This window comes from Paenibacillus piri (assembly GCF_004354045.1).
Lineage (GTDB): Bacteria > Bacillota > Bacilli > Paenibacillales > NBRC-103111 > Paenibacillus_S > Paenibacillus_S piri.
Genome location: NZ_SMRT01000021.1, coordinates 57,672 through 107,249 on the forward strand (window position 1 = coordinate 57,672; position 49,578 = coordinate 107,249).

General features: G+C 52.4%; 40 protein-coding genes (1 of these 40 cut by a window edge). 28 read left to right on the plus strand and 12 right to left on the minus strand.

Translation table 11 applies throughout. The features are described 5' to 3' along the window. The 5 genes from E1757_RS30225 to E1757_RS30245 form a co-directional block, all read left to right on the plus strand. A protein-coding gene (locus E1757_RS30225) for a metallophosphoesterase (protein WP_133235314.1) crosses the window boundary here: on the plus strand, positions 1-1,120 show its 3' portion. Its footprint begins 26 nt before the window's first position; only the last 1,120 of its 1,146 coding nucleotides appear in the window; its start codon lies off the left edge, out of view; the stop codon is at positions 1,118-1,120. 325 nt (positions 1,121-1,445) lie between these two features. Continuing rightward, complete coding sequence (locus E1757_RS30230) at positions 1,446-2,378, plus strand: carbohydrate ABC transporter permease (protein WP_425464869.1); 933 nt, start codon at positions 1,446-1,448, stop codon at positions 2,376-2,378. Beyond that, a complete protein-coding gene (locus tag E1757_RS30235) occupies positions 2,378-3,199 on the plus strand; it encodes a carbohydrate ABC transporter permease (protein WP_425464870.1) in 822 nt (273 codons plus the stop codon). The genes E1757_RS30230 and E1757_RS30235 overlap by 1 nt, the downstream gene beginning before the upstream one ends. A gap of 116 nt (positions 3,200-3,315) precedes the next feature. After that, complete coding sequence (locus E1757_RS30240) at positions 3,316-4,710, plus strand: ABC transporter substrate-binding protein (protein WP_133235318.1); 1,395 nt, start codon at positions 3,316-3,318, stop codon at positions 4,708-4,710. 30 nt (positions 4,711-4,740) lie between these two features. Next, entirely contained in the window at positions 4,741-5,475 is a 735-nt protein-coding gene (locus tag E1757_RS30245) for a glycerophosphodiester phosphodiesterase (RefSeq protein ID WP_133235320.1), read from the plus strand. A 462-nt stretch (positions 5,476-5,937) separates the two neighbouring features. On the opposite strand, the gene E1757_RS30255 is transcribed toward E1757_RS30245, so the two are convergent. Next, entirely contained in the window at positions 5,938-7,227 is a 1,290-nt protein-coding gene (locus tag E1757_RS30255) for an MFS transporter (RefSeq protein WP_133235322.1), read from the minus strand. Positions 7,228-7,641: 414 nt separating this feature from the next. On the opposite strand from E1757_RS30255, the gene E1757_RS30260 reads away from it, so the two are divergent. Then, entirely contained in the window at positions 7,642-8,223 is a 582-nt protein-coding gene (locus E1757_RS30260; protein WP_133235324.1) for a TetR/AcrR family transcriptional regulator, read from the plus strand. A 122-nt stretch (positions 8,224-8,345) separates the two neighbouring features. Here the strand turns inward: E1757_RS30260 and E1757_RS30265 are convergent, their stop codons facing one another. The 3 genes from E1757_RS30265 to E1757_RS30275 form a co-directional block, all read right to left on the minus strand. Next, the gene (locus E1757_RS30265) at positions 8,346-9,032 is read right to left on the minus strand and encodes a class I SAM-dependent methyltransferase (protein ID WP_133235326.1); all 687 of its coding nucleotides are present in this window, start codon (positions 9,030-9,032) and stop codon (positions 8,346-8,348) included. A gap of 76 nt (positions 9,033-9,108) precedes the next feature. After that, the gene (locus E1757_RS30270) at positions 9,109-10,155 is read right to left on the minus strand and encodes a MerR family transcriptional regulator (RefSeq protein WP_133235328.1); all 1,047 of its coding nucleotides are present in this window, start codon (positions 10,153-10,155) and stop codon (positions 9,109-9,111) included. Positions 10,156-10,444: 289 nt separating this feature from the next. Next, positions 10,445-11,329, minus strand: coding sequence for an NmrA/HSCARG family protein (locus tag E1757_RS30275; protein WP_133235330.1), 885 nt, complete (start codon positions 11,327-11,329; stop codon positions 10,445-10,447). 273 nt (positions 11,330-11,602) lie between these two features. Between E1757_RS30275 and E1757_RS30280 the strand changes: the two genes are divergently transcribed. Next, on the plus strand, positions 11,603-11,935 hold the full coding sequence (locus tag E1757_RS30280) for a winged helix-turn-helix transcriptional regulator (RefSeq protein ID WP_246079642.1): 333 nt from the start codon (positions 11,603-11,605) through the stop codon (positions 11,933-11,935). Positions 11,936-12,138: 203 nt separating this feature from the next. Here E1757_RS30280 and E1757_RS30285 read toward each other — a convergent pair whose 3' ends face one another. Beyond that, the gene (locus tag E1757_RS30285) at positions 12,139-12,915 is read right to left on the minus strand and encodes an exodeoxyribonuclease III (protein ID WP_133235334.1); all 777 of its coding nucleotides are present in this window, start codon (positions 12,913-12,915) and stop codon (positions 12,139-12,141) included. 509 nt (positions 12,916-13,424) lie between these two features. Between E1757_RS30285 and E1757_RS30290 the strand changes: the two genes are divergently transcribed. Beyond that, positions 13,425-16,784, plus strand: coding sequence for a DEAD/DEAH box helicase (locus E1757_RS30290; RefSeq protein ID WP_133235336.1), 3,360 nt, complete (start codon positions 13,425-13,427; stop codon positions 16,782-16,784). A 17-nt stretch (positions 16,785-16,801) separates the two neighbouring features. Here E1757_RS30290 and E1757_RS30295 read toward each other — a convergent pair whose 3' ends face one another. Next, positions 16,802-17,644 carry a putative protein N(5)-glutamine methyltransferase gene (locus E1757_RS30295; RefSeq protein WP_246079643.1) on the minus strand — a complete coding sequence of 281 codons (843 nt, stop codon included), beginning with the start codon at positions 17,642-17,644 and terminating at the stop codon, positions 16,802-16,804. A gap of 230 nt (positions 17,645-17,874) precedes the next feature. Here E1757_RS30295 and E1757_RS30300 point away from each other — a divergent pair, with 230 nt between their 5' ends. The 9 genes from E1757_RS30300 (at position 17,875) to E1757_RS30340 (ending at position 27,588) form a co-directional block, all read left to right on the plus strand. Beyond that, positions 17,875-18,717, plus strand: coding sequence for an SDR family NAD(P)-dependent oxidoreductase (locus E1757_RS30300; RefSeq protein ID WP_246079644.1), 843 nt, complete (start codon positions 17,875-17,877; stop codon positions 18,715-18,717). A 297-nt stretch (positions 18,718-19,014) separates the two neighbouring features. Then, on the plus strand, positions 19,015-19,935 hold the full coding sequence (locus E1757_RS30305) for a carbohydrate ABC transporter permease (protein WP_133235388.1): 921 nt from the start codon (positions 19,015-19,017) through the stop codon (positions 19,933-19,935). Beyond that, positions 19,932-20,771 carry a carbohydrate ABC transporter permease gene (locus E1757_RS30310; RefSeq protein WP_133235340.1) on the plus strand — a complete coding sequence of 280 codons (840 nt, stop codon included), beginning with the start codon at positions 19,932-19,934 and terminating at the stop codon, positions 20,769-20,771. Before E1757_RS30305 ends, E1757_RS30310 begins: the two co-directional genes overlap by 4 nt. A gap of 44 nt (positions 20,772-20,815) precedes the next feature. Further along, positions 20,816-22,132, plus strand: coding sequence for an ABC transporter substrate-binding protein (locus tag E1757_RS30315; RefSeq protein WP_133235342.1), 1,317 nt, complete (start codon positions 20,816-20,818; stop codon positions 22,130-22,132). 103 nt (positions 22,133-22,235) lie between these two features. Further along, positions 22,236-23,195 (plus strand): mannonate dehydratase, encoded by a 960-nt coding sequence (locus E1757_RS30320; RefSeq protein WP_165972364.1) that lies wholly within the window; start codon positions 22,236-22,238, stop codon positions 23,193-23,195. Between the two features lie 266 nt (positions 23,196-23,461). Then, positions 23,462-23,977 (plus strand): GNAT family N-acetyltransferase, encoded by a 516-nt coding sequence (locus tag E1757_RS30325; RefSeq protein ID WP_246079645.1) that lies wholly within the window; start codon positions 23,462-23,464, stop codon positions 23,975-23,977. Between the two features lie 17 nt (positions 23,978-23,994). Beyond that, complete coding sequence (locus E1757_RS30330) at positions 23,995-24,990, plus strand: SDR family oxidoreductase (RefSeq protein ID WP_133235344.1); 996 nt, start codon at positions 23,995-23,997, stop codon at positions 24,988-24,990. Positions 24,991-25,319: 329 nt separating this feature from the next. After that, the gene (locus E1757_RS30335) at positions 25,320-25,832 is read left to right on the plus strand and encodes an acyl-CoA thioesterase (protein ID WP_133235346.1); all 513 of its coding nucleotides are present in this window, start codon (positions 25,320-25,322) and stop codon (positions 25,830-25,832) included. Positions 25,833-26,052: 220 nt separating this feature from the next. Continuing rightward, a complete protein-coding gene (locus tag E1757_RS30340) occupies positions 26,053-27,588 on the plus strand; it encodes a hypothetical protein (protein WP_133235348.1) in 1,536 nt (511 codons plus the stop codon). A 94-nt stretch (positions 27,589-27,682) separates the two neighbouring features. Here E1757_RS30340 and hrpB read toward each other — a convergent pair whose 3' ends face one another. From hrpB to E1757_RS30355, 3 genes are all read right to left on the minus strand, one after another. After that, the gene (gene hrpB, locus E1757_RS30345) at positions 27,683-30,334 is read right to left on the minus strand and encodes an ATP-dependent helicase HrpB (RefSeq protein WP_246079646.1); all 2,652 of its coding nucleotides are present in this window, start codon (positions 30,332-30,334) and stop codon (positions 27,683-27,685) included. A 135-nt stretch (positions 30,335-30,469) separates the two neighbouring features. Next, entirely contained in the window at positions 30,470-30,697 is a 228-nt protein-coding gene (locus E1757_RS30350; protein ID WP_133235350.1) for a 3-dehydroquinate dehydratase, read from the minus strand. A gap of 110 nt (positions 30,698-30,807) precedes the next feature. Continuing rightward, positions 30,808-31,713 (minus strand): ArsR/SmtB family transcription factor, encoded by a 906-nt coding sequence (locus tag E1757_RS30355; protein WP_133235352.1) that lies wholly within the window; start codon positions 31,711-31,713, stop codon positions 30,808-30,810. A 208-nt stretch (positions 31,714-31,921) separates the two neighbouring features. Here E1757_RS30355 and arfA point away from each other — a divergent pair, with 208 nt between their 5' ends. The 3 genes from arfA to E1757_RS30370 all read left to right on the plus strand — a co-directional run bounded on the left by arfA (position 31,922) and on the right by E1757_RS30370 (position 35,544). Continuing rightward, positions 31,922-33,439: an arabinosylfuranosidase ArfA gene (gene arfA, locus E1757_RS30360; RefSeq protein ID WP_133235354.1), complete on the plus strand. Its 1,518-nt coding sequence runs from the start codon at positions 31,922-31,924 to the stop codon at positions 33,437-33,439. Positions 33,440-33,670: 231 nt separating this feature from the next. Then, complete coding sequence (locus E1757_RS30365; RefSeq protein WP_133235356.1) at positions 33,671-34,594, plus strand: phosphotransferase family protein; 924 nt, start codon at positions 33,671-33,673, stop codon at positions 34,592-34,594. A 104-nt stretch (positions 34,595-34,698) separates the two neighbouring features. Then, a complete protein-coding gene (locus E1757_RS30370) occupies positions 34,699-35,544 on the plus strand; it encodes an amidohydrolase family protein (RefSeq protein ID WP_181956710.1) in 846 nt (281 codons plus the stop codon). A 748-nt stretch (positions 35,545-36,292) separates the two neighbouring features. Here E1757_RS30370 and E1757_RS30375 read toward each other — a convergent pair. Together E1757_RS30375 and E1757_RS30380 are read right to left on the minus strand one after the other, a co-directional pair. Next, complete coding sequence (locus E1757_RS30375) at positions 36,293-37,135, minus strand: phytanoyl-CoA dioxygenase family protein (RefSeq protein ID WP_133235360.1); 843 nt, start codon at positions 37,133-37,135, stop codon at positions 36,293-36,295. Between the two features lie 13 nt (positions 37,136-37,148). After that, a complete protein-coding gene (locus E1757_RS30380; protein ID WP_133235362.1) occupies positions 37,149-37,427 on the minus strand; it encodes a hypothetical protein in 279 nt (92 codons plus the stop codon). Positions 37,428-37,650: 223 nt separating this feature from the next. On the opposite strand from E1757_RS30380, the gene E1757_RS30385 reads away from it, so the two are divergent. From E1757_RS30385 to E1757_RS30400, 4 genes are all read left to right on the plus strand, one after another. Beyond that, positions 37,651-38,700, plus strand: coding sequence for a hypothetical protein (locus tag E1757_RS30385; protein WP_133235364.1), 1,050 nt, complete (start codon positions 37,651-37,653; stop codon positions 38,698-38,700). Positions 38,701-38,929: 229 nt separating this feature from the next. Further along, positions 38,930-40,306, plus strand: coding sequence for a UTP--glucose-1-phosphate uridylyltransferase (locus E1757_RS30390; protein WP_133235366.1), 1,377 nt, complete (start codon positions 38,930-38,932; stop codon positions 40,304-40,306). A 240-nt stretch (positions 40,307-40,546) separates the two neighbouring features. Beyond that, a complete protein-coding gene (locus E1757_RS30395; RefSeq protein WP_342774612.1) occupies positions 40,547-41,512 on the plus strand; it encodes a bile acid:sodium symporter family protein in 966 nt (321 codons plus the stop codon). Positions 41,513-41,879: 367 nt separating this feature from the next. Beyond that, positions 41,880-43,130: a DUF445 domain-containing protein gene (locus E1757_RS30400; RefSeq protein WP_165972365.1), complete on the plus strand. Its 1,251-nt coding sequence runs from the start codon at positions 41,880-41,882 to the stop codon at positions 43,128-43,130. A gap of 946 nt (positions 43,131-44,076) precedes the next feature. Here the strand turns inward: E1757_RS30400 and E1757_RS30405 are convergent. Further along, positions 44,077-45,282, minus strand: coding sequence for an ROK family protein (locus E1757_RS30405; RefSeq protein ID WP_246079647.1), 1,206 nt, complete (start codon positions 45,280-45,282; stop codon positions 44,077-44,079). A 263-nt stretch (positions 45,283-45,545) separates the two neighbouring features. Here E1757_RS30405 and E1757_RS30410 point away from each other — a divergent pair, with 263 nt between their 5' ends. The 4 genes from E1757_RS30410 (at position 45,546) to E1757_RS30425 (ending at position 49,262) form a co-directional block, all read left to right on the plus strand. After that, positions 45,546-46,484, plus strand: coding sequence for a sugar phosphate isomerase/epimerase family protein (locus tag E1757_RS30410; RefSeq protein ID WP_133235374.1), 939 nt, complete (start codon positions 45,546-45,548; stop codon positions 46,482-46,484). Between the two features lie 36 nt (positions 46,485-46,520). After that, positions 46,521-47,321 carry a sugar phosphate isomerase/epimerase family protein gene (locus tag E1757_RS30415; RefSeq protein ID WP_133235376.1) on the plus strand — a complete coding sequence of 267 codons (801 nt, stop codon included), beginning with the start codon at positions 46,521-46,523 and terminating at the stop codon, positions 47,319-47,321. 87 nt (positions 47,322-47,408) lie between these two features. Further along, entirely contained in the window at positions 47,409-48,350 is a 942-nt protein-coding gene (locus tag E1757_RS30420; RefSeq protein ID WP_246079650.1) for an ABC transporter permease, read from the plus strand. Between the two features lie 30 nt (positions 48,351-48,380). Then, positions 48,381-49,262 (plus strand): carbohydrate ABC transporter permease, encoded by an 882-nt coding sequence (locus E1757_RS30425; protein ID WP_133235380.1) that lies wholly within the window; start codon positions 48,381-48,383, stop codon positions 49,260-49,262. Positions 49,263-49,578 lie beyond the last annotated feature (316 nt).

The following is a 49,578-nucleotide window of genomic DNA, read 5'->3' on the forward strand; positions in this document are numbered from 1 at the left end:
CGCCGTATTATTACTGGTGTTCGGGCTTATTAATTATTATGTCGGCTGGCACGGTGCATTGTGGCTGGAATCGGCGCTGCACATTCATCCCGGACCGATATATTGGATTTGTTTTTGGATTATCGCCTTCTCGTACTTGCTCGGAAGGCTCGGCTCGCGGTTTTTGCCGCGGAGCGCCGCGAACTTCCTCAAGCTGATCGGCGCATATTGGCTGGCTATAATGTTTTTCGCGTTCGTAATGCTGCCGTTTGCCGATCTTGCAGCCGGCATAATGGCGCTGCTCAGGGTGCCGTCCTCGACCTACATTCCGGTTCTTGGAATGGTCGTCGCGTTCCTGATTGCGCTGCTTATGCTCCGCGGCTCGTGGAATGCGCGCAATCCGGTCATTCGCCGCTATGAGGCGACGATTGCCAAAAGCGCCGGAGAGCGCAAGAAGCTGCGGATTGCCGTCGCTTCCGATCTGCACCTGGGTTCTATCGTCGGCAATAAGCAGCTGCAGCTGCTCGTCGACCGGATTAATGCGCTGGAGCCTGATTTGATCCTGCTGCCCGGCGATGTCATCGATGACGATATCGAGCCGTTCATCAGCCGGCGGATGGGAAGCGTCATGCAGCAGCTGCGTTCCCGGCTCGGGATTTACGCCGTATTGGGCAATCACGAATATATCGGCGGCCACATTCGGCAGTTTACCGAGCAAATGAACGAGATCGGCATCGATGTGCTGCTGGATCGCTCGGTGCTGCTTGAAGACAGCTTCTATGTCATCGGCCGGAAGGACAAGGCGGTGGAACGGTTCGGAAGCCAAGGCAGGCTGGAGCTTGAGCCGCTGCTGGCCGATGTGGACAAATCGCGTCCGCTGATCCTGATGGATCACCAGCCGTACGGTCTGGACAAAGCCGAGTCGGCGGGCATCGATGTCATGCTGTCCGGTCATACTCACAGAGGGCAAATGGCTCCGAACCATTTCATTACAAGAAGGCTGTTCGAGCTGGACTGGGGCTTTTTGAAGAAAGGCGCTCTGCATGCGGTCGTTTCCTCCGGATACGGAACGTGGGGCCCGCCCGTTCGAATCGGCAGCCGATCCGAGATTGTCGAGCTTACGCTCCATTTTGAAGGGTAGAGCCGGAAGCTTCGAAGGCTTGGGCCAGCTTTCTTGAGCAGGAAGTTTCGCGCCAGATGTTCCAAATTTTATAAATAAATTGACAATATCAGGGTATGCGATTACAATGAGATCAAGTTAATAATCGTGATGGAGAATTAGAGAATCACACAAATTGCTTGTCATTAAATGATAAGGGCGATTTGTGTGTTTTTTTATCTATCATTGTGCAAGCGAGTTTTGAAACGGGCCCGTTTTGCGAATTAATTAACCCGTGTTTTATGAAACCGCTTACAAAAAGTAAGCGCTTAACTTGATTTTGAAAGAATGGGATGGTGTATGCAATTTGGCTTCCAACACAAACCTCGTATCGCAAAAAGCGGAAACCGGCGTGAAAGCCGCCAAGTCCAAATGGAGGGAGCAGACGTTCGCTTACTTTTTTCTCGCGCCTTCTTTGATCCTTTTTATAATGTTTTTATTTTATCCGATGCTTCGATCCGTCTACTTGAGCATGACGCTGACAGACCCCCGCGGACGTGTCGCCGAATTTGTCTGGTTTGACAATTACATCGATCTGTTCTCATCCGGCCAGTTTTTTTCCAATTTGAAGGTGACGCTGCTGTTTATTCTGTTCACGGTGCCGACCTGCATCATATGGTCGCTCTTATTGGCGGCTCTTACCCATAACAAGCTGAAAGGGATGAAAATATTCCAGTTCGTCTTTTCACTGCCCATTGTCATATCCGTCGGTACGGGATCGATCATCTGGTTTTTGCTGTTTCATCCCACTGCAGGCATGCTGAACTACTTCCTGAGCTTTGCAGGCATATCGAACATCAGGTGGCTGGCCGATCCGAACTGGGCGCTTCCTTCGATCTCGATGATGACGATCTGGATGAACATGGGCTTCATGTACATCGTGCTGTTGAGCGGCCTGCAGGGAGTTCCCGATGAGCTTTATGAAAGCGCTAAAATCGACGGCGCCGGACCGGTGCGGACTTTCGGTCAAATCGTGCTGCCGCTTCTTTCACCGACTATTTTTTTCGTACTGATCGTTTCGGTCATCAGCGCCTTCCAGGCATTCGGTCAAATTCATATTTTGACGAAAGGCGGGCCGATGAATTTGACCAATGTCGTCGTATATTCCATCTATCAGGACGCGTTTATCAACTTCCGTTTCGGCATCGGCAGCGCGCAGGCGCTCGTGCTGTTCCTTATTATTTTGGCGTTGACCGTTTTTCAGTTTAAAGTTTTGGAAAAGAAGGTGCACTATCAATGATGCTTCGCAGATTAAACTACACGCTGCTTTACGTTGTACTTGCGGCGCTCGCTTTATTCGTGTTGTATCCGCTCATTTTTACAGTTTTCTCATCGTTCATGACGGAGAAAGAGGTTGCGAATTTTCCCCCGCCGCTTTTTCCGCATCAGCTGTATTTGGGCAATTTCAAAAAAGCTATTGAAACGATGCCGGTCATCCGGTTCATCGTCAACAGCTTTATCGTTTCCGGGGGAATTACGGTATGTCAGGTTATAACGTCAAGCATGGCCGCCTACGCTTTTTCGTTCCTGCAGTTTCGGGGAAAAATTCCGCTGTTTCTGCTTTATTTGTCCACGATGATGATTCCCTGGGAGGTGACGGTCATACCGAACTACTTGACGATCCGGTCGTGGGGCTGGATGGATAGTTATCCGGGCTTGATCGTGCCGTTTATGGCCGGGGCGTTCGGCGTGTTTTTGCTCAGGCAGTTTTTTCTGCAGCTTCCGCATGAGCTGTTTGATGCAGGTAAGATCGACGGCTGCGGGCATATGCGGTCCTTTTTCTCCATCGTGCTGCCTTTGTCTCGTCCGGCTATTGCGACGCTGAGCGTCTATGTATTCCTGAATCATTGGAACAGTTATTTGTGGCCTCTGCTGATAACGAATAAACCGACGATGCGCACCGTTCAAATCGGGGTCGCGATGCTGCAGCATGAGGAAGTCAATTCGTGGAATCTTGTGCTGGCCGGAGTGACATTGGTACTCCTGCCTTCGTTTGTGCTGCTCGCGCTGGGTGTGAAGCAGTTGATCCGGGGCATAACCGCCGGGGCCGTCAAAGGCTAACCGGTGACAATTGCAGCTGAAGCTTCGGCTGCAGCCGTGAAAGCGGCAATCGCGAAGAATCGCTTCGTTCCTGGAAGCTTTCTTAAATATAACCAAATTTGAGGGGAGAACACGCTATGTGGGGTAAAAAGAAGCATGGAATAATGGCGCTGCTGCTTACTGCGGTTATGCTCACAGGAGCTGCCTGTGGCGGCGGTGACGGAAGCGGAGGCGGGGGTGGAAATGCCGCGAAGGAAGCAAACGGAGCAGACAAGGGAGGTTCTTCATCCGGCGCTCTGAAGAAGGTCACGTTCTGGCATGCGATGGGCGGGACAAATCAGAAAGTCGTTGAACAAATGGTTACCGATTTTAACGCATCGCAAAAAAATGTTCAAGTGGAAGCGATCTATCAGGGTACATATGACGACCTGCTCAGCAAGCTGAAGGCGTCGATGGGCTCCAAGGACAGCCCGACGCTTGTGCAAATGTACGAAATCGGATCCCGTTTTATGATGGATTCCAAAACGACCACGCAAATGCAAAAATTCATCGATATGGACAAATACGATTTGTCGCAGCTTGAGCCAAACATTGTCAGCTATTATACCCATAGCGGCAAGCTGGATTCGATGCCGTTCAATACATCCAACGCCATCTTGTATTGCAATAAGGATTTGTTTAAGGCTGCCGGTCTCGATCCGGAGAAGCCGCCGAAAACGTTCGATGAGCTGCAGAAATCGGCTGATGCCATTACGAAAACGGGCAAAGCAAGCGGAGCGAACTTTGCCATTTACGGATGGTTCATGGAGCAGCTGCTGGCGAATCAGGGCGCGGAATACGTGAACAACAGCAACGGGCGGAGCGCGCTTGCCACCGAATCGACGGTAAACGGGGATGCGGGCATCAAGACGCTGACATGGTGGAAAAACCTTGTTGATTCCAAAGCGGCGATCAATCTGGGCCGGAAAACGGACGATTCCAAGAAGGCGTTCTCGGCCGGTCAAGTCGGCATGATTCTCGAATCGACCGCATCGTTGAAAGGACTTGTCGACAGCGCCCAGGGCAAGTTTGAAGTCGGCACCGGATTTCTGCCAAAGCCGTCGGACGGCAAGGAAGGCGGGGTGATTGTCGGCGGCGCGAGCCTGTGGATTATGAACGACAGACCGGATGACGAGCAGAAAGCAGCATGGGATTTCGTCAAATACCTGGCTTCGCCGAAGGTGCAGGCATACTGGCACATCAATACGGGATATTTTCCGATTACGAAAGCCGCCTATGAGGACCAAACCGTCAAAGACAACATGAAAAAATTCCCGCAGTTTCAAACGGCGGTCGATCAGCTTCACCAAACGAAATCGAACTCTGCCACGCAGGGTGCTGTGATCGGGGTGTTCCCGGAAGCGCGACAAATCGTCGAAGGGGCCATCGAGGAAGTCATCAACAACAAGAAGTCGCCGAAGGAAGCGCTGGATGGAGCGTCGAAGGAAATTACGTCAAAAATTCAGCAGTATAACAAGACGGTTAAACAATAGAGGGAGCGAACTGCCCGGGAGGAAATCAAAATGTCAGTACAAAAACCGATGAACATCGCCCATCGCGGGGCAAAAGGAATGGCTCCGGAAAACACGCTGGCCGCATTCCGGCTAGGGCTGGAGCAGGGCTGCGAAGGGATTGAGCTTGATATTCACTTGTCGGCCGACGGAGAACTGATCGTGTGCCACGATGCGACGATTGACCGAACGACCCATGGAAAAGGCGCAATCCGTGAGCTAACGCTATCCGAAATCAAGAGCTACGACGCAGGGTATTGGTTCGGCGAGCAATTCCGTGGAGAAACAGTGCCTACACTGGGCGAGGTATTCGACCTGGTTCCCGCTTCCATCATGATCAACGTGGAGGTCAAGGATCACGTGGATGAACAAATCGAGCGGAAGCTCGTTGATTTCCTTCGTGAACGCGGTCGTCTGGACAATGTGGTCATCTCTTCGTTCGATCATAAATGTGTACGACGCATTAAGCTGCTGGAGCCCAACAGCAAAATCGGACTGCTGTACGCGTTTAATCTCGTGGAGCCAGCCGCATACGCCTGCAGCTTCGATGTGGAGGTATACTCGCTTCACCCGCACTTTAAGCTTGTCGATTCCGAGCTCGTCATAAAGGCCGGACATCATGGAATTGCCGTCTACCCGTGGACGGTCAACGAAGAGCGGGAGCTGCTTGATGTAACGGCTCTCGGAGTATCGGGTATCATTACCGATTTCCCCGGCCGCCTGAATGACCTGCTTGCAGCAAAGTGAAATCTTAACAATCGACCCCGGCTTATGGCCGGGGATTTGATACATCTTGAAGCTTTCGTTCATATCGAATGGATGACGGTTGACTTTCACGATTGATGTTATTGCTAATGAGATATCGCGTGTTCAAATCGTGATTACAATAGCATTAATCAGCACGGAATCGGAAATGATACATTTGGAACAACGAGTGTTAATCATGTCGATCTAACGCCTGGAACCGGTAATGTAACGTATTCATTAACCGCACTAACTATTACCGGTTCAGCGAATGCTATTGGAGCAATTACTTTTACTGGGGCCTTAGTACAACCTTAAGCAAAAAGCGGCTAATTCTATGTGGATTGGCTGCTTTTTAAGCGATACGCCCATGACGTTAAATTATATATGTGAGTCGGGGCATCTTTTCTTCTGAAAGTGTTACGGCAACAATTTCATGCTGGTTGGTGACCGGGGAGAATCGGTTTACTTTGACCCTGCAGCAGATTTCTTGGATGGGAGGGTGCATGCCCAAAGCAGAATGGCCAATGCACTGACAGCGGCTCCTAATAGGCAGACTCCGTTCCAACCGAAGTATGCATAGATATTAGTCGAAGCGATTGAACCGGAGGCGCTGCCGATCGAATAGAAAATCATATAGCCGCCGGTCAGTCTGCTGCGTGCCTCGGGACGTATATGAAAGATCAAACTCTGGTTGGTGACATGTACGGCTTGCACCGCCATATCAAGGAGCACAATACCAAAGATCAACGCGGGCAAAGAGCGTTCGGTATAACCGATCGGCAACCATGATGATAATAACAGAACCAGCGCGATGCCGGTTGTTCTTTGTCCTAATCCTCGATCGGCAAGCCTTCCTGCCCGCGCAGCCGCTAACGCTCCGGCAGCTCCGGCGAGACCGAACGTCCCAATCGCGGTATGGGAAAGTGAAAGTGGCGAACCGCTTAGAGGGAGCACCAGCGAAGTCCACAATATGCTGAATGCGGCAAAAATCAGCAGAGCCAGTAAAGCACGGCTGCGTAAGATTGGTTCCTGCATAAACAGTGTGATTACCGAGCGAAGCAACTGGAAATAACTTAGTGACGCTGCTCTTTTACCTTCATGATGCGGGAGCACCCGAAATAATGCGCCGGTCACTATAATCATCAAAGCCGCAGAGACCGAATAAACCGAACGCCATCCGGCGATATCGGTCAACAGGCCGGCGACGGTCCGCGCAAGCAGAATGCCGATGACCACACCGCTTGTCACCAAACCGACGATACGTCCGCGTTCGGCCGGGGCGGCCAAAGTCGCCGCGAACGCCACGAGCACTTGGGTCACTACAGCGAGCAGCCCGACTGCAGCCAATCCTGTAAGCAGCATTGTGCCGGTTGGGGCGAAGCTAACCACAATCAGGGCAATTACGGATAATAGCATCAGACAAGGAATCAACCGGCGTGGGTTCACCAAATCGCCGAGCGGCACGAACAGCAGCAGTCCAAGTGCATAGCTAATCTGGGTAACTGTAATGATTATGCCAACGGATGAATGAGCGATATTGAACTCGCTCGCTAAGACGTCGAGCAGCGGTTGCGCGTAATAGATGTTTGCAACGGACAAGCCGCAGGCAACTGCAAACAAAAGCGCTGCATAGCGAGATAGTGAAAATACGGAAACGGTATCGGATGCAATAACCGCTCTTTGGACCGGTCCCGCCTTTATGCCGCAATAATCTCCGTTAATACAAGCTGCCTTTTCTTCTGGGTATTCCATACTTCACACATCACCCTTCTCTGGATAAGATTAACGAAAGAAATCCACATGCCTGTAAAGTAGCTAGAGCATACATCATCCAATAGATGATCCAGCGAAACGAAAATCCTACGATAGATAGTGCAGGCTTTTTTATATGAAATGGCTTATTCATAAGGAATTCCTGCGAATATGCAGGAGTTTTATTTTTCTAATCAGTATATTGTACCGATTGGTAATTTATGATGTGTGTAATATAACTTTCTCTAATATGTTTTGTCAAGAAGTGAGTTGCGTTTTATGAGATACAGATTATCTGAAAAATTCGGAATGTACTCGATATTACTGGGTTCGATATAAGAACCTTGATTTGACAGCAAGTGCATTAAAGAATAAAATCATATCATACTGAATGGTATGAAAGGGGGTGTTACCATGGTTCGGCAGAAGGAATTTGATGTGGAAAAAGCATTGGACGACGCGATGCAGCTATTTTGGGAGAAAGGCTTCGAAGCTACCTCATTATCCGATTTAACTTCGAAAATGGGCATCCAACGGCCAAGCATATATGCAACCTTTGGAGACAAGAAAGAGCTATTTGAAGCTGCGCTGCGGAAATATTCAGCGTCCCACGCCTCCAAAATTCGGACAAAGCTTCAGCATAGTTCATCAGTAAAAGCAGGGTTTCGTACTTTTTTTGAGGATATTGTGGAAGAGCAATACTCGGAAAGCTGCAATCGAGGTTGCTTTTGCATCAATACGATGGTTGAGCTTGCGCCTCATGATGAGAAATTTGAAATTCTTACGAGGGAACATCAGATGTATCTCGCGGCAATTTTTGAAGAAACGATCGAACGGGGATTGCGATCAGGCGAGCTTAAAACCGACATGAATGCAAAAGCATTGGCGCAAACACTGGTTGTGTCGTTAATCGGACTTACGGTGATGATGAAATCTCGCCCTGAGCGTTCATTTGTCGAGCACTCCATAGAGGTCATACTTACGCTGCTTGAATAAAAATTAGCATAGAGCAGCGTTTCTCAAGACGCTGTACAATGAATGCATCCCGGGATCAAAAAAGGTGCCGATGGTACACGGCACAACTTGATCCCTTTGGCTGCCAAATCCTAATCGGGAGCTTACAAATGCAGCGTAAATACGGCTGCGCATTCGGGAACATGCGTCAATTGTTCACGCGCGACCTTGTCGGCAATGGAGTCCCCAAAGAAAAATCGCGTGAGCCGTTCAGCTTGTTTACGGTTGTCAAACCGGTAATCGGTTCGTATCCATGTACAGGTAAAACCGTATTGCCGTTCAAGCAGCCCGAAATATGGCTTTAAAAAGTCCGGCGGATTCGGGGTTTCCGATCCTGTGCCGCCGTTTTCAAAAAGAATCGCCGTACCTCCGGGCCGAAGAATGCGCCTGATCTCGCCAATGACTTGACCGATATTGGCTTCCCAGCCTTCGACGTCGTCGCTGCCTAAATAGCAGACGCTCCATCCCGATACGATCAGATCGGCGCTTCGGTCTTCCGCCGGCAGGCTTCTATGATCGGCGACCCGGATGCTCCAGTTGCGGCAGCCTGCCTGCTCAAGCCTGCTTGCGGCTATGTGCAGCATCGCCTCAGACGCATCCAGCGCCAGGACGGATTTGGCCATCGGAGCCAGCGTGCACGCGAGTCTGCCGGTGCCTGCGCCAATGTCGACAATATCAAGCCCGACCGGCGATTTAATCGCTTCAATCACTTGAAGCAGGCTGGGCTGGTGCGAGATGAGCAGCTCATACTGCTCGGCCTTGCTTGCATAAATTTCCGAATGATTCGGCATGAAAAAATTCCCCCTCACAACTTGATTGCCCTTTTACAATAAGGCATGACGTTAGGTGAAGGTCAACAGTTTCAGTTTAACGGATCGGAACCGCGTACACGATGTGAAGCAGCTCGTTGATTTGCCGGTGCTTCGTAATATAGCCGTTATCTTCAAACCATTGCAGCAGCGACGGACAGACGGAATAATATTTGTTCTGTACGGCATCCGCAAGCCCGGTATGCCCCTGCTCGTTTAATGATGTCAAATAAGCATCCCGATGGCTGGCGTTTTCGAACATCAAATCGGCGATACAAATGGTTCCATGGGGCTTTAACACTCTGCGCATTTCGCCGAGCGCCAGCTGCTTTTGTTCGTCGGTGATATGATGCAAGGCGAACGTGGTCACGATAAAATCGAACTGCCCGTCCATATACGGAATCGCCAGAAAATTGCCGCGTTTCACCTCCAGTCCGGCGTATTTGCGGCTGGCCTGCTTTAGCATTTCCATCGATTGGTCGACTGCGGCCATACGAATTCCTTGCAGCAGAAATTTTCCGGCCAAATTGCCGGTCCCGGTGCCAATGTCCAAACCCCGTTCTCCCGCCTTCGGCGCCACCCACTGAACGACCTGTCTCAACGCTTGATCGTAGTCCTTGTATTCGTTGGCGTCATTCAATATTCGTTCATCGTGGGTGAGCGCCTGATGGTCGAAATTCCATTTGTCCGTCCAATTTGTCCGCAATTCCCTTAATTTTTTTGAACCGTCCGCAAGCACGAAAATATCATCGAGCGGGAGCGAGGCCCGCTTCCTTACAAGCTCGATCATCCGGTCGGTCGTTTCAATGATCTGTTTCAGCTCCAGCCATTGGGAAAACATGACGGAGCGCTGCATTTCCAAATAATACAGCAGCTCTTCCTGATCGATGTTTTCAGCTTGAGCCAGCGCTTTCTTTATATCCTCGATCGTCATTCCGGCTTCCCGCAGCGATATAACGGTTTGCAATCTCCAGATTTCTTTTTCTGAAAACGATCTGTACTGGTTGCCGACCTGTTTCGCGGGAGCGATCAGTCCTTTTTCCTCGTAAAAGCGGATGGCTCTCGGAGAAATATTCAATTTGGCTGCGGCATCCTTAATTTTCATGCGATATGCAGCTCCCTTCACTATGGAAAACATTAACCTTACGTAAAAGTTTTGAGGTCAAACTTAACAATCGATTGCGCTTCGACAGAGATAAACCAGACTGCCGCGATGGCCGGCAGCCTGTTTCGTAAAGTCAGGCAGAGAGACTTTCTTTGCAGTTGTGCACAGCATGCCTTTATGATAGCCATAAGCGGCCTCCAGGGCAATACCGGTCAGGAACAATCAATCCGCTCATCCCGGCGTTGAAAGGTGAAGATGAACGTGCCTGAAAAAGCGGCGCAGCCCGTATTTATGGATGAAACAAGGCTTCAAACATCGTTCTGCCTTTCTTCACCAACCACGCCTCGAAACTCATCAGATGAGGATGAAGCTTGCGCAGCGCGGCAAAATCGACTTCGTAGCCGTCTCCGTTCAACCATTCGTACAGCCTGGCTAACGTTTCGTTTTGCTGACGAACGGTTTCTATCGGAATATGTGTGTAGCGGATCGGACGATTCAAAGAACGCGAGATCGCCACTGCCAGTTCAGCAGGCGTCAAGGCATCACCGGCGATTTCGATCGTTTTCCCGACAAAATGGCCAGGATCGTTAAAAGCAAGCATAACGAACGTTCCGATATCGTCCACGGCGATCAGCTTCATCGGAACATCCGGTTTTGTCGCTTCCGCCAACACCCCGTTCCGTATGCCGAAAAACGGGTTCGCGTAGCTTTCCATAAATCCCGACGGACGCAAAATCGTCGCCTGAACATCGACCGACCGGATATACCGCTCGATCTCCCATTTCGCCAAATACCGGAAGCGTGACTGCTGCTCCGCACCGTTGACCGATGAATAGACGAGATGCCGAACGCCGGCACTGCGCGCCGCATCAACGACATTTATACCTAGCCGGATTTCTTCGGCCGTAGAAGCGTCGCTTGGCTGCCATTCGGGAGGCTGAACGCTAAAGACCCCGTATACGCCTTGCATAGCAGCGTCCAAAGCCGCGCGTTCCCCCATATCACCCTGAACAAGCTGTGCACCGGCTTGTGCCAGCGCTTGAGCGGCCTTGCTCGCAGGGTTGCGGGTAAGGGCGCGTACCGGCCAGCCATTCGCCAGTAAATGCGTTGTAACGGAGCCGCCTTGCTGGCCGGTAGCTCCCAATACTAAAACCGTTCCGGATACAGACATCATGTGGTTCCTCCTTATTGCGATTTGGAAGTCCGGTGAAAAAGCCGCTGTACAGGCGGATCATTCAATCGAATCGCTGCTTGCGTGCTGGCGCTTCTCCGGAACAATTCCGCTTTCACCGCCGGTTGTTCACTGGACTTTCAGGGCTGTTTCCAGCAGCTGCTCGCATCATGTATACGCCCTATTGAAATATTAGCTTAAATGCTATATTTTCATAAGGAGACACTTTATTTAGCTGTACTTACGAATAATAAGCGCGATGTCAGGAGTGATCGATTGAACGGGAATGAAGAGCAGCGATGTCTCGCCGCAGTCAACGAAGCGCTGCAGGTGATTGGCAGCAAATGGGCGTTTCACGTCATTGCCCAATTGTATTACAGATCCCAACGTTTTAATCAACTGCGCAGAAGCCTAGGGAATATTAGCATCAAGTCGCTGACGGATATTTTACGGCAGTTGGAACAGCATCAAATCGTTCACCGCCAAGTATTCCCGACCATCCCTGTCAGCGTCGAATATTCTTTAACGGAAAAAGGGAAGGAATACCGGTCAGTGCTTCTGCAGATGCGCGAGTGGGGAGAAAAGTGGAACGGAGATCCGAATAAATAAAAGCCAGTCATTCTTATGCAGAATGGGCTGGCTTTCTTGTTGTTTAGGAATTTATGCGCAGCATGTTTCCGTGCATAATCGGGGGCTCCCCCAAAAGTAAGGTCAAGAGTTGCAAGCACTCTTGACGAAACCCGGTGGACGCGGGTTAGCGGAATTCGCTTCAGGGCTTCACTTCACTTTTAGGGAACTTTGTTCTTAGACGGTTATTCTTCATTTTGCGCGTCAAGCTGCTCAATATTCAAAACGATAGGGCAATGATCGCTGCCCATCACATCGCAGTCAATTCCGGCGCCGAGCAAAGAGGGGGCCAGTCTTGCGGAAACAAGAAAATAATCGATCCGCCATCCTACGTTCCGCTCCCGTACCTTGGGCATATAAGACCACCATGTATAAGCGCCTTCTTTATCAGGATAAAAATGTCTATAACTGTCGATAAAGCCGGATTCCAGCAGCTTCGTCATTTTGTCCCGTTCTTCCATTGTAAAGCCGGAGTTGTTGCGGTTCGACTTCGGGTTTTTCAAGTCGATTTCGTGATGGGCGACATTCAAATCGCCGCAGGCAATGACCGGCTTCCGGGCATCCAACTGCTGCATATAATTTTTGAACCGATCCTCCCACGCTAATCTGAAGTCGAGCCGGGACAAGTCGCGTCTTGCATTCGGCGTATATACATTGACAAGGTAAAAGCTATCGAATTCCAAAGTGAGGATCCGTCCCTCGGGCTCGTGCTCCTCATCTAAGCCGTAACGGACGGAAAGCGGCTTTATTTTAGTAAAAACGGCGGTTCCCGAGTATCCTTTCTTTATCGCATGATTCCAATACTGCGTATAGGCCTCGTCTTGCTCCAGACAAATTTGACCTTCCTGAAGCTTCGTTTCCTGAATGCAGAAAATATCCGCCTCTGTCTGCAAAAAATAGTTGTTAAATCCTTTGTTCACGCATGCTCTTAATCCATTGACATTCCAGGATACCAGCTTCATCGCACAATTCCCCTTAATGTGTATCGACATTTTCTGCTCCAGTGTACCATGAATATCGGATTTCGAACATCTCCGGCCAATGGTTTTGCGCAGGCCGATTTCGGCATTCACATATCCGGCTGTATCTCCGCTCGCGGAAAACGCATCGCAATCGTGCTGATGCATGCGTAATTTGGCCACATCATGATCGGTCCGTCTTTATGCGGACAGTTTCGCGGCTTCCTGCTCCAGCGCATTCGAACCTCGAGCGTGTATATCTGCCATCGGCTCGGCGCTTTTTTTCTACGGAGCAAGATGTTAAGATTAAAGCGGACTTCATATATGAAATGAATAATCGGCGGAGGGCCGTCATTTGTATACACATAAGTTGAAACAAAATAAGAAAACCTCTATCGAGGCCATTCCAAGATGAGCGACCGCGATTTACATGTAGGTTTTCTTGAAACATAAGAATTGTTCAGCTTCGCTGAAAACTTATGAATTCTTATGTTATAAGAAAGGAGATCGCCGTGAGCTTTCAATTGACGGAACGGGTCATTAAGCTGCTGTGCGGCTCAATCTCTTTTGAAAGAGGAGAAGCGTATTACGCCGCGGGTAAAGTGACCTTCACGAATTACGATCCCCGGGCTTCCCTATACGAGGCCGAGGTGTCAGGCAGCAGCGATTATCGGGTTATCGTCGAAATCGACGGCAACGGGGATGTGGATGCCGAATGCGAATGCTCGGCATTTTATTCGTATGAGCACTATTGCAAGCATATTGCCGCCGTATTGTTGAGCATCCATGGAATCGAGCATAACGGCAGATCGCCGGTCCGCTCCTATGCCTCCAAACTGCGGCTGGAGCAGCCGGGAGGCGGCATCCGCAACGGTTCCGGACGCAGGGAGGCACGCCTTGCCGTTTCCCCGGGCAGAGCTTCATCGGCTTTGGCGGATGCGGCGGGAGATGACCGGCTAACGCAAAGCATGATGGGCCTGTTCAGCGGCAAGCCGCCGCGCGCGACCGGCGCCGGAACGTTTTTTGATACCAGAACGGCGTTGGACGTGGAGTTTATATGCAAGCCATATGCATACAAATTCGGAAACTACTTGTTCGGAATCGAGCTGAAGATTGGACCGGGGAAGCTGTATATCGTCCAAAAAATAAAACAATTTCTTGACCGTGTCGACCGGCGGGAAACGTATTCGTTTTCCAAGCATTTTATATACGATCCGGAGCTTCACAGCTTCCGGCAGGAAGACGATGCCGTCATCCGGCAGCTGATTCGGCTTTGTCGGCAGGAGCAAATTTATAAGGAACTTGCGACCCCAAGCTACCTGCATGCGGCGGGCGGAGGCGACAGGCTGCTGTTGGTGCCGCCGGCTGCGTGGGAAACTGCCGCGGCTCTGCTGGCCAAAGCTTCGGCGGTGAAGCTGGAGCATAACGGCAATGTCTATGAAGGCATCGAGACAGCCGACGGACCGGTTCCGCTTCATTTCGGATTCGACCAGGCGCCGACGGCAGAGCCGGCGGAAGGTTATCAGCTTGACGTTCAAGGGCTTGAACGGATTACGGTTCTTGAATCGTACGGACTCGTTCTGTCTGAAGGCAAGCTGTTGAAGCTGCCGCCCGAATCGTGCAGCCGCCTTGCCGAGCTGAAGCGAATGTTCGAAGCGTCCCGCATGGAACGAATCCGGATACGGCCGGAGCAGATGGAGCCATTTATGGAGAAGGTGATCCCCGGATTGATGAAGCTGGGCAGCGTCCGGATTGCTCCGTCGGTGTCCGACCGTATCGTTCATGCTCCGCTCAAGGCGAGATTGTATCTGGACCGTGTAAAGGACAGGCTGCTTGCCGGCCTGGAATTTCAATACGGCGATATCGCCTTCAATCCGTTGGAAGGAAGCGGCCATAAGCGCGGGAGCGACCGTATCCTGATGCGGGACGGGGAACAGGAGCGGCAAATTATGGAGCTGATGGACTGCGGCTTGTTTGCCAAAACCGAAGGCGGGTATTTTCTGGAGGAAGAAGAAGCGGAATATGAATTTTTGTATCATATCGTCCCTCAGCTGGAAAAGCTGGCGGATGTATACGCCACCTCGGCGGTTAAAGCCAGGCTGTTTACGAAGCATGCTCCGCCGAAAATATCGGTGGATGTATACGGGCGCACGGAGTGGCTGGAGTTTCAGTTCGATATGGAGGGCATTCCCGAATCGGAAATACGCGAGCTGCTGAAGACGCTGGAGGAGAAACGCAAATATTACAGGCTGCCTGACGGCGCGCTGCTGCCGCTGGAAAGCGAGGCGTTTCAGGAAATTATCCGCTTCATGAACGAGGTCGGCGTCCGTCAGGCGGATTTCAATGAAACCGGATTTCGTCTGCCGGTCGTTCGCGGACTGCATCTGATCGATGCGCAGCGGCAGGGCGATGCCGTCAAGCTGGGCAAAGCGTTCCGCCGGCTGCTGGATCACGTACGGAATCCGGATCACCTGGATTTTCCCGTACCCGATAGCCTTGATCCGGTGCTGCGCGACTATCAGAAATATGGGTTCCAGTGGTTGAAGACGCTCGCGCATTACGGGTTCGGCGGCATTTTGGCGGACGATATGGGACTGGGCAAGACGGTGCAGAGCATCGCTCTGCTCGTCTCGGTGCTGCCCGAGATTCGCAGCGGCGGGCAGCCCGCGCTGATCGTCGCCCCGGCCTCGCTCCTGTACAATTGGTACAACGAGCTGAACAAGTTTGCCCCGGACATTCGCGCGGCCATTGCGGACGGCGACAAGAAGGAGCGCGGCGGCATCTTGAAAAGCAGGTCGCAGATTGACGTCATCATTACCTCGTACCCGCTGCTGCGCAAAGATTTGGAAATGTACGCAGGGCGGCCGTTTCATACGCTTATTCTCGATGAGGCGCAGGCGTTCAAAAATTATGCGACCCAGACGGCGCAGGCGGTGAGGCTGCTGCAGGCGCGCAACCGGTTTGCGCTGACAGGCACTCCTGTTGAAAACACGCTGGAGGAGCTGTGGTCCATATTCGACGCCGTGTTTCCCGGTCTGTTTCCGGGCAGGAAGGCGTTCAACGAGCTGTCCCGGGAAACGGTGGCCAGACGGGTACGGCCGTTTATATTGCGGCGGTTGAAAACGGACGTGCTGAAGGAGCTGCCGGAGAAGATCGAATCGCTGCAAGCGTCCGAGCTGTTCCCGGAACAAAAAAAGCTGTACGCCGCTTATTTGGCCAAGCTGCGGCACGAAACGCTGAAGCATTTGAACGAGAGCAATTTTCAGAAAAACCGGATCAAAATATTGGCCGGTTTGACACGGCTTCGCCAGCTGTGCTGTCATCCCGCTTTGTTCGTCGAAGGCTATGCCGGCGGATCGGCTAAAATGGAGCAGCTGCTGGAAATTGTGGATGAATGCCGAAGCGCGGGAAAACGAATGCTGATCTTTTCCCAGTTTACGGAAATGCTTTCCTTAATCGGCCGGGAGCTGGGCGTACGGGAAGCGCCGTATTTTTATTTGGACGGGCAAACCGCCGCTTCCGAGCGGGTCGAGCTGTGCGACAGATTTAACCGCGGCGAACGCGATTTGTTCCTCATATCGCTCAAGGCGGGTGGAACGGGGTTGAACCTGACCGGGGCGGATACGGTGCTCCTGTACGACTTGTGGTGGAATCCGGCCGTTGAACAGCAGGCCGCCGACCGTGCGCACCGCATCGGACAAAAGAACGTGGTGCAAGTCATACGTCTCGTCGCTCGAGGAACGGTCGAGGACAAAATGTACGAGCTGCAGCAAAAAAAGAAAAACTTGATCGATGAAGTCATTCAGCCGGGTCAGGAATCGGTATCCGCTTTGACGGAGCAGGAAATCAAGGACATCCTGATGATCGGCTGAAATGCCGGCGGCGGGACTCATGTTATGCTAAACAGCTTGCCGGACCCGTTCTGAAGTGCAGGACTCGTTCCGATGACGACGGTGGCATCCAGTTCATAGGAACTGACGACCTGCGGGATCAATCCGCTGAGAGCGAAAATTTCGACAGACTGAGGCGCCTGCCGCTCGCTGGTTTCAACCAGCAGGCGGCCTCCCGGTGCCAGCCAGAGCGGCGCCGCGGCCGCCACCCGCCGCAGGACGTCGAGCCCGTCCGAGCCACCGTCAAGCGCTACCTGCGCCTCATGTATGCGGGCCTCCGGGGGGAGCAGCCCGATCGCTTCAGTCGGTACGTAAGGCACGTTGGCGAGCAAAATGTCGACGCGGCCCCGCAGGTTGACGGGCAGCGGCTCGTAAAGGTCGCCTTCATACACGTGTCCGCCGGCGGCAGCGACGTTGCGACGGGTGCACCGCACCGCAGCGGGATCGATATCGGCGGCGTACAGCTCGATTCGTTCCACGGCAGCGGCCAGCGCGGCGCCCAATGCGCCCGAGCCGCAGCACAGGTCCACCACGACGGCTCCTGACCGGGCGAGGTCGGCGGCCTGGCGGACAAGAAACTCGGTGCGTCGGCGAGGGACGAAGACTCCCGGGTCCACCGCTATCCGCAGACCGCAGAACTCCGCCCAGCCGACGATGTGCTCAAGGGGCAGTCCAGCGGCCCGCCGGTCCACCATGGTGGCGAGGTCGTCCGGCGTTCGTGCCGCTGAAATGAGCAGCCGGGTCTCATCTTCGGCAAATACACAACCGGCGGCCCGCAGCCTGGCTGCAATATCCATAGTATTGATGTTCCCGAAGTTCAAGGATGCTTTCTTTAAGTCCATAATTCCCCTCATTTCGGCATGTAGGATCGTTTCGCTTCGTATATGACTCATTTTATCCCTATTGTCTGTTACAGGACAGGTATAAATTCGTTATAAGGAACTGTCTGTGGGGACAGATTAGCCGTCTCCATCAGTCCTGCCTAGTATTTTCAATATATATATGGCAGTAGATGACATATTTCCATGTGTATGATGAAAATGACAAATGTCTTGGAAGGAGATGGCGGGAATTGAAGAGGACGCTGGAGGGGAAAGTCGCGCTGGTTACCGGAGGAAGCCGTGGAGCGGGCCGAGGCATAGCCGTAGAGCTTGGAAAAGCCGGGGCCAAAGTTTACGTATCCGGGAGAAGTCTGCGAGGGGCTGCGACCCGAGATTATCCGGGGAGCGTTGACGAAACAGCCGAGGAGATTTTCGCGGCGGGAGGAACGGCCTATGCATGCCGCTGCGACCATACAAACGATGAGGAAACAAAAGCGCTTATCGAGAAAATTCGACATGAGCAAGGGCGGCTCGACATTCTTGTGAATAATGTTTGGGGCGGGCATGACCTGGGGGTGGATGTACAGCCTCGGCCTTTCTGGGAATATCCGCTGAAGATGTGGGAAACGATGTTTCAAGGCGGCGTGCGGGCGCAATTGGCGACCAATTATTACGCGATTCCGCTTATGTTGGAGAACGATAGCGGGCTCATTGTTCATACGACCTTTTGGGATGAGGATAAGTATTTGTCCTCCTTCTATTACGATCTTGCCAAGAACTCTCTCAATCGAATGGCTTTCGGATTGGCTCAAGATCTGAGGGACACAGGAATCACGGTAGTTGCGGTATCTCCGGGGTGGATGAGAACGGAGCTGGTATTGGCGAGCTTCCGTACGGACGAAGACCATTGGCGCGAAGTAGAAGCTCTGAATCGTACCGAATCGCCGTATTATGTTGGGCGGGCCGTGTGTGCGCTGGCAAATGACGGTCGTATCGGTCATAAAAACGGACAAGTGATGCAAGTTGGCGAGCTTGCCAAAGAATACGGATTTACGGATATCGACGGGCGGTTGATCCCTCCGTTCCGAATTTAATCCGATTGGTTTCCGCTTTGAGCGTGACGAAGACAATAAAACATATGTTGAAGCTATGGCCGTTTGTCGGTAATTTACCGAGGAACGGTCGTTTGCGTTTGCAGCGCCCCTTCGAAATTCCGACAAACATCCCCCGAGCACACAATTAAAAAAACAAACAAATTCGTAAAATCGTCTCCTGTCCATTTGAAAGCGCTTTTGTTAATTTAATAACCACAAGCTGTTTCTGAGGTGAGAGGAGGTTGTGCCATGTCCAATGCGACAACGTATGAGGAATCCAAACCAACCCATAAAACGATGAGCAATAAAGTTTCGATATGGAGGAGGGACAAAAGCGAAACGAATCTATCAGGATACATTTTCATCTCCCCCTGGTTGCTCGGATTTTTGCTGCTGACGGTATGGCCGATTGCACAGTCTTTTTATTTATCATTCACAGAGTACTCGCTGCTGAATGATCCCGTTTGGATAGGTACGGACAATTACTCCAATATTTTGTTCAAAGACAAGCTGTTCCGCACTTCATTGGGGGTTACGTTCACCTTTGTGGTCGTAGCCGTTCCTTTAAAACTGTTCTTCTCCTTAATGGTCGCCATGCTGCTCAACAAAAACTTGAAAGGCATGAATTTGTACCGTACAGCCATTTATTTTCCTTCCTTGATCGGAGGCAGTATCGCCGTATCCGTACTTTGGCGCAATATGTTCAGCCTCGACGGCTATGTTAATAATGTGCTCAGTTGGTTCGGCATTCAAGGAGTAGGCTGGATTTCGAACCCGGATACGTCGCTCGGCACGCTCATTCTATTAAGCACGTGGCAGTTTGGCTCGACGATGGTCATATTTCTGGCCGGGTTGAAACAAATCCCTTCGGAATTGTACGATTCCTCTGCCGTCGACGGCGCCGGTAAATTGAACCAATTTTTTAACATCACATTGCCGATGCTGTCACCCGTCATGTTTTTTAATCTGGTTCTTGGAATCATCGGAACGTTTCAAATGTTCACCTCAGCATTCATTATTACAAAAGGCGGCCCCGTTAACTCGACGTATACGTACGCGTTGTTCCTTTTTGAAAAGGCATTCAAGCATTATCAAATGGGCTATGCCTCGGCGCTTGCCTGGATTTTGCTGTTGATCATTGCGGTGCTGACGGGCATTAACTTTCTGGTATCGAAATACTGGGTGTTCTACGAGTCCGAAGGGGGGAAAACGAAATGAGCGCATTCCGCCTGAAGGGAAATACGGTGGCGAACCACATCTTTCTAATCGCTATCTCATTGCTTATGCTGTATCCGGTTTTTTGGTGGGTGGGCGCCTCCCTCAAGAAAACGGAGGAAATGAAGCTTGCGACCATTTGGCCGCAAACGCCCATGTGGGAAAATTATGTAAAAGGATGGAATTTCTCAACCGAATTTACGTTTACGCATTTTTTTGCCAATACGCTCACGATGGAGCTGTGGAACGTGGTAGGCGGGGTTTTGACAAGCGCTGTCGTGGCCTATGGCTTTGCCCGGCTTCACTTTAAGCTTCGGGCTTTCTGGTTTTCCATCTTACTGCTGACGTTGATGCTTCCCGGCCAAGTAACGGTCATTCCGCAATACATTATGTACAATCATTTTGGATTGGTTGACAGCTACATTCCGTTGATTCTTCCGCATTTTTTCGGTGGCGGCGCTTTCTTCATCTTTTTGCTGGTTCAATTCATCCGGGGAATCCCGAGGGATTTGGATGAAGCGGCGAAAATGGACGGGGCTTCCGTTTACAGCATTTTCAGCAAAGTGATTTTCCCATTGTTGAAGCCCTCCTTGGTCACGGTTGCCATCTTCACCTTCATTTGGAGCTGGGATGACTTCTTCGGCCAAGTGCTATATTTAAGCTCCGTCGAAAAATATACCGTCGGGTTGGCGCTGCGGATGTTCATCGATCAGTTTGAAATTCAATGGGGGCAGCTGCTGGCCATGTCGCTGCTTTCGATTGTTCCCTCCGTCATCGTCTTTTTTCTGGCCCAGAAGCATTTCGTCGAAGGAATTTCGACCACCGGTTTGAAAGGCTAACGCTCCGGCAAGGAAGCAATTAAATCAAAAGGGGGATTGGAAGTATGAATCGTTATCGGACTTGGGGCACAGGGGTATCTTTAGGATTGGCTGTATTGTTGACGGCTACCGCATGCAGCGGCGGAAGTCAGGGCACATCGGTCAAACCGGATTCAGGCAAAAGCGGCGACGGAAGCGCGAATCTCAAAATCATGTGGTGGGGTCCCGATACAAGGCACAAAGCGACTTTGGCTGCCCTCGATATTTATACGAAGCAGAAGCCAAACATCAAATTTACGCCCGAATACCTTGCGTGGGACGGCTACTGGAGCAAATTGACGACATTGGCGGCTTCAAAATCAATGACGGACGTGTTGCAGATGGACGGCGCCTATATTCAGGATTACGCCAGCAGAGGCACATTGGAAGATTTGTCCGATATCGATTTGAAAGGAATTGTCGATCCGAAAATTATCGATAATTCCAAAATTAACGGCAAATTATACGGCATTCCGTTGGGGCATAACGGGCAAGGCATGGCTTATAACAAAACGGATCTGGAAGCGGCCGGCGTCAAGCTGCCTCCCAAAAACTGGACCTGGGAAGATTATTTCGCCTTTGCCAAAGAAGGAAGAGCGAAGCTGCCCAAAGGCAAGTACCCGATCGGCGATCCCTCCAACGTATGGGATAATTATCAGTACTACCAGACGGCTAAAGGGAAAGGGCCCATTATGATAGACGGCAAAAAGTTTAATTTGAATAAGGAACTGTGGTATGAGTACCAAAATATGTTTGCCCAATTCCGCAAAGACGGCACGGTACCGCCGCCGGATGTGACCAAAGCATTCGTGGATAACGATCCGAAGGGAGATTCCATGGCTTCAGGGACGGTCATGACGAAGGGGGTAACGGTAGCTTCCGTATCCGTGATGGAGCAGCTGCTGCCGGGCAAGATCGGGCTTGTGACCATTCCTACAGGACCTTCCGGCGGAGGTTGGGCTCAATCCACACTTTTCCTGAGCGTCAGCTCCACCTCGAAGTACAAGAAGGAAGCGAAGGAATTCATTCGCTGGTTCATTACGGATAAAGAAGCTGGGAAAGCGCTGGGAACCTCGCGCGGCATTCCGATCAATAACGAAATTTACAAGGAATTGGAGCCGAACCTTCAGCCTACGGATATTATTAGCAGAAAATTGCTGGATACGGTTATTGAGAAGGCGCTCCCTTTCTATCCGGCTCCTACGGGCTGGTCGGAATGGGTTCAAGCATATCAGGCCGAAATGGAAGCGGTTTGGTTCGGCAAAAAATCGCTCGATGACGCCTACAAAACGATCGAGACAATGGGCAAAGAGGTTGAAACCAAGCTTACGAATGCGAAGTAAGGTTCGGGGAAGCCGATAATCAGCCTTTGGAACGAGCAGGTTGTTGGGCCTCCTTCCGGGGGGCTCTATCATATTTTTCAAATTGAATGATGAGGTGATCTTGTTGAAATTAGCCGAAATGTTCTCCTCCCATCCGAATCAGCTTTGGCATCTTGCCAAGCAAATGGGCGTTAATTACGCGGTAGGCCCGCTGCCAAAGGAAGAAAACGGATTAAAGCCGTGGGATTTCGTCAATCTGATGCATATGAAAAAACGGTTCAACGACTCCGGACTCGAGCTGGCCGTTATCGAATCGCGCCCGCCGGCGAACAAAATCAAATTGGGCTTGCCCGGCAGGGACGAAGAAATCGCGGTCATTCAAGAGCTGATCCGCAATATGGGGAAGGTGGGCATTCCCGTCTGGTGTTATGATTTCATGGCGGAGTTCAACTGGTTCCGCACGTCCACCACAACCCGTACCCGCGGGGGAGCTCTTGTGTCTAGCTATGATCATTCCTTGATGAAGGACGCGCCATTTACGGAAAATGCGCCCATCAGCGAGGATCAGCTATGGGAAAACCTGAAATATTATTTGGAGGCGATCGTGCCTGTCGCCGAGGAATCTAAGGTCAAGCTCGCGCTGCACCCTGACGATCCGCCGATATCGCCGATTCGCGGCGTATCCCGCATTTTGACAAGCGCAAGCGCTTTACAGCGGGCTATCGATCTCGTGCCGAGCGAATACAGCGGTATTACGCTTTGTCAAGGTACCCTCGCGACAGCAGGCGACCATATTCCCACAGTCATTCGCAGCTTTGCGGAGCAAGGCAAACTGTTCTTCGTTCATTTCCGCGATGTGCGGGGAACTGCCGAGAAATTCGAGGAAACATTCCATGACGACGGTAAAACGAATATGCTGGAAGCGATGAGGACGTACTTTGAAGTAGGGTACACAGGGCCTGCGAGGCCTGACCATGTCCCTACGATGGCAGGGGAAGACAATGCCCATCCGGGCTACGAGCTGCTGGGGCGGCTGTTCGGTGTAGGTTATATCAAAGGACTGATGGAAGCCGCCGGAAGCTGAGCGCGTCAGCCGGTTGCGGAACGACCATTTCGGGCTGTGCCGATTGTATAACATCGGCCGGAACGTTTCGCGTCAGAGCAATGGGAAGCGATTGACGTGACAGCGCGGCCCAAAAGCTTACGCTTCGCATGCCACCGTTCTTCAAGATTGCCGCCTATCCGGCGGCTCTTGCTGTTTTAATTGCTCCGAACAATTTTGACAAACGCGTCCGTTCCTGAGGACGGCAAAGGCGCATACCTTGTCCGAGGCGGAAAGAAGGTGCTGTTATGGAAGATTCTTTGGAAATACGACAGATGAAGAACAGTGACACACAAGTGATTGCAAACACATTGGAATTATATTATATGGGGAAATCCGAAAATTACATCGCAAGATGCTTTGAAGAAAATCAAGCCGGTGCGAGACTGACTCTCATAGCATCCTGTAACGGAAAGTTTGCCGGTTGGCTGCATCTGCTGACCACTTCAAGCTATCCATTTTTTGCGGATATGAAAATCCCCGAAATCAATAACTTTGAAGTGATTCCTCCATTACGGCGCCGGGGGATAGGCAATGCTTTGATGGAGGCCGTTGAGCAGAAGGCAAAGGAAACGCATGGGAAAGTCGGCATTGGCGTCGGGCTGATCATGAGCTATGGAAGCGCGCAGCGAATGTATGCCAGGAGAGGCTATATTCCTGACGGCAAGGGGATCATGTACGATAACCAACCTGTCGAGCCGGGGCAAACGGTTCAAGCGGATCATAACCTGGCGTTATTTTGGGTTAAGCAACTATTGAAATAAATGAGGGCGGTGAAGCTGTGAAAGTTTTGTTTATTGGCGGTACCGGCATTATCAGTACAGCTGTATCCAAGCTGGCAGTGGATAGAGGAATCGAGCTGTACGTATTCAACAGGGGGCATAATCAAGAGCACGTCCCGGAAGGCGCCAAAGTTATTACAGGCGATATCCGGAACAAGGCTTCGGCAGATGAAGCGCTGGGAGTTACCGCTTTTGACGTTGTGGTGAATTGGATCGCCTACACAGAGGCGGATGTACGTCGGGATATCGAGCTGTTTGAAGGGCGAACGGAGCAGTATATATTCATCAGCTCTGCTTCAGCCTACCAGAAGCCGCCGCTGCATTATTTGATCACGGAGTCGACGCCGCTGGCCAACCCTTACTGGTCGTATTCCCGCAATAAAATAGCGTGCGAGGAAGCGCTGCTCGAACGGTATCGCACATCCGGGTTTCCGGTAACCATTGTCCGCCCTTCCTTAACGTACGGGTACACAATGATTCCCGCAGCGCTGAACAGCTGGAGCAAACCATGGTCAATCGTAGACCGCATGCGTAAAGGAAAGCCGATTATCGTTCATGGGGATGGCACCTCACTCTGGACGATGACCCACAATACGGATTTCGCCAAAGGCTTCGTAGGGCTGTTAGGGAATCCGCAAGCGATCGGCCATGCTTTCCATATTACTTCGGATGAAGTTTTAAGCTGGAATCAAATTTATAACTCGATCGGGAAAGCGGCTGGCGTGGAGCCCCGGTTGATTCATATAGCGAGCGATTTTATTACGTCCGTTTCACCGGATGAAGTCGGTAACCTGCATGGGGATAAGGCGGCGAGCGCTGTATTTGATAATACTAAAATTAAACGCTTCGTACCCGATTTCGCAGCTACGGTTCCCTTCGCCATGGGCGTGCGGCAATCGGTGGAATGGTTCGAGGCGCATCCGGAGAGATGTCTTGTCGATTCGGAGTGGAATCATCAGATGGATCACATTATAGCATCTTACAGCAGCCGGTAGCGGATCAGTGGAGACTGTCGATTAATTGTGGGGAACAGACTTTCTCCAAGCCCTTATCCGCTTTTAATCGACTGTCTCAGAGTACGGCGCATGCTCCAGGGCTGTTCTGCTCGCCCCCGTCATCATTCCGGTCATTGTTTTATACCCCTTCCGTTAAGCTTGCGGCAGCTTGAACTTGAAAATCCAAGTTCCGGGCTGGCGCATTTTTAAAGATTTGAGACAGGCATCGGAAGCTTTGCATAACGCTTCTTTTTTTCTGTAGGGCAAGATGATATTATAATGCGGTAACAATACAATCGCATCGCATCTACTTTGAAGGAGCGGTAGTCATGGAAACGAGATTTGTGAAAGAATCGAGATGCTATAAAACATCCAGAGTTTTTCCTACGGATGTCAATAACCACAACACGCTGTTCGGCGGAAAATTAATGGCTTATATCGACGATATCGCCTCGATTGCGGCATCCAAACACAGCCGGTCCTTCGTCGTGACGGCATCGACAGATTCCGTCGACTTTTTGCTGCCGATTCAGATGACGGATTCCGTCTGCCTGGAATCATTCGTTACATGGACAGGGAGAAGCTCGATGGAAGTATTCGTCAAGGTTATTACCGAAGATTTGCAAAATGGCGAGAGAGCTATCGCCGCTACCGCTTTTTTGACGTTCGTCGCTCTGGACGAGCATAAGAAGCCGCTTCCCGTACCGCGGGTCGTGCCCGAGACGGAGGAAGAGAAGCGGCTCCACGAAACGGCGTTGAGACGGGCGGAAATGCGGCGGCACCGGCGGGAGGAAAGCAAGGAATTCGCCGATTATTTAACGGTCAAATTTTCTTGGGAATAACGTTAAATTTCACACGATTTACGAATTGTCGGATTGTACGGCATCGGGAATTGGAATATACTATTTTTAACGAAATTACCTGATAATTCGATGCATATCACTTGCCAATAAATTGAAAATGCCAATGGCAGCGCTTGAATCTTGCGCAACTTGGGATAGATGTAAATCGAGTCATAGAGTCAAGCTGCAGCTGCGGCATGGTCCGGGAGGGCGGATGAAGATGAAAGAGCGCGTCCAGCGCCGTCAAGAAGCACCTGGCAAGTCCCATCAGGGGAGAGCCGCAGCGGGCGGTCCGCCGGCGTTCGCGTCGAATGTATCCCGCATGCAGAGCACGATCGGCAACCGTGCGGTAATGCAGCTGATGCGGAGCGAAGCGCCTCTTATCCAGCGTCTGCCCACTCGGCAGCAGGCGGAAGATGAAGCCGGAAAAGCCAAAGAGCATGTTAAAAATCCGCTGGCCAATACCTGGTTAGGCAAAAAACTGAAAGTAAAAGAAAACTTGAAAGAAAACAGTACGCGTTATCGTAAAGTTTTGGATAAATTGGATGTTTTCGATAATTATGTAAGCAGCACGGAGGTTGCCTCCGACTCCAATGCAATCCAGGCCCAGCTGGATCAAATTGTGCAATATTACGCGGATGTGGAGAAAGAAATCAGCCAATATGGAGCTGATAAAGAGGACGGCAAGCCCGATGAGAAGATTGAATATTTTCAGAAGGTGGCCGCGTCAATCCCAGCCGAAAGGGCGCAGGTCGTCGTAAAGGGCCATGAGCTGATGAATAATCCTCCGGCAAAAGGAATGAAGTGGAAAACCGCTACATCGATCACTCATGGCACGATGGTGCTGAACGATAAGATGTCGACCAACCAGACGGAAAAGGGCGGTATCAACAGCGTAAGCTTCTTCAAGCAGGGCCGCAGTGAAGGGGCGTTCAAGCAGGACAAGACAAGGATTTTAACGCCGGACGAGCTTGGCAAAGACGCTTCGGAGGATGAGAAAGAAGCTGCGGTTAAAGAAAGCGGTATTGCCGAAGATTTCGGAATCGATATGCAGGACGCCCGGCTCGCGAAGCGCAACGTTGCCATGTCGCGGCTTGACCAGATGCTCGGCGCCGGAGTCATCGCCAAGGCGGAGCTGGCTGTGTATCAATCGCCTGACGGCCAATCGGTGCAAGGATCGTTTATGGAAAAAGCGAAGGGCGGAGAAGCCGGCAAAATGGGCAAGTCCGGAAAAATAGCAAAGGGCGGTCAAGGGGGCGGCGGCAAAGTGGACGTCGACGACGCAAATCTCCAGCGCTGCTTATCCAGGCTGCAGTTGATCGATACGCTGGCAATGCAGGCGGACCGGCATCAAGGGAATTATTTTATCAATTACGATCAAAGCGGCAACGTATTGGGCGTTACCGGGATTGACAATGACATGTCGTTCGGTACCCGGACGGCAGTAGACAAGATGAGGCAGGAGTATCCGGGCCTGAGCAAATTCGTCGACCAGGAGCTTGCCGAACGGATATTGGCGTTAAAGCCCGAGGATTTGGAGCTGGCTATGCTCGATTTGCTGTCACCGGGCGAGATTAAAGCGCTTCTTACCCGACTGGAGAAGCTTCAGGCTCATTTGATGAAGCTGAAGAGCGATAATAAGCTGCTGACCCCGGCCCAGTGGGACCAGGCGACGGCGAAAGGCATGCTGAAGGAGTATCAGCCTGAGGAAGAGGGCGGCAGCTATTACGGCAAATTAAAGAATGATGTGGGATAATAATAGCCATGAGCTATTATGAGCTTGGCGGCAAAACAGGAGGGCGGGGAATCCCGTCCTCCTGTTTTGCGATTTCCGCAAGCTTCCCGGCCGCTTACGGCCGGGGACGGGTTCGGTTCGTCGGCAGCGCGACGAGCGGGTCATCAGGCCAGTAATGCTTGGGATAGCGACCTTTGAGGTCTTTTTTGACCTCAAAGTAGGCATCCCGCCAAAAGCTGGCCAAATCCCGCGTCACCTGCACGGGACGTTGGGCGGGCGATAGCAGGTGCAGCGTCAACGGGACTTTGCCGCCGGCGATGCGGGGCGTCTCCTGCAGGCCGAACATTTCCTGCAGCCTGACATGAATCGCCGGCGCCGCCGGGTTGCCGTAATCGACGGCAATCCGCGAGCCGCTCGGGACGGCGATATGCGTCGGCGCGACGGAGTCGAGCTCGCGGCGCTGATCCCAGGTGAGCAGCGATTCCAGCGCCTCGACGGTTTTCAGACGCTGAAGCTCCGCACGGCTTTTTATCCCGTAGACATGCGGCCCAAGCCAGTCGCCAAGCGCTGCCAGAAGCGCCTCGTCGGAAGCGTCCGGCCACTTCAGGTCGTGATGCCGCATGAAGCGGAGCCGTTCCAGGTATTGGTTTGCCGCCTTCGTCCAGGGCAGCAGCCCGAGCCCCTCCTCCGCGATGCCGGCGAGCAGCGCGGCAAGCGTCTCCTCCGCGCCCGGCGAAGCAAGCGGCGTTTCCTTCAGCACGAGCGCGCCGAGCCGGTGGCGGCTCCGTCCGCGCACGGCTTGGGCGGAGCGCTCCCAGACGATGCCGGATTCAACGGAAATCCGATCGCTGAAGTGGGCTTCAAGCTCCTGCAGGCTGACGGGAGCGGCCAGATCGATGCGGCTCTCCGGTCCGTGCCCGTCCAGATCGGCCGCAACCAAATAGGCCGCATCGCTGAGCGGCTGCTGCTGTGCGATATATGCGCCGCGCCCGCCGCTTAGCAGGAAGCGGCCCGACGACCGCCGCTGGCCGATCCGGTCGGGATATGCGAACGCCAGCAGCAGGCCGCAGTCATTCACGTCGTTCGGCTTGCCCTCTGCAAGCCCGAGCGCGCGCCGCCACTGGCGGGCTTCGGCGACGATGCGCCGGATGGCTGCCGCATCCGTCTGCGGCCCGGCAAGGCCGGCGGCGTTATCTGTGCCAATGCCGGGGCCGGAACCGGCGGCGTTCGCATCCGCCGCCATTGCGGCTCCGGCTTGGCGGCTGAGCCCGCCGATGGCCGGCAGCGCGGAGGCAGCGCCGTCCGGGCCGGCGTCATCGGCCGAGCTCCGGGCCGATGCGCGCCGGAGCGCCTCCAGACGCAGCCGCATGTCACAGTTGTGCGCGCCGTCGCCGCGCAAAATGTCGCGCTCGTTCAACAGCGCGGCCAGCTCGCAGGCGAGCGCGCCGAGGCCGAGCGGCACGGCTTGCAGCAGCATATGCGAGAGCCGCGGATGGACGCCGAGCTCGACCATCTGCCGGCCCTGCGGCGTGAGCGTGCCGTCTGCGGCGAGCGCGCCGAGCCGGCCCAGCAGCTCACGCGCCTGCGCATATGCGGCCGCGGGCGGCGGATCGAGCCACAGCAGCTCGTCCGGCGCCGCGCCCCACGCGGCAAGCTCGAGCGCCAGCGGCGCGAGATCCGCCTCCAGCAGCTCGGGCACGGTGCGGGGCGCGAGCTGCCTGTCGTCCTGCTCCGTCCACAGGCGGTAGCAGACGCCGGGCTCGAGCCGTCCGGCGCGGCCGCGCCGCTGATCCGCCGAGGCGCGCGAGACGGCGATCGTCTCGAGCCGCGTCATGCCGGTCCGCGTCGAGAAGCGCGGCACGCGCATCAGGCCGCTGTCAATGACGACCCGCACGCCTTCGACGGTCAGGCTCGACTCGGCGATTGACGTCGCCAGCACGATCTTCCGCGTGCCGGCAGGACCCGGCGCGAGCGCCGCGTCCTGCGCCTGCTGCGGCAGGCTGCCGTGCAGCGGGGCGACCCGTACGTGCGCGCCCAGCTGCATCGCCCGCAGCTCCGCCTCCGTGCGCCGGATTTCCCCGGCGCCGGGCAAAAAGACGAGCAGATCGCCGGACTCCGCCTGGAGCGCTCTGGCGACGCAGCGTGCTACGGCCGGCTCCATCCGGCCTTCGATACGCCGGTCGAGGTAGACCGTCTCGACCGGAAAGCTGCGGCCCTCGCTGCGGATGATCGGCGCATCGTTCAGCAGCGCCGCAATCGGCTCCGCGTCCAGCGTTGCGGACATGACCAGAAGGCGCAGATCGTCGCGCAGCACGGACTGCGCCTGCAGGCAAAGCGCCAGCCCCAGGTCGGCCTGCAGACTGCGCTCGTGAAACTCGTCGAAGATGACGATGCCGACGTCTTCGAGAGCGGGATCGCGCTGCAGCAGCCGGGTGAGCACACCCTCCGTGATGACCTCGATTCTCGTCTTCGGTCCGACCTTGCTGTCAAGCCTGACGCGGTAGCCTACAGTGTCGCCTATCTGCTCGCCCAGCGCTGCGGCCATGTACCGCGCGGCCGCACGTGCGGCCATCCGGCGCGGCTCCAGCATCAGGATGCGTCGTCCGTCCCATGCCGCATCGTTCAACAGGGCAAGCGGGACGCGGGTCGTCTTTCCCGCGCCCGGCGGGGCGACCAGCACGGCGCTTGCGGATGCGCGCAGCGCTTCGATGACATCCGGCAGCACCGGATCGATCGGCAATTTATGATTCATCGCTTTCAACTCCATGCTTACAAGCTCTCCATTATTGTAATCGGCTTCGAGCCGCATATTTCTTGATTGTACCATCAACCCGATTCAAGTTGAAGCAATATGCCGAAGAGCCCTGGCCGTTTCACGACCAAGGCTGAAAAAAAGTCTCTCTTAGTAGAGAGACAGGGCTAACGAATCGGTTTCGTTAAACGAATGCAGAATGGCCTCGCAGCCGACAATTTCAATGCTGATGATCGAGTCCAGGCATCGTTTGACCGCTCTTTTGCCTTTTACCAATTTGGCTTCGAGCGCGGAGGTCAGCAAATTGAATTTCTTTTTATTTTTTTCATCGGAGTATACGGGTATGGTCTTATTTTGAATCGTAATAAACAGTCTCATTCCAGTCACCCACCTAATAATTGGATATATAAATAGAATATATTACGATTATTAAAATAACCTTAAAAAATTATGACGATTTTATAAAAATCACAAATTTTTTTGTAACTTTATATATAAAGCACTCTCGCGATAATATCCTGATTGTAGTTGCCGAACGCGCTGCCGTACAAGGTCAGACCGTGAACATTGTCGGCTTTGGCCGGGACCGAAAACTTCAGCTTAATGTCGCTCCTGTAATCAAGCCCGATATCGGTCAGCGTCATGTCCGAAATTTTGCGGCCGTCGATAAAGGAGCCTTCCTTGTTGATGCGGAGCGTTTTGAGCACGCCGTATTGATTCAAATTCGGCAACCACCAATCGGGATTGAAGATGCCTTTTTCCCCGCCGAAATCGCCCGGGCTCGTCCAGTAGCCGATTTCCGTATCATTCAGGTGAAAGTAAATGTCGGACGGCCAATTGTTGCAGTAGCCCGGCGCCTCCGAACCGAGCTCCATAATAAACTGCAGCTCCTTGAACTGCTGATTCGGCTTCAAATAATTCGGAATCCGATATTCGAAAAATCCTTCGGTCAGCCATACGATTTCCGCATGAATATGCTCGGGATCGGCGAAATAGCGCGGGTCGTCAAATTCCCCGACAATCCGGTCCCTTGTGGCCAGCCCGCAGGTCGGAAGCGCTTCGTAGGCGCTGTAATGCCCGACTTTGATTTCGACCTCGTACAAATTTTTATTTTCTTTATTCCGCAAATCGACCATCAGCTTGTCTTCGTTCAGGTAGCACATTTTTTGAATGCCGTGCTTGCCGACGGCGGTGTTGATTTTGATCAGTCCGCTTTCCTCCAGCTTCTTGATGTGCATCGTGACCGCGCCGTTGGTCAAATTCAGCTTGCCCGCGAGATCATTCAGGTTTAATGTTTCGTGGACGGCAAGCAGCTCCATAATTTGAATCCGGATGTCCGAGCTGAGCGCCTTGAACAGCGGCAGCCCCGATTTCAGTTCTTTGATATGAATCATGGGTAAGGTTCCTCTTTTTTACTATTTTAAAAAATTATAAAATAAAAGACGCAGAAAAGAAAGTGTGAAATTGCCTTGGGATTTCGCTAAAAGCGCTAACATTTTATATTGACATGGCAATAGAGCATCCCATAAAATAGCAGTCAGGGGGATTATTATATAAAATGATTTAGATTAATTTAAAATAAAAGAAATGGGGAATCGAGCAATGACTGAAATGAAGAAAGCGCGTATGATTGTCGAGAAAGATTTCAAAATTGCCGAGGTCGATAAACGGATTTTCGGCTCCTTCATCGAGCATTTGGGGCGGGCCGTGTATGGCGGCATTTACGAGCCGGGCCATCCGGCGGCGGATGAAAACGGGTTCCGCAAAGACGTGGTCGACCTGATCAATGAGATCGGGGTGCCGATTATCCGTTATCCCGGCGGCAATTTTGTATCCGGCTATAACTGGGAGGACGGGGTCGGACCGGTGGCCGAGCGTCCGTCAAGGCTGGAGCTGGCCTGGAAAACCGTCGAGCCCAACGAAGTCGGAACGAATGAATTTATGAAATGGGCCAAGCTGGTGAACTCCGAGGTCAATATGGCGGTCAATTTGGGCACGCGCGGCATTGACGCCGCCCGCAATTTGGTCGAATATTGCAATCATCCGTCCGGCTCCTATTGGAGCGATCTGCGCATCTCGCACGGTTATCAGGAGCCTCACAAAATTAAAACGTGGTGCCTGGGCAATGAAATGGACGGTCCTTGGCAGATCGGCCACCGGACGGCGGTAGAATACGGAAGAATAGCCGTCGAGTCGGCCAAAGTCATGAAATGGGTCGATCCCGGCATCGAGCTGGTCGCCTGCGGAAGCTCCAACCGGTCGATGCCGACCTATGCGGAGTGGGAAGCGACGGTGCTGGATCATACATACGAACATGTCGACTATTTGTCGCTCCATACTTATTACGGCAATCCGAATAACGATCTCCCGAACTATTTGGCCCGGTCGCTCGATATGGACTATTTTATTAAAGAAATTATTGCGACCTGCGATTATATCAAGGCGAAAAAGCGGAGCAAAAAGACGATGTACCTTTCGTTCGACGAGTGGAACGTATGGTTTCATTCCAGGGAGGCGGACCGTAAAAGAGAGCCGTGGTCGTTCGCGCCTCCGCAGCTGGAGGACGTATATACGTTTGAGGATGCGCTGCTGGTCGGCTGCCTGCTGATTACGCTGCTGTGCAATTCGGACCGCGTTAAAATCGCCTGCATGGCTCAATTGGTCAATGTCATTGCGCCGATTATGACGGAGAACGGCGGGGCGGCATGGCGGCAAACGATTTTTTATCCGTACATGCATGCGTCTGTCTACGGCAGAGGCGTCGCGCTGAACCCGATCATTTCTTCGCCCAAATACGACAGCAAAGATTTTACGGATGTGCCTTACCTGGAAGCGACGGCGGTCTACAACGAGGAAAACGAAGAGCTGACCGTGTTTGCCGTCAATAAGGATTCCGCGGCTGCGCTGCAGCTCGATGCGGATATCCGCGGATTTGCCGGTTACGAGGTAATCGAGCATATCGTACTGGAGCATGACGATATGAAAGCGGTCAATACCGCCGCCGTTCCGAATCGGGTCGTTCCGCACAGCCGCGGCGGCGCGCAAGCGAAGGACGGTTACATTCAAGCAAGCCTGCCGAAGCTGTCGTGGAACGTGATCCGGCTAAAAGCGCGCAGCTAAACGCAATCTTTTTTATGGCGTCTCACAGAGAGTACGAGCCCCGGAATGGAAGCCGAAGCACAGCAGCGTGCCGGGGTTCCCATCCGGCGGCTTTTTTTGCATTCATGTCGGCAGTACGCGGGAGCGGAACAATCGTTATAATGATAATTCCTCTTAACGCGGACGGCCGAACCTGTCATAATAGCGGTAAATGACCCGCGCGACAGTTGGAACGGGGACAGGAGGAAGCTTATGGATTATCGCAAGCCCGACATCGGCCTTACAGAGGCAATGTCTTTATTGGATCGGTATTGGGGCAGACAGACGGATCATGTGACCGCCGTTTCAGGCGGAAACTTGAGCAGCGTCTTTTTCTTCGACTCGGAAGGCAAAGGCTTCGTTCTTCGCGTCAGCGCTATTCCGGATGCGTTCAAGCGGGACCGCTGCATATCGGAGCTGCTGACCTCCCAGGGGGTTCCTTATCCACGCTGTTATAAGGAAGATACGGCCGGACCGTTCGTATTTTCGATTTCGGATCGTATTGAAGGCGGCGTGTTGGCCGATTTGCCGGAAGCGCAAAAGAATGAGCTTGTGCCGGAGCTTGTTGGGCTAATTACCCGGATGAATCAGGTGGAGCTTGGTCCGACAAGCGGCTTCGGCTGGATCGGACCGGCCGGAGATGGGACTTATGTCAGTTGGGAAGCATACTTGCATGATTTTTATAAGGAAGATCAGAAGGGCAATTTTTGGGAAAATTGGCATGAGCTGTTCCGCAGCGGTTTTTTGGAAAGGGACGTATTCGAGGAGTGCCGCGCACGGCTGCTTCATTACGCTCCATACAATGCGCCTCACCGGTATTTTGTCCATAACGATTGTCATGCCTGGAATTTGATTACGGACGGGCGCTCGCTGACGGGCATCATAGACGGCAACTGCTTGTACGGCGATTTTGTGATCGATATATCGATTGCCGAGGGCGCTATTCCGGGAAAGGACGCCATTCAGGCTTTTCAGGATCATTATGAGCGGATGGGCATCGGCATTCCCGATTTTAAGGAACGGCTGCTGGGAGCCCGTTATTATAAAGGGCTGGACGGGCTCCGCTTTTATGCCAAGACGGGACGCAAGTCTTCCTATGATTCGCTCCGCAGCTTTTTGCTTTCTTTGACCGGTTAAACGTCATTGGATATATACTTCCCGTCCATTTTATTGTATAAATGGGTTGTAGCCCCTGTTCGTTGAACTTCAGCGGCTGCAATTCCAATTGGGGGGAACGAAGAGTGAGAGTAGATGCGCATCAGCATTATTGGAAGCTGGAGAGAGGCGATTACGGCTGGATCTCTCCCGAGATGAAGGCCATTTATAAAGATTTCGGTCCGGCCGATTTATTGCGGCATTTGACGGACAACGGCATCGATAAAACGATCGTCGTGCAAGCCGCGCCGACACTGCGCGATACGGAGTTTATGCTCGAATTGGCGGCTTCCAACGAGTCCATTGCCGGTATCGTCGGCTGGCTTGACCTGCACAGTCCGAATTATTTGGAGCAGTTTCAAACGTTTAGGAAGCATCCGTCGTTCGTCGGATTCCGCGTCATGATTCAGGAAATGGAAAATGCGGATGAAGTGCTGGAGCCGGAAGTTATCGAAGCGCTGCGCCATTTTGCCGGCATCGGCTTTCCCGTCGACCTGCTGATGCATTCGAGCCAGCTGCCTTCCGTATTGAAGCTGTTGAAAGCGGTGCCGGGCCTGCATGCCGTGATCGATCATATCGCCAAGCCGGATATCGCGGCAGGCCAGTGGCAGCCGTGGGCGGAGCAGATGGAGGAGATAGCTTCCTACCCGGGCATTTACTGCAAGCTGTCCGGGATGGTGACGGAAGCGGATCATCGTGCTTGGCAACCGGAGCAGCTGACCCCATATATCCGGCATACGCTCGACCTGTTCGGCCCGGAGCGCGTCATGTTCGGCAGCGACTGGCCGGTATGCCTGTTGGCCGCCAGCTACGATCAGGTCGTGCGGACGCTGGATGAGGCGCTGCCCAAAACGTGGGGCGAACGGGAGAAGGCGGCTCTGTTCGGCGGCAACGCGCTGCGTTTCTATAAGCTGGAGCATCTGCAGCGATAAGGATAAGCATGAAGCAATAAGAAAGAACGTCCCGACGCGCCTTGGATTGTAGAGCGGCTTGGGGCGTTCTTCTTGTTTGTTGTAAGCAAATGTTGCATACAATGCTTTGCATTTTTGATAAACGCGCCTGCCCTTGGAGGAGTAGCTATTTCATTTTTGATTTTGTAGAGATCCAGAAAAAGGAAATTCCTGAGATAGTGCAGGTTTTTTTATCGAAATGACTCATTCAATAGAAATTCCGACAAATATGCAGGAGTTCGAACGGATTAGGGAGCGAACGCAATAGGAAGCGGAGAAAACATGCAGTTTCGCAGGAACTTAATCATGCGAAGCGATGAGTAGAAGAAAAGATGTGCAATTGCAGTTTTTCCTATCATCCTTTCTCAATCGTTGCCTTGGAATAAATCCTTTCCAATGAAACTTAAACCATTAGTTCAATATATACAGCAATCTGCCCCGCACTTTTTAATGGCTTGTCAAATAAAATATAACTCCAGGGGCCGCATTGTTCGCAGAAGGCTGATTACGGCTTTAATCCTCACCGCTATTTTGTTGTAAAAAATGAAGGTGGATGAGGGGCTGTCCCATAAGGGTTTCAACTGGTGATACAGTCCCGGAAAATATGCAAAGCCGCCTCCAGCACCACTATAATAAGCGGGAATGGAAGTGGCTTTTTACTTACAAATTCATATCAGAGTGGGGGGCTGAAAATCAAAAAATGATCTTTGGGACAGCCTCCTTTTTTGAGTCAGTCCCGCAGCCATTCCTCCAGCGTTGTCTGCCGCTCCGGATGGAGGCGGCTTCGCGCCAAAAAGCCGGTTCCATGCTGCGGCATCGGGTCCTGGTCGGTCGGCTGATAACGAAGGTCCACGCTCCAGCGCACTTCATTCGAACGGTTGGGCGTTGACATATGGATGCACCTGTCGTTGAATAATATCGCCGAACCGGCTTTTACCGGCAGCGCGACGGTCGGCGTCGGTCCCAGCTGGCTTTCGGTTAAAGCCGTGTAGCCGGTACCCGTCAACGCTTCGCGATGCCAGGCAAGCAGCTTCTGCTTGTGGGTTCGCGGTTTCAGGTGCAGGCAGCCGTTCTCGTGGGTCGAATCGACCAACGGAATCCAGACGGTGATGACGGGGTTGGCGTTGGCGTCCGGCCAGTATGACTTGTCCTGATGCCAAGGCACGGCGCCCGCGGCAACCTTCGGGACTTTGGGCCGCACATTATAGACCGGATTGGCGAATATTTCGCCGCCGATTAACGATTCCACCGCGTTCAAAATTTTAGCGTTATTCATCAGCTCGAAATAGCCCGGAAGCCGGTCACGCCAGCTCCGTCCGTATTTCAAAAAATGCTCCTCGTCAAGTCCTTGAAACAGCTCCGCCAATCGATACCGGAAAGGGCTGGCTTCGAGCTTATCCCGGATCAGTCCGGCTCCGTACAGCTCCTCGGCGATTTGTGAAACTTTGTCGTTCATCGCCCGCTTGGGCGGCTCCAGCTCCGCTTCGGTCAATAATTCCGGCAGCACCAAGTAGCCTTCCTCCTGATAAAAGTTTGTTTGCTCCGGCGTCAAGCTGCCCAATGCGCTATCCATAGTCAATCACTCCTTATTGGAATTCGATGTTGCTTGTTTCCATTATAAGAGGACGGCCACCGATTGTATTTTGACATTTGACCTTAAAGTTGTCATTTTTTTCGGTCAAAATGACCGGAACGGAAAGCAGTGTGGGAAATGCCGTAATATTCGGTAAACCGCCTGGGAAAATAATAAATGTAAAGCCGAACATATCCGCCAAATCGGAAACGGAACGCGAGCTTTCGAGCAGTTCTGCCGCGACCTGCATGTCGGGAGTCATCTCTGACAGCGTTTTCAATTGATGACGCATATCCTTCTCATTTGGATTCGGAAGCTCGTTCCATATAGGACCGGATACCCGGCAAAAAGCCGTAAAGACGCCGATATTTTCGGCTATGTTTTTATTATACCGCAGTTTTCAGCAAACTTTCAGCAAACATTCATGTGCGGCTCAACTGGTATTCATATCCTTTTAAGGAAAGAAGCCTATACTCGGATTTGTAACAAAATCCAATACAAAGGTGGACATGTCGATGAAACCATTCGAGAAGAAAATTTTAACGGGCGCGATTGCGGCAAGCTTTTTGCTGGGCGGAGCGGGGCTGCTTACCCATGCCAATGCGGAGGATGCCGGCACAACGGGTCCAGCGACATCGGCTGTAACGAAAAAAAATCAAGGCGAGCGCGGACAAGAGAAGCGCCAAGGCTTCGAATTCCGGTCCGGGAACGTGATCAAGGAAACGGCGGCATTGCTCGGTGTGGACGCTACCGTTGTCATGGACGAATTGAAGCAGGGTAAAAGCTTGCTGCAGCTTGCGCAGGATAAAGGCTTGACCAAGGAAGATTATTTGCAAAAGCTGACCGAAGCGGAAAAAGAGGCGATCGCTGCAGCGGTTACCGCAGGCAAGCTGACGCAAGAGCAGGCGGATAAGCAAACGGCGAATTTGACGGACCGGCTGACCAAGGAGATTGAGAATGCTGGATTCGGCAAGGGCGGCAAGCTTCCCGGCGGTCCCGGAATCGGCAAAGAAGCCGGATTCCGCGGCGGCAACATATTGAAGGAAACGGCGACATTGCTGGGCGTTGACGAAAGCGCGGTTCAGGAAGCGCTGAAAGCCGGCAAAACACTTTCGCAATTTGCCCAGGAAAAAGGGCTGAGCGAAGCCGATTATTTGCAAAAGCTGACCGATGCGCAAAATAAGTCGATCGATGAAGCGGTGAGCGCAGGCAAGCTGACGCAAGAGCAGGCGGATAAAGCGAAAACGGCTTTGGCCGACCGGTTGAAGAAGGAAATTACAAGCACGAACCAGAAAGGGTTCGAGGGCAAAGGCGGCTTCGGTGGCAAAGGCGGCTTCGACGGCAAACGGGGCTTTGGCGGCTTGGGCGATCCCGAAGCTTTGGCCAAAGCGGCCGACGCAACCGCGGAAGAATTGAAAACCGGTATGAGCGCAGGCAAATCGCTGGTTGAAATCGCCCAGGAGAAAGGCATCGGCGAGGATCAATTGATCGCGAACATCAAGGACGGTTTAACCGATCAAATCAAGCAGTTCGTGGAAATGAAGAAGCAACCTCGCGGTAACTAAGCGGATATAGGGGAAATGGCTGCCAGGCTTGATGATAAGCTTGGCGGCTTTTTCAATTTTCCGATTGACAAAAAGCGGAATCGCCGCCTCCAATTCGGCGCTTCGCGGAGATCTTACCGCTGCGTCGCAGCCGTAATTCAATAACGATCTTTTTTCTTACTTGGACTGATACGTCATATGGTACAATGAGGCATATTGGGCATGAAATGAAAAGGAAATGAGGGATCTTATGCCATCCGAACGGGAACAAGCGGCTGCTTTGCTCGCAGCGTACGGGCAAGAACAGCTGCTTCGTTTTTATCCGCAATTATCCGCTGACTCGCGAGACAAGCTGATTCGTGAAATATTAAGCCTTGATTTTGAGCTGATCAAGAGCATCGCGCACAACGGTCCGTCAGCTGCCGGAGACGATGCCGTCATTGAACCTGTACAGGCATACGATTGGGACAAGTTTGACAGCGGGGAGCAGCGGCGGTTTGAACGCAAGGGCTGGGAGCTGCTGCGACAGGGCAAGGTCGGCGCATTGGTCGTTGCCGGCGGCCAGGGGAGCCGTTTGGGACATGAAGGACCGAAGGGAACGTTCGATATCGGGCTGCCATCGCATAAATCGCTGTTCCAGCTGCAGGCGGAACGGCTGATCAATTTGTCTGCAAGAGCGGGGCGTGCGGTCCCGTGGTATATCATGACAAGCCCGGATAATCATGCGGAGACGGTCCGCTTTTTTAAGGAGCATGATCATTTCGGCTGTGCGCCGGATGACTGCTTCTTTTTCGAACAAGCGGTGCTGCCTGCATTGGATGTCCATGGAAACGTGCTGCTTGCGGCCAAGGACCGGATCAACCTCGCGCCGAGCGGCAACGGGGATTGCTTTGCGGCGCTGGCGCGTTCGGGCGGTCTGGCCGATATGAAGCGCCGCGGCGTGGAATGGCTGTTTTATTACAATGTCGATAATGCGCTGATCAAGGTGGCCGACCCTTTGTTTGTCGGAGTCGCGGCCCACTTCAACAACCCGATCGCGACGAAGGTAATCGAGAAGACGGATCCCGCGGAGAAGGTCGGTATTGTTTGTTTGAAGAACGGGCGCCCGGCCGTCGTCGAGTATACCGAAATTGCGGATTCGCTTAGGCATGAAGCTGACGTGCAGGGGAAGCTGAAATACCGGTTGGCCAATCTGTCGATCCAGCTGTTCCGCACCGATTTTATCGAACGCCATACGAATGCTCAGCTCCCTTTTCATATCGCGCATAAAAAGATACCGTTTATCGACGAAACCGGCGCGTTGATCGCACCTGACGAACCGAACGCCTATAAGTTCGAACGGCATCATTTTGATTTTTTTCCGTTGGCCGATCATATTACGGTACTGCTGATGAAGCGGGAGTCCGAATTTGCGCCGATTAAAAACAAGGCGGGCGAGGACAGCCCGGAATCGGCAAGGCGGATGCTGTTCGGCCTGCACCGCAGCTGGCTGCTTGCCGCCGGCGTTCCTGCGGAGCGGTTGAAGGACCGGGAAATCGAAATCTCCCCGTTGGTGTCGTATGCCGGGGAAGGCCTGGAGCATTTCAAGCCGGAGCTTGATCCCAAGCCCGAGCCCGGGCGGTCATGAGGGGTTCACGCAGACGGCTAAGCAGGCTTTCATAGGAAACGCCCGGACAGGAGCCCTCCGGGAGTATGGAAAATACGGCTATAAAATTTGTTTTCAACCCCAAAAAGAAAATTCGATGGCAAATTTGGTTCGTTATTTTATGGAAATCGCAATAATAGTTCCTTTGACTCGAAAAAAATGTGCTAGAATAAATGAAGAATTTGTGTTGATTTTTAAAACGACTACTAAAGAGGGCTGCTGATGATTAACAGACTGAACAAATTTCTTGAGAAAGCGATGCCATTTTTGACGCCGACCGGTGTAGTATTAGGTTTGTTGTGCACGTCATGGCTGCATTCGTACAGTTTTTTGGCGCCGTGGGTTTTTGCCGCAATGACGTTTGCCGGAAGTCTCGGCTCGAATTTTAAAGATTTAGGCAAAGTCATGATGCATCCGCTTCCAATCATTGCGATTTTCGTTATTTTGCATGTGGTGATGCCGCTGGTCGGCTGGGGCGCAGGCAATTTGTTTTTTCCCGGGGACGATCTGACCTTAAGCGGCTTCGTACTGATGTTCGTAATCCCTACCGGCGTTATCAGCCTCGTATGGGTGACGATATATCGCGGCAATGTGGCGCTTACGCTGGCTTTAATATTGCTGGACACGATATTGTCGCCGTTTATTGTGCCGTTCAGCCTTTCCTTGCTCGTAGGCGCGAAGGTGCAGATGGACGCCTGGGATATTATGCGGGGGCTCTTATGGATGGTCGTTATTCCGTCTTTGATCGGTATGGCGCTCAACCAAATTACAAAAGGGAAAATTAAAGCGTCATGGGGCCCGAACCTTGCGCCATTTTCCAAAATCGCCTTGTTTATCGTCGTTGCATTGAACGGTGCCGTGATCGCGCCGTATTTGCAGCAAATGAACACCAAGCTCGTCGTTATCATTCTCGTCGCCTTCGTTTGTGCGACAATCGGCTATATGCTAGGCTGGTTGTTTGCCAAACTGATGGGTTGGGACCGCGATTTGACGATTGCATTAACGTTCAACTCGGGCATGCGCAATTTGAGCGCCGGAGCCGTATTGGCCACAACGTTTTTCCCGCCGCCGGTCGCGCTTCCGGTTATCGCGGGGATGCTGTTCCAGCAAATTCTCGCGGCGCTGTACGGTCACCGGCTCAGCAAAAGCTATGGCATGAACGGGCCGGCAGCTACCAAAGCGGCATAATCGAAATTATTTTTTCGTTTTTAATCCCGACACGGCATCAGCTGGCGAGCGGGATATTTTTTTGCAGCAATGTAAAAGGAGACTGTCGCCGCTCTGCGATACCGGATACGGATACCGGCTCTTCGCGGGATTTCGGCAAGCGGTTGATTTCATGAATAAAATAGGCTATTTTTAAGCGGGGTTGGCTATTCTAAAGGATATTAAGTTTTTTGGTAGAATAAAAAGTATAAGATTTTATACTTAGCTTCGCACAACCTTGACAAACGCGCTCACGAAGGACGGCGAAGCCTTTTATCCTTGTCTAATTTTGTTATATTTATTATTGGAGATGAATAATGACAAGCATGTAGCAGAGGGGACGTACATCATGCAGGGGAAATCGAAACATACGGCCGCATTATCGCTCGGCGTCATGGCGGCAGGCTTTATAGGAACGCTGTTTTTCGAAGGCGTGCCGTGGGTGCGGTTTGCGCAAAGCGGCTTCGAGGCGGGGCTTGTCGGCGGCTTGGCCGACTGGTTCGCGGTGACGGCTCTGTTCCGGCATCCGCTCGGCATTCCGATCCCGCATACGGCGCTGTTGCCCAGTAATCGGGAAAAGGTATCGCGGGCGTTGATCAATACGGTTCAAAACGATCTGTTAAGCAAGCAAAGCATTGTCGACAAGCTCGCGCAGTTTCCGATCGTGCTGCGGCTTTTGCGCGGGTTCGAGGGCCAGCTTGGCTCCGACAGCGCCAAGGCAGGGATCGTGACGATATGCGATTTTGCCGTCCGGCAAATACCGCTTGAGAAGCTGGCCCGTTACGGGGAGAAAGAACTGCTGCGGCTGCTGGATACGCTGGATCTGCGGGCATTGGTTCAACAAGCGCTCAGCCAGGCGTATGCCCGGGGCTATGATGAAAAAGCGTTCGATTTCGTCCTCGATTTGGCGGAGAAGCTGGTCGGCAGGAGCGATATCCGCGACCGGTTGGGAGCGGTGGCGGTGCAAGCGCTGTCCCATCTCAAAACAAACGGGCTGATGCAGTTCGCGCTCAACGCCTTTGTCGGCTATTTCAACGAGGAGAAGCTCGGCAGCCTGATTCAGCAGTTCGTGCTGAACGGTATTGAAGGGTTAAGAATGCAGGGCAATCCGAACCGCAGGGCGGTGATGGAAGCGCTGCGCGGCTGGCTGGACAAGCCCGAGCATCAGGAAAATATGACGGCCGAGCTGGAGAAATGGAAAGCTCAGCTGCTCGGCGAGTGGAAGCTGGAGGACAAGCTGCTGGAGCTGCTGCAGCGGATGCAGACGCAGGCGTTGGAATGGATACGCGGCGAGCAGTTCGCCGAGACGCATGCTCTGCCGTTCATTTCCCGGATGATTCAGCAAGTCGAACAAAATCCGGAGCTGTTGAACCGATTGGAGCTCGGATTAAGGGAGCAGATCGCCCGGCTGATCGAGGCGAATCATCACAAGATCGGTGCACTGGTCAAAGAAAACATCGACCGGTTCGACGATGCGACGCTAATCGAGCTGATGGAGGACAAGATCGGAGGCGATCTGCAGTGGATTCGCGTGAACGGCGCGATCTGCGGCTTCTTGATCGGCCTGGTGCTGGCCGGCGTCCATACGCTTGTGTCTTAGCTTCCCGGCGGGGAGTATCCCAACGCCTCCTGAATTTAGAGGGTCTAACGCGGACGTCGGCGATTCCCGAAACCGCTCCGCCTATCTATACGCATCGTTTCATGCACAACAATGAATGGTTCTATGCATGCGGCCAACCGCCGTCATGCAGCGCCTCGCCGCAAGCTTGAAGCCGGGCGGTGAGGAAATGACGTCTTCAAGCCCGCAGCATTGGCATGCGGGCTTGAAGACGTTTTTTTGAGAAGGATATGATTTTTGTAAATTATTAGGTTACAGGTGTGGCCTCATCTGAATCATTATGGTTCAGGACAAGATCCGTTCTGTGGTGATCAAGAAAGTGGAGACATATCGAAAAAAACGGGACTCGCGGAACGGATTTGAAAAAAAAGGAGCATCGATGTATAAAGTAGAACCAACAGGGAATGGGTGTGGGATGGAGAGCTGAATGAAGTAGTCGGGAGCGAGCATTCTTCCCGGGATGTTCTTTTCCTGGTAAGAAAGCTCAAGTCCATCAGGAACAGCGCCCGCGATTGGAGGAACCCGGGCTAACGGACCTGAGCGCCATTATTTGCCCGGATTTCGCGGTTTTATCATTGTAACGGACCGGAATGACGTTATACGTCGTTCCTGACGTTCATTGGTCCCGTTAGCAGTGAAATAACGTCGCCTCGGTCCATTAGAATTGAAAACCATTCGTTTGGACGCAATTAACGTCTCTGAAGTCCGTTACAAAGAGCGGGGCGGCGTTTCAAGAGGCAGGATGGGGTTTTGACCGCGCGCATCGCTAAAACACGAATGTATCTTCGTCGAAATGGCTTCGATCCGGAGCTTTTCTTACGTATATAGCATTTATAAGTTTCGGGGCTCACCGCAAAGTACCTGAATCAGCTTCGAAGCAAGACCCCACTTTGTGGGGATATTTGCCGTTGCTCCCGATTTACCGGGATTATTGGATCATCGTGAACGAGAAATGCCGGTCGAGCGCGAAGTTGATCGCCCCGAGCGCTCCGCCGATTTCGCCCAATACAGCGGTGTGCACCGTAATGCCGGCGGAGAGCGCCATCATGGACCGCTGCTGCATCACTTTCGTCGCGGTTTGGACATAAGTGTTGCACATACCCGGAATCGAGCCTCCGAGAATGATCGCTTCCGGATTCAGCAGGTTGACGAGGTTGGCCAGGGCGATGCCGAGATAGGAGGCGGCATGGTTGACGACCCGCACGGCCAGCTCGTCGCCTTGATCCGCCGCCGTGCAGACGTCTCTGGCATGCAGCAGCTGGAGATCGTTTCCGGGATACACATGGGACAGCAAGCTGTCATTCATGCCGGCCCGGAGCAGCCTGCGGGCTTCCTGCTCGATGGCGGGAGCCGTGGCGTACAGATGCAGGCAGCCGTTGTTGCCGCATGGGCAAACCGGGCCGTCCGGCTCAAGCGTAATATGTCCCAGCTCGCCGGCCCCGCCGAACGAACCGGAAACGAGCTGGCGGTCGTTGAAAATACCGGCGGCAATGCCCGAGCCGACGCCGACATAAATCATATGCCGGTAATCTCTGCCCGCGCCGAACCGGCATTCCGCCAGGCCGCGGGCACGGTGACGGTTAATCGCGACGGCGGGCCAGCCGAGCTCTTTACTCACCATCTCCTCGATGTTTACATTCGACCAGCCCAAATCCGAGGCGCTTTTGATGATACCCTTGCCCGTGTCGACCAGGCCGGGCACGCTCAGGCCGAACATGCGGATAATCTCTTTGTTGAAATCTTTGGCCACATTGGCGATATGTCCGATCAGCTCCTGAACGGCCGCTTCGGGCCGCGATGAGCTGACCGGTATTTTTGTCATATGCATGACATTGCCGAGCAGATCGAATACGCCGAGCGTCCAGACCTGATTGTCCAGGTCGGCGCCCATAATGGCATGAGATCCGGGCACAAGCTCCAGCGAAATCGCCGGACGTCCGCCGGTGGAAGGAGCTTTTTCCGTTTCCTGAACAAGATTCCACTCGATCAGCTCGGAAATTGTGGATGAAATCGTCGCTCTGCTAAGCTCGGTAACTTTGGTCAATTGAATCCGGGGCATGGAGCCGTGCATCCGCAAAGCTTGGATAATGCTCGTTTTGCTGCCCTTTTGATCGCTTTTGCTAGGAATTATCATAAGTTTCACCGTCGCCATATCATTCTGTAATTCATTCGAGCAGCCAACCAATGCAATGAACGGGATAAACGTCTGTAAAGTTAAGTGTTGTATATAATTTAATAAAAAACAGAACAAAGATCAAGATAAATATAGCGACAACTATCAATTAATGTTCGAAAAAGCTTTATTATTCTACAACTTAATTTATATATTGACAAAAGTCGGAGAGTTCCATTATGATAAGCACATACCAATGAAAGCGTTATTATGGAGGGGACACAATGAAAGCGACGATCGTGCTAGGCGGGAACATGTATGATGACTCCAGTATCGAGCATTTTTTGAAGGATGCGGCCGCTATCGGCTATGAAGGTGTAGAAATCCGGGGCGTCGGCGAATTAAAGGACAGCCGTATTCCGAAAGAACGCGCAGAGCAGATTAAAGCTTTGCTTGACGGATACAAGCTGACGCCAACCAATCTTTCGTTGTTCTCCGGCGGATTTGCCTGCAATACCGAGGAGGAGAACAAGGAAGAGCTTCTTAAATGGGAGCGTTATCTTGATTTTGCTTCCACCATCGGATGCGGCATGATGAGATTGAATCCGGGCTTCCAGCATTCCGACGAAGTATCCAAGGAAGATTTGGCGAAGACGGTTCAATGGTTCCGGAAATGCGCCGATCTGGCCAACGAGCGGAATATACGCGCCGTCATCGAAATCCATCACGGGACGCTTTGCGACACCGCGGAAGCTTCCATCGCGTTTGTCGAGGCGGTCGAACGCAGCAACGTAGGATTGATTCTCGATCCCGTTAATATGTACCAGGTGCCGACCGAATACGGGATTTCCGCGATTGAGCGTTTAAAGCCTTACCTGTTCAACGTGCACATCAAAGATATTGTAGAAATGAAAGGCACTCAATATCCATGGTCGTTTGAGTATAACGATTATGTGCCGCATATCGGACGGTATCACCGGGTTATTCCCAAGGAGAACAAAACGGAAGAGCGCTTTTTCTGCCACCGGCTCATCAATCAGGGCGGAATCGACTGGTACGAAGTGTTCCGCGGGTTGGAGCAAATCGATTACAACGGTTATCTCACCATTGAAAGCGTCAGCAAGCCGGGCTCCGATCTTCCCGTGCACACCGAGCTCGCGCAGCAATGCTACAACGATCTGCAGCATTTGCTGAGCATCACCAAATCGAATGTGACTGTTTGAAGCGTCAAATCGTTCAACTAAAGGAGTGTAACGGTCGTGGAAAAACCGGAAAAGCCATTTTTATATTCGCTGTTCGTCAAGCATTGGAAAGACAAGTCCGCACCGGAGCTGGGCCGCTTTGTAAGCGGTATCGGCTTCGACGGTGTCGAGCTTCCGATTCGCGCCGGGTTTCAGGTAGAGCCTGAAACGGCGGGTCGGACGCTGCCGGCCTTTGCCAAGCAGCTCGCCGAGCAGGGCGTCCGCATATTCAGCGTAGCGGCTTCTACCGACGAAGCGATATTCGCTGCATGCGCGGAGGCGGGAGTCCCGGTCATCCGGATCATGGTCAACATCGATCAGGACGGCTATAAGGCGACGGAGGAACGGACCAAGCGAAAGCTGGAGCAGCTCGTGCCGCTATGCGAGAAGTACGGCGTGAAGGTTGGCGTTCAGCAGCATTATGGCAGCTACATCATCGACTCCAACGGCATCATGCGGCTGATGGACTCGATCGACCCCGCTCATGTCGGCGTCGTCTGGGATGCGGCGCATGACGCGTTTGCCGGACAACAGCCTGAATACGGCCTGGATATCGTCTGGTCCCATCTCGCTATGGTCAACCTGAAAAACGGATTTTTCATCCGCAGCAACGGACCCGAAGCCGAAACCGCAGAGTGGAAGCGTCATTTTACAACCGGGCGGCACGGAATGGCGCATTGGCCGCGCATTGCCCACTATGTGAAGGAACGAAGCTACCGGGGCGTTATTTGCTTAACCGCGGAGTACAGCGATCTGGACAACAAGGACCGCTATATCGCCGAAGATCTCGCTTATGCGAAGTCGCTGTTCAACGTTTAACGAATCAGGCAATGGTTAACGTTTCAAACCGAACTACAGATTTCAAGAAGGAGGTGCAGCATCATGTCGGCTCAAAGCGAAATCCAAATGGGCAGTCTTGCAGAAAATGCACCGAAAAGCAAATGGAAGCATGTCATGCACGGACTCAGAAGAGATAAATTTTTATATTTGCTGATTACTCCCGGTGTCTTGTTCTTTCTTATTTTTAAATATGTGCCGATGTGGGGAGTCATTATAGCCTTTCAGGACTATTCGCCTTACCTGGGCGTGATGGAAAGTCAGTGGGTTGGCTTCGAGCATTTTATCCGCTTCTTTTCCAATCAAGATTTTTACCTGCTGTTCCGGAACACGATGGCGATCAGTTTGCTGAGTCTGATCTTCTTTTTCCCGCTGCCGATCTTGCTGTCGCTGCTGTTGAACGAACTGCGCAATGAAGTTTATAAAAAATGGATCCAATCGATCGTCTACATGCCGCATTTTCTGTCATGGGTCATTATTGCGGGGATTACGTTTTTGCTGTTGTCGCAGTCGTCGGGTGTTGTCAACAAGATGCTGGTCAGCTTCGGGTTCGCCAAATACGACTTTTTAACGAATGAAAACAATTTTTGGGCGCTGCTCACCATTCAAAATATTTGGAAAGAGACCGGTTGGGGAACGATCATTTTCCTGGCAGCCATCGCCGGTGTAGATCCCCAGCTGTATGAAGCGGCTAAAATGGACGGAGCCAACCGTATACGCCAAGCGTGGCACGTTACGCTGCCCGCGATTCGCAGTGTTATTATCGTATTGTTCATTTTGCGGCTCGGCCACATTATGGACGTCGGCTTCGAGCAAGTATTCCTGATGATGAACGGCGCCGTGTCGAATGTCGCGGATGTTTTCGAAACCTACGTGTACCGCCTTGGAATTCAGCAGGGACAATTCAGCTTTAGCACCGCTGTCGGTTTGTTCAAATCCGTCGTCGGACTGATTCTGGTCATTGTGGCTAACAAGCTGGCCAAACGTTTTGGCGAAGAAGGCGTGTATTAATCGCTTATTATCGGTAACGGGGTGAAAAAAATGAAACAAAGCATAGGTGACCGCATATTTGATACGGCTAACGTGATTGTGCTGGCTCTCGTAGGGGTCGTAACGTTATTTCCTCTTTATTATGTGTTCGTCGTATCATTTACCGATCCGGCGGAATATATCCAGAAACAGGGATATATTTTATTCCCGCAAAAATGGACGCTCGATTCGTATAAATATTTGTTGTCCACTTCAGCGTTTCAGAACGCGACATTCATCAGCGGTTTTCTGGCGACTGTCGGAACCGCGCTGAGTCTGGTCGTAACGGCCGCTCTCGCCTACGGCTTGTCCCGCAAGCGATTGCAGGGCAGAAGAATTATTATGCTGATGATTTTGATCACGCTTTTGTTCAGCCCGGGTCTGATCCCGCCTTATCTGCTTATTCGCGATTTGGGCCTGATCAACAGCATCTGGTCGCTTATCGTGCCGGTGCTGACCAGCGGCTGGTATGTCATCCTGATGAAAAGCTTTTTTGACAGCATTCCGGTGGAGCTGGAGGAATCGGCCGTCATCGACGGTTCGACCGATATCGGCGTCTTCTTCCGGATCGTGCTTCCGCTGTCGCTTCCGGCGCTTGCCGCGTTCGGACTCTTTTATGCAGTAGCTTATTGGAACACATTCTTTAGTGCGGTATTGTACATCAACGATTATGCCAAGTGGCCGCTTCAGCTTGTGCTGCGCAATATGCTGATCGACTCGTCGACACAGGCGGGGGGCTCGGCAGCGGCGGAGATGATGGCCGAACAAAATATCCCTACCGAAACTTTAAAAATGGCTGCGGTCGTCATCGCGACAGTTCCAATCCTGTGTGTTTATCCGTTCCTGCAAAAGCATTTTGCCAAAGGTGTCATGCTGGGCTCGGTGAAAGGATAATCAGTATTTAAATGAATGAGCCCAGCGGTGATATGTCAAGGGGATGATCGATAAGAATTGGAAAAAACATTGCCTAAAGCGTACCCAGAGCTGAAAAAAGACATCACTAAACTAACCCCACCATTTAGTCTAAATTTTCAGACTATTTACAGGCATGGGCAACATGTAAAAAGAGTAGAAATCTGGAAATCCTATGGATTCCTCCTCTCGGGTGGTGTGTACATTTTGTTGGTCTTCAGTAGCATGAATACCAACCGTACCAATTTTCGTGCAGATAGGACGAGGGCTCTTTTGTGCTTATGCTTCGGGACTTCAT

Bases quoted from the DNA above. Each gene is read 5' to 3' on its own strand.
- arfA (WP_133235354.1), top strand. From the start codon at position 31,922: ATGACTGAAATGAAGAAAGCGCGTATGATTGTCGAGAAAGATTTCAAA.
- E1757_RS30305 (WP_133235388.1), top strand. From the start codon at position 19,015: ATGAGCAATAAAGTTTCGATATGGAGGAGGGACAAAAGCGAAACGAAT.
- E1757_RS30235 (WP_425464870.1), top strand. From the start codon at position 2,378: ATGCTTCGCAGATTAAACTACACGCTGCTTTACGTTGTACTTGCGGCG.
- E1757_RS30395 (WP_342774612.1), top strand. From the start codon at position 40,547: ATGATTAACAGACTGAACAAATTTCTTGAGAAAGCGATGCCATTTTTG.
- E1757_RS30420 (WP_246079650.1), top strand. From the start codon at position 47,409: ATGGGCAGTCTTGCAGAAAATGCACCGAAAAGCAAATGGAAGCATGTC.
- E1757_RS30335 (WP_133235346.1), top strand. From the start codon at position 25,320: ATGGAAACGAGATTTGTGAAAGAATCGAGATGCTATAAAACATCCAGA.
- E1757_RS30260 (WP_133235324.1), top strand. From the start codon at position 7,642: ATGGTTCGGCAGAAGGAATTTGATGTGGAAAAAGCATTGGACGACGCG.
- E1757_RS30285 (WP_133235334.1), bottom strand. From the start codon at position 12,915: ATGAAGCTGGTATCCTGGAATGTCAATGGATTAAGAGCATGCGTGAAC.
- E1757_RS30425 (WP_133235380.1), top strand. From the start codon at position 48,381: ATGAAACAAAGCATAGGTGACCGCATATTTGATACGGCTAACGTGATT.
- E1757_RS30255 (WP_133235322.1), bottom strand. From the start codon at position 7,227: ATGGAATACCCAGAAGAAAAGGCAGCTTGTATTAACGGAGATTATTGC.
- E1757_RS30385 (WP_133235364.1), top strand. From the start codon at position 37,651: ATGAAACCATTCGAGAAGAAAATTTTAACGGGCGCGATTGCGGCAAGC.
- E1757_RS30375 (WP_133235360.1), bottom strand. From the start codon at position 37,135: ATGGATAGCGCATTGGGCAGCTTGACGCCGGAGCAAACAAACTTTTAT.
- E1757_RS30310 (WP_133235340.1), top strand. From the start codon at position 19,932: ATGAGCGCATTCCGCCTGAAGGGAAATACGGTGGCGAACCACATCTTT.
- E1757_RS30410 (WP_133235374.1), top strand. From the start codon at position 45,546: ATGAAAGCGACGATCGTGCTAGGCGGGAACATGTATGATGACTCCAGT.
- E1757_RS30295 (WP_246079643.1), bottom strand. From the start codon at position 17,644: ATGGACTTAAAGAAAGCATCCTTGAACTTCGGGAACATCAATACTATG.
- E1757_RS30275 (WP_133235330.1), bottom strand. From the start codon at position 11,329: ATGATGTCTGTATCCGGAACGGTTTTAGTATTGGGAGCTACCGGCCAG.
- E1757_RS30270 (WP_133235328.1), bottom strand. From the start codon at position 10,155: ATGAAAATTAAGGATGCCGCAGCCAAATTGAATATTTCTCCGAGAGCC.
- E1757_RS30245 (WP_133235320.1), top strand. From the start codon at position 4,741: ATGTCAGTACAAAAACCGATGAACATCGCCCATCGCGGGGCAAAAGGA.
- E1757_RS30365 (WP_133235356.1), top strand. From the start codon at position 33,671: ATGGATTATCGCAAGCCCGACATCGGCCTTACAGAGGCAATGTCTTTA.
- E1757_RS30355 (WP_133235352.1), bottom strand. From the start codon at position 31,713: ATGATTCATATCAAAGAACTGAAATCGGGGCTGCCGCTGTTCAAGGCG.
- E1757_RS30405 (WP_246079647.1), bottom strand. From the start codon at position 45,282: ATGATAATTCCTAGCAAAAGCGATCAAAAGGGCAGCAAAACGAGCATT.
- E1757_RS30325 (WP_246079645.1), top strand. From the start codon at position 23,462: ATGGAAGATTCTTTGGAAATACGACAGATGAAGAACAGTGACACACAA.
- E1757_RS30265 (WP_133235326.1), bottom strand. From the start codon at position 9,032: ATGCCGAATCATTCGGAAATTTATGCAAGCAAGGCCGAGCAGTATGAG.
- E1757_RS30315 (WP_133235342.1), top strand. From the start codon at position 20,816: ATGAATCGTTATCGGACTTGGGGCACAGGGGTATCTTTAGGATTGGCT.
- E1757_RS30400 (WP_165972365.1), top strand. From the start codon at position 41,880: ATGCAGGGGAAATCGAAACATACGGCCGCATTATCGCTCGGCGTCATG.
- E1757_RS30380 (WP_133235362.1), bottom strand. From the start codon at position 37,427: ATGCGTCATCAATTGAAAACGCTGTCAGAGATGACTCCCGACATGCAG.
- E1757_RS30240 (WP_133235318.1), top strand. From the start codon at position 3,316: ATGTGGGGTAAAAAGAAGCATGGAATAATGGCGCTGCTGCTTACTGCG.
- E1757_RS30340 (WP_133235348.1), top strand. From the start codon at position 26,053: ATGAAAGAGCGCGTCCAGCGCCGTCAAGAAGCACCTGGCAAGTCCCAT.
- E1757_RS30390 (WP_133235366.1), top strand. From the start codon at position 38,930: ATGCCATCCGAACGGGAACAAGCGGCTGCTTTGCTCGCAGCGTACGGG.
- hrpB (WP_246079646.1), bottom strand. From the start codon at position 30,334: ATGGAGTTGAAAGCGATGAATCATAAATTGCCGATCGATCCGGTGCTG.
- E1757_RS30350 (WP_133235350.1), bottom strand. From the start codon at position 30,697: ATGAGACTGTTTATTACGATTCAAAATAAGACCATACCCGTATACTCC.